At 57.0% G+C, this 57,026-nt stretch carries 57 protein-coding genes (2 of these 57 cut by a window edge); 25 read left to right on the top strand and 32 right to left on the bottom strand.

Annotation, left to right across the window (positions count from 1 at the left end):
• The 4 genes in view from QE435_RS20825 to cysG are tightly spaced (at most 10 nt apart) and all read right to left on the bottom strand, a layout consistent with a single transcriptional unit that may run on beyond the window.
• A protein-coding gene (locus QE435_RS20825) for a DUF934 domain-containing protein (protein WP_349042525.1) crosses the window boundary here: on the bottom strand, window positions 1-153 show its beginning. Its footprint begins 354 nt before the window's first position; only the first 153 of its 507 coding nucleotides appear in the window; it begins with the start codon at window positions 151-153; its stop codon lies beyond the left edge, outside the window.
• Window positions 154-163: 10 nt separating this feature from the next.
• Window positions 164-1,834 carry a nitrite/sulfite reductase gene (locus QE435_RS20820; RefSeq protein ID WP_349042524.1) on the bottom strand — a complete coding sequence of 557 codons (1,671 nt, stop codon included), beginning with the start codon at window positions 1,832-1,834 and terminating at the stop codon, window positions 164-166.
• A gap of 8 nt (window positions 1,835-1,842) precedes the next feature.
• Window positions 1,843-2,157, bottom strand: coding sequence for a DUF2849 domain-containing protein (locus QE435_RS20815; RefSeq protein WP_349042523.1), 315 nt, complete (start codon window positions 2,155-2,157; stop codon window positions 1,843-1,845).
• Entirely contained in the window at window positions 2,150-3,610 is a 1,461-nt protein-coding gene (gene cysG / locus QE435_RS20810) for a siroheme synthase CysG (RefSeq protein ID WP_349042522.1), read from the bottom strand. The genes QE435_RS20815 and cysG overlap by 8 nt, the downstream gene beginning before the upstream one ends.
• Before the next feature lie 233 nt (window positions 3,611-3,843).
• Here cysG and QE435_RS20805 point away from each other — a divergent pair, with 233 nt between their 5' ends.
• Window positions 3,844-4,431, top strand: coding sequence for a nucleoside deaminase (locus QE435_RS20805; RefSeq protein WP_309771036.1), 588 nt, complete (start codon window positions 3,844-3,846; stop codon window positions 4,429-4,431).
• A 19-nt stretch (window positions 4,432-4,450) separates the two neighbouring features.
• Entirely contained in the window at window positions 4,451-5,284 is an 834-nt protein-coding gene (gene mazG, locus QE435_RS20800; RefSeq protein WP_349042521.1) for a nucleoside triphosphate pyrophosphohydrolase, read from the top strand.
• 111 nt (window positions 5,285-5,395) lie between these two features.
• On the opposite strand, the gene QE435_RS20795 is transcribed toward mazG, so the two are convergent.
• From QE435_RS20795 to dusB, 9 genes are all read right to left on the bottom strand, one after another.
• Window positions 5,396-6,472 carry a GGDEF domain-containing protein gene (locus QE435_RS20795; RefSeq protein WP_349042520.1) on the bottom strand — a complete coding sequence of 359 codons (1,077 nt, stop codon included), beginning with the start codon at window positions 6,470-6,472 and terminating at the stop codon, window positions 5,396-5,398.
• 337 nt (window positions 6,473-6,809) lie between these two features.
• The gene (gene hflX, locus QE435_RS20790) at window positions 6,810-8,138 is read right to left on the bottom strand and encodes a GTPase HflX (RefSeq protein ID WP_349042519.1); all 1,329 of its coding nucleotides are present in this window, start codon (window positions 8,136-8,138) and stop codon (window positions 6,810-6,812) included.
• A gap of 197 nt (window positions 8,139-8,335) precedes the next feature.
• Entirely contained in the window at window positions 8,336-8,578 is a 243-nt protein-coding gene (hfq, locus tag QE435_RS20785; RefSeq protein ID WP_027673217.1) for an RNA chaperone Hfq, read from the bottom strand.
• A 187-nt stretch (window positions 8,579-8,765) separates the two neighbouring features.
• Window positions 8,766-10,142, bottom strand: a complete 1,377-nt coding sequence (gene trkA, locus QE435_RS20780) for a Trk system potassium transporter TrkA (protein WP_306932799.1) — start codon at window positions 10,140-10,142, stop codon at window positions 8,766-8,768.
• Window positions 10,143-10,191: 49 nt separating this feature from the next.
• Window positions 10,192-11,556, bottom strand: a complete 1,365-nt coding sequence (locus QE435_RS20775; protein ID WP_306932797.1) for a sigma-54 dependent transcriptional regulator — start codon at window positions 11,554-11,556, stop codon at window positions 10,192-10,194.
• Entirely contained in the window at window positions 11,546-13,810 is a 2,265-nt protein-coding gene (locus QE435_RS20770) for a PAS domain-containing sensor histidine kinase (protein ID WP_349042518.1), read from the bottom strand. The genes QE435_RS20775 and QE435_RS20770 overlap by 11 nt, the downstream gene beginning before the upstream one ends.
• Before the next feature lie 149 nt (window positions 13,811-13,959).
• Window positions 13,960-15,411, bottom strand: coding sequence for a nitrogen regulation protein NR(I) (gene ntrC, locus QE435_RS20765; protein ID WP_062425347.1), 1,452 nt, complete (start codon window positions 15,409-15,411; stop codon window positions 13,960-13,962).
• Window positions 15,408-16,556, bottom strand: a complete 1,149-nt coding sequence (locus tag QE435_RS20760; protein WP_306932791.1) for a nitrogen regulation protein NR(II) — start codon at window positions 16,554-16,556, stop codon at window positions 15,408-15,410. The genes ntrC and QE435_RS20760 overlap by 4 nt, the downstream gene beginning before the upstream one ends.
• Window positions 16,553-17,569, bottom strand: a complete 1,017-nt coding sequence (gene dusB / locus QE435_RS20755; RefSeq protein WP_349042517.1) for a tRNA dihydrouridine synthase DusB — start codon at window positions 17,567-17,569, stop codon at window positions 16,553-16,555. The genes QE435_RS20760 and dusB overlap by 4 nt, the downstream gene beginning before the upstream one ends.
• 230 nt (window positions 17,570-17,799) lie before the next feature.
• Here dusB and QE435_RS20750 point away from each other — a divergent pair, with 230 nt between their 5' ends.
• Together QE435_RS20750 and QE435_RS20745 are read left to right on the top strand one after the other, a co-directional pair.
• Entirely contained in the window at window positions 17,800-19,011 is a 1,212-nt protein-coding gene (locus QE435_RS20750) for a bifunctional 2-C-methyl-D-erythritol 4-phosphate cytidylyltransferase/2-C-methyl-D-erythritol 2,4-cyclodiphosphate synthase (RefSeq protein ID WP_349042516.1), read from the top strand.
• On the top strand, window positions 19,008-19,511 hold the full coding sequence (locus QE435_RS20745) for a CinA family protein (protein WP_306932786.1): 504 nt from the start codon (window positions 19,008-19,010) through the stop codon (window positions 19,509-19,511). The genes QE435_RS20750 and QE435_RS20745 overlap by 4 nt, the downstream gene beginning before the upstream one ends.
• Here the strand turns inward: QE435_RS20745 and QE435_RS20740 are convergent.
• From QE435_RS20740 to QE435_RS20730, 3 genes are read right to left on the bottom strand one after another with little or no spacing between them, the layout of a single operon-like run.
• Window positions 19,499-19,948, bottom strand: coding sequence for a type II toxin-antitoxin system RatA family toxin (locus QE435_RS20740; RefSeq protein WP_062425352.1), 450 nt, complete (start codon window positions 19,946-19,948; stop codon window positions 19,499-19,501). The genes QE435_RS20745 and QE435_RS20740 overlap by 13 nt on opposite strands.
• Before the next feature lie 9 nt (window positions 19,949-19,957).
• Window positions 19,958-20,530: an AAA family ATPase gene (locus QE435_RS20735; protein ID WP_349042515.1), complete on the bottom strand. Its 573-nt coding sequence runs from the start codon at window positions 20,528-20,530 to the stop codon at window positions 19,958-19,960.
• 14 nt (window positions 20,531-20,544) lie between these two features.
• Entirely contained in the window at window positions 20,545-20,922 is a 378-nt protein-coding gene (locus tag QE435_RS20730; protein WP_349042514.1) for a hypothetical protein, read from the bottom strand.
• A gap of 398 nt (window positions 20,923-21,320) precedes the next feature.
• Here QE435_RS20730 and QE435_RS20725 point away from each other — a divergent pair, with 398 nt between their 5' ends.
• From QE435_RS20725 to QE435_RS20715, 3 genes are all read left to right on the top strand, one after another.
• Window positions 21,321-21,503, top strand: coding sequence for a hypothetical protein (locus tag QE435_RS20725; protein ID WP_306932780.1), 183 nt, complete (start codon window positions 21,321-21,323; stop codon window positions 21,501-21,503).
• Window positions 21,504-21,583: 80 nt separating this feature from the next.
• Window positions 21,584-22,315 carry an AraC family transcriptional regulator gene (locus QE435_RS20720; protein ID WP_349042513.1) on the top strand — a complete coding sequence of 244 codons (732 nt, stop codon included), beginning with the start codon at window positions 21,584-21,586 and terminating at the stop codon, window positions 22,313-22,315.
• A gap of 73 nt (window positions 22,316-22,388) precedes the next feature.
• Complete coding sequence (locus QE435_RS20715) at window positions 22,389-23,321, top strand: DMT family transporter (protein ID WP_349042512.1); 933 nt, start codon at window positions 22,389-22,391, stop codon at window positions 23,319-23,321.
• 28 nt (window positions 23,322-23,349) lie between these two features.
• Here QE435_RS20715 and QE435_RS20710 read toward each other — a convergent pair whose 3' ends face one another.
• The gene (locus QE435_RS20710) at window positions 23,350-25,077 is read right to left on the bottom strand and encodes an ABC transporter ATP-binding protein (protein ID WP_349042511.1); all 1,728 of its coding nucleotides are present in this window, start codon (window positions 25,075-25,077) and stop codon (window positions 23,350-23,352) included.
• 221 nt (window positions 25,078-25,298) lie between these two features.
• On the opposite strand from QE435_RS20710, the gene QE435_RS20705 reads away from it, so the two are divergent.
• Entirely contained in the window at window positions 25,299-26,513 is a 1,215-nt protein-coding gene (locus QE435_RS20705) for an AI-2E family transporter (RefSeq protein ID WP_306932773.1), read from the top strand.
• Here the strand turns inward: QE435_RS20705 and QE435_RS20700 are convergent.
• Window positions 26,510-26,965, bottom strand: a complete 456-nt coding sequence (locus tag QE435_RS20700; protein ID WP_349042510.1) for a GNAT family N-acetyltransferase — start codon at window positions 26,963-26,965, stop codon at window positions 26,510-26,512. The two genes, QE435_RS20705 and QE435_RS20700, sit on opposite strands and share 4 nt — an antisense overlap.
• Window positions 26,966-27,066: 101 nt before the next feature.
• Here QE435_RS20700 and QE435_RS20695 point away from each other — a divergent pair, with 101 nt between their 5' ends.
• A complete protein-coding gene (locus QE435_RS20695; RefSeq protein WP_306932769.1) occupies window positions 27,067-27,465 on the top strand; it encodes a hypothetical protein in 399 nt (132 codons plus the stop codon).
• A gap of 50 nt (window positions 27,466-27,515) precedes the next feature.
• Here QE435_RS20695 and QE435_RS20690 read toward each other — a convergent pair whose 3' ends face one another.
• The 3 genes from QE435_RS20690 to QE435_RS20680 all read right to left on the bottom strand — a co-directional run bounded on the left by QE435_RS20690 (window position 27,516) and on the right by QE435_RS20680 (window position 29,989).
• Window positions 27,516-28,664 (bottom strand): DUF2336 domain-containing protein, encoded by a 1,149-nt coding sequence (locus QE435_RS20690; RefSeq protein WP_349042509.1) that lies wholly within the window; start codon window positions 28,662-28,664, stop codon window positions 27,516-27,518.
• Window positions 28,665-28,802: 138 nt separating this feature from the next.
• Complete coding sequence (locus tag QE435_RS20685; RefSeq protein ID WP_306932766.1) at window positions 28,803-29,408, bottom strand: flavin reductase family protein; 606 nt, start codon at window positions 29,406-29,408, stop codon at window positions 28,803-28,805.
• Window positions 29,408-29,989: a nitroreductase gene (locus tag QE435_RS20680; RefSeq protein ID WP_349042508.1), complete on the bottom strand. Its 582-nt coding sequence runs from the start codon at window positions 29,987-29,989 to the stop codon at window positions 29,408-29,410. Before QE435_RS20680 ends, QE435_RS20685 begins: the two co-directional genes overlap by 1 nt.
• Window positions 29,990-30,097: 108 nt before the next feature.
• Here QE435_RS20680 and QE435_RS20675 point away from each other — a divergent pair, with 108 nt between their 5' ends.
• A complete protein-coding gene (locus tag QE435_RS20675; RefSeq protein ID WP_349042507.1) occupies window positions 30,098-31,078 on the top strand; it encodes a hypothetical protein in 981 nt (326 codons plus the stop codon).
• 97 nt (window positions 31,079-31,175) lie between these two features.
• On the opposite strand, the gene thrS is transcribed toward QE435_RS20675, so the two are convergent.
• The 3 genes from thrS to QE435_RS20660 all read right to left on the bottom strand — a co-directional run bounded on the left by thrS (window position 31,176) and on the right by QE435_RS20660 (window position 34,119).
• A complete protein-coding gene (thrS, locus tag QE435_RS20670; RefSeq protein WP_349042506.1) occupies window positions 31,176-33,185 on the bottom strand; it encodes a threonine--tRNA ligase in 2,010 nt (669 codons plus the stop codon).
• 117 nt (window positions 33,186-33,302) lie between these two features.
• A complete protein-coding gene (gene yidD, locus QE435_RS20665; RefSeq protein WP_306932759.1) occupies window positions 33,303-33,668 on the bottom strand; it encodes a membrane protein insertion efficiency factor YidD in 366 nt (121 codons plus the stop codon).
• 4 nt (window positions 33,669-33,672) lie between these two features.
• On the bottom strand, window positions 33,673-34,119 hold the full coding sequence (locus tag QE435_RS20660; RefSeq protein ID WP_306932758.1) for an iron-sulfur cluster assembly scaffold protein: 447 nt from the start codon (window positions 34,117-34,119) through the stop codon (window positions 33,673-33,675).
• A 269-nt stretch (window positions 34,120-34,388) separates the two neighbouring features.
• Here QE435_RS20660 and folE point away from each other — a divergent pair, with 269 nt between their 5' ends.
• From folE to QE435_RS20645, 3 genes are all read left to right on the top strand, one after another.
• Window positions 34,389-35,015: a GTP cyclohydrolase I FolE gene (gene folE, locus QE435_RS20655; RefSeq protein ID WP_306932757.1), complete on the top strand. Its 627-nt coding sequence runs from the start codon at window positions 34,389-34,391 to the stop codon at window positions 35,013-35,015.
• Window positions 35,016-35,045: 30 nt separating this feature from the next.
• Window positions 35,046-35,507 (top strand): phosphoribosyl-AMP cyclohydrolase, encoded by a 462-nt coding sequence (gene hisI, locus QE435_RS20650; protein ID WP_306932756.1) that lies wholly within the window; start codon window positions 35,046-35,048, stop codon window positions 35,505-35,507.
• A gap of 100 nt (window positions 35,508-35,607) precedes the next feature.
• A complete protein-coding gene (locus QE435_RS20645; RefSeq protein ID WP_306932754.1) occupies window positions 35,608-36,558 on the top strand; it encodes a patatin-like phospholipase family protein in 951 nt (316 codons plus the stop codon).
• Window positions 36,559-36,618: 60 nt separating this feature from the next.
• Here the strand turns inward: QE435_RS20645 and QE435_RS20640 are convergent, their stop codons facing one another.
• Both QE435_RS20640 and QE435_RS20635 read right to left on the bottom strand, forming a co-directional pair.
• Window positions 36,619-37,053 carry a CBS domain-containing protein gene (locus tag QE435_RS20640; RefSeq protein ID WP_309771014.1) on the bottom strand — a complete coding sequence of 145 codons (435 nt, stop codon included), beginning with the start codon at window positions 37,051-37,053 and terminating at the stop codon, window positions 36,619-36,621.
• Window positions 37,054-37,254: 201 nt separating this feature from the next.
• On the bottom strand, window positions 37,255-38,019 hold the full coding sequence (locus QE435_RS20635; protein WP_349042505.1) for a rhomboid family intramembrane serine protease: 765 nt from the start codon (window positions 38,017-38,019) through the stop codon (window positions 37,255-37,257).
• Window positions 38,020-38,362: 343 nt separating this feature from the next.
• Here QE435_RS20635 and QE435_RS20630 point away from each other — a divergent pair, with 343 nt between their 5' ends.
• Both QE435_RS20630 and QE435_RS20625 read left to right on the top strand, forming a co-directional pair.
• Complete coding sequence (locus QE435_RS20630; RefSeq protein WP_306932748.1) at window positions 38,363-38,968, top strand: PilZ domain-containing protein; 606 nt, start codon at window positions 38,363-38,365, stop codon at window positions 38,966-38,968.
• A 652-nt stretch (window positions 38,969-39,620) separates the two neighbouring features.
• Window positions 39,621-40,232, top strand: coding sequence for a transglutaminase-like cysteine peptidase (locus QE435_RS20625; RefSeq protein WP_349042504.1), 612 nt, complete (start codon window positions 39,621-39,623; stop codon window positions 40,230-40,232).
• 232 nt (window positions 40,233-40,464) lie between these two features.
• On the opposite strand, the gene QE435_RS20620 is transcribed toward QE435_RS20625, so the two are convergent.
• Entirely contained in the window at window positions 40,465-40,899 is a 435-nt protein-coding gene (locus QE435_RS20620; RefSeq protein WP_306932745.1) for a DUF1489 family protein, read from the bottom strand.
• 64 nt (window positions 40,900-40,963) lie between these two features.
• Window positions 40,964-42,367 carry an L-serine ammonia-lyase gene (locus QE435_RS20615; protein ID WP_349042503.1) on the bottom strand — a complete coding sequence of 468 codons (1,404 nt, stop codon included), beginning with the start codon at window positions 42,365-42,367 and terminating at the stop codon, window positions 40,964-40,966.
• Window positions 42,368-43,134: 767 nt separating this feature from the next.
• Between QE435_RS20615 and QE435_RS20610 the strand changes: the two genes are divergently transcribed.
• Entirely contained in the window at window positions 43,135-43,488 is a 354-nt protein-coding gene (locus QE435_RS20610; RefSeq protein WP_306932741.1) for a hypothetical protein, read from the top strand.
• On the opposite strand, the gene QE435_RS20605 is transcribed toward QE435_RS20610, so the two are convergent.
• A complete protein-coding gene (locus QE435_RS20605) occupies window positions 43,483-44,313 on the bottom strand; it encodes a phosphodiester glycosidase family protein (protein WP_349042502.1) in 831 nt (276 codons plus the stop codon). The genes QE435_RS20610 and QE435_RS20605 overlap by 6 nt on opposite strands.
• Before the next feature lie 160 nt (window positions 44,314-44,473).
• On the opposite strand from QE435_RS20605, the gene QE435_RS20600 reads away from it, so the two are divergent.
• Window positions 44,474-45,211 (top strand): ParA family protein, encoded by a 738-nt coding sequence (locus tag QE435_RS20600; protein ID WP_309771009.1) that lies wholly within the window; start codon window positions 44,474-44,476, stop codon window positions 45,209-45,211.
• Between the two features lie 122 nt (window positions 45,212-45,333).
• On the opposite strand, the gene QE435_RS20595 is transcribed toward QE435_RS20600, so the two are convergent.
• Both QE435_RS20595 and QE435_RS20590 read right to left on the bottom strand, forming a co-directional pair.
• Window positions 45,334-45,495: an entericidin gene (locus tag QE435_RS20595; RefSeq protein ID WP_306932736.1), complete on the bottom strand. Its 162-nt coding sequence runs from the start codon at window positions 45,493-45,495 to the stop codon at window positions 45,334-45,336.
• A 111-nt stretch (window positions 45,496-45,606) separates the two neighbouring features.
• Entirely contained in the window at window positions 45,607-46,563 is a 957-nt protein-coding gene (locus tag QE435_RS20590; RefSeq protein WP_306934818.1) for a LysR family transcriptional regulator, read from the bottom strand.
• Between the two features lie 195 nt (window positions 46,564-46,758).
• Here QE435_RS20590 and QE435_RS20585 point away from each other — a divergent pair, with 195 nt between their 5' ends.
• A complete protein-coding gene (locus tag QE435_RS20585) occupies window positions 46,759-46,959 on the top strand; it encodes a hypothetical protein (RefSeq protein ID WP_349042501.1) in 201 nt (66 codons plus the stop codon).
• Between the two features lie 135 nt (window positions 46,960-47,094).
• A complete protein-coding gene (gene glgX / locus QE435_RS20580) occupies window positions 47,095-49,170 on the top strand; it encodes a glycogen debranching protein GlgX (protein ID WP_349042500.1) in 2,076 nt (691 codons plus the stop codon).
• 206 nt (window positions 49,171-49,376) lie between these two features.
• On the opposite strand, the gene QE435_RS20575 is transcribed toward glgX, so the two are convergent.
• On the bottom strand, window positions 49,377-49,787 hold the full coding sequence (locus tag QE435_RS20575; RefSeq protein ID WP_306932734.1) for a response regulator: 411 nt from the start codon (window positions 49,785-49,787) through the stop codon (window positions 49,377-49,379).
• 381 nt (window positions 49,788-50,168) lie between these two features.
• Between QE435_RS20575 and QE435_RS20570 the strand changes: the two genes are divergently transcribed.
• The 6 genes from QE435_RS20570 to QE435_RS20545 all read left to right on the top strand — a co-directional run.
• Window positions 50,169-51,206 (top strand): GlxA family transcriptional regulator, encoded by a 1,038-nt coding sequence (locus tag QE435_RS20570; protein ID WP_349042499.1) that lies wholly within the window; start codon window positions 50,169-50,171, stop codon window positions 51,204-51,206.
• Window positions 51,207-51,752: 546 nt separating this feature from the next.
• A complete protein-coding gene (locus tag QE435_RS20565) occupies window positions 51,753-52,730 on the top strand; it encodes an autoinducer 2 ABC transporter substrate-binding protein (protein ID WP_349042498.1) in 978 nt (325 codons plus the stop codon).
• Window positions 52,731-52,749: 19 nt separating this feature from the next.
• Window positions 52,750-54,237: a sugar ABC transporter ATP-binding protein gene (locus QE435_RS20560; RefSeq protein WP_349042497.1), complete on the top strand. Its 1,488-nt coding sequence runs from the start codon at window positions 52,750-52,752 to the stop codon at window positions 54,235-54,237.
• A gap of 3 nt (window positions 54,238-54,240) precedes the next feature.
• Window positions 54,241-55,293: an ABC transporter permease gene (locus QE435_RS20555; protein WP_349042496.1), complete on the top strand. Its 1,053-nt coding sequence runs from the start codon at window positions 54,241-54,243 to the stop codon at window positions 55,291-55,293.
• A gap of 4 nt (window positions 55,294-55,297) precedes the next feature.
• Window positions 55,298-56,299 carry an ABC transporter permease gene (locus tag QE435_RS20550; RefSeq protein WP_349042495.1) on the top strand — a complete coding sequence of 334 codons (1,002 nt, stop codon included), beginning with the start codon at window positions 55,298-55,300 and terminating at the stop codon, window positions 56,297-56,299.
• A 37-nt stretch (window positions 56,300-56,336) separates the two neighbouring features.
• A protein-coding gene (locus tag QE435_RS20545) for a DeoR/GlpR family DNA-binding transcription regulator (RefSeq protein WP_309771002.1) crosses the window boundary here: on the top strand, window positions 56,337-57,026 show its 5' portion. 123 nt of this gene lie beyond the right edge of the window; 690 of the gene's 813 nt are visible here — the first part of the coding sequence; its start codon is at window positions 56,337-56,339; its stop codon lies beyond the right edge, outside the window.

Below are 57,026 nucleotides of genomic sequence, written 5' to 3'. Positions count from 1 at the left end.
GCCGAGACCGACATCGTTGCTTTCAGCGGCTCTCGTCAGAAAGATTTCCAACGGCAGGACCGTATTCTGCCCCTCGCCCGCCTTGACCTCTTCGGTCTCGATGACCCAGGGATCGTTTTCGACGAAGCCGTGTTCGTTCCAGATTTTGGTCATGTCATAATCCTCAGGCAGCTGCTGCAGCTGCGGGATAAAGGGCATCCTTGAATGGCTGCGGTCCAACCCGGCGATAGGCCTCAAGGAAGGTTTCTTCCTTCGACAGGCGCAGACCGAGATAGGTATCGACAATCGTCTCCACCGCGTCCGTTACCTTCTCCGGCTCGAAGCCACGACCGATGATTTCACCGATCGACGAATTCTCATCGCCCGAACCACCCAGCGTGATCTGATAGAGTTCGGCACCCTTCTTCTCGACGCCGAGCAGCCCAATATGGCCGACATGGTGGTGACCGCAGGCATTGATGCAGCCAGAGATCTTGATCTTCAGCTCACCGATTTCAGCCTGGCGCTCAGGCGCGCCAAAACGTCGGGAGATTTCCTGCGAGACCGGAATCGAGCGCGCATTGGCAAGCGCGCAGTAGTCCAGCCCGGGACAGGCAATGATATCGGTAATGAGACCCGCATTGGCGGTTGCTAGGCCCGCGCCCTGGAGCGCCCGGTAGACCGGTTCCAGATCGGCAAGTGCCACATGCGGCAGGATGATATTCTGCTCATGGCTGATGCGGATCTCATCGAAGGCATATTCTGCGGCAATATCCGCGACAACATCCATCTGCTCGTCGGATGCGTCGCCCGGAATGCCGCCGATCGGCTTCAGCGAGATCGTCACCATGCCATAATCGGGATGCTTGTGCGGTTGAACGTTCTGATCCACCCAGCGCGCGAAATCTGAATCCGCCTTCTTCCAGCGAGCGAGGCTCTCCCAGCTTTCGGGACGGTCCTTCAACTGCGGCGGCGCGAAGTAGGTGGTGATCGCGGCAATATCCGCGTCGGGAAGTTTCAGTTCGCCGTTCTTCAGGTGAACGAATTCTGCCTCGACCTGACGCGCCAGTTCTTCCGCACCTGTCTCATGCACGAGGATCTTGATGCGCGCCTTGTATTTGTTGTCACGCCGTCCATGCAGATTATACACGCGCATGATGGCGGTGGTGTAGGACAGCAGGTCCTCTTCAGGCAGGAAATCGCGAATCTTTTTGGCGATCATAGGCGTTCTGCCCTGCCCGCCGCCGACATAAACGGCAAAGCCGATTTCGCCCTCATCGTTCTTCTTCAGGTGCAGACCGATATCGTGAACCTGAATGGCAGCGCGATCACGCTCCGCACCTGTCACGGCGATCTTGAACTTGCGCGGCAGGAAGGAGAATTCCGGATGGACGGACGACCATTGGCGCAGGATCTCCGCATAGGGGCGCGGATCGGCCACCTCGTCTGCCGCAGCACCCGCAAAGTGGTCTGCGGTGACGTTGCGAATGCAGTTGCCTGAGGTCTGCAGCGCGTGCATTTCCACGCTTGCCAACTCGTCCAGAATAGCAGGCGTATCGGCAAGACGCGGCCAGTTATACTGAATGTTCTGCCGCGTGGTGAAGTGGCCATATCCACGATCATACTTGCGGGCGATATGCGCCAGCATACGCATCTGCTTGGAGTTCAGCGTTCCATAGGGGATCGCGACGCGCAGCATGTAGGCATGCAGCTGAAGGTAGACGCCATTCATCAGGCGCAGGGGCTTGAACGCATCTTCGGCAAGTTCGCCGGACAGGCGGCGTTCCACCTGATCGCGAAACTGCTCCACGCGACCCTTTACGAAAGCGTGGTCGAACTCGTCATAACGGTACATGATCTTCCTCAGACTGCGATAAATGCTGCGTCAGCGGGCTTGTAGCCCGTGGCATATTCGATTGTCGGGCCAGCCGCACGAATGCGTTCGCGAAGACGCGTCGGCCACAGACGACCGTTTTCCTCGGCAACCTCGATGATGTTGACGTCTACAACCTTGTTGGCAGAGAAATCACGCTTACCGATCTCTTCCAGCGACGCGACCGCTTCCTCGTGACGCGCAACGAGAGCGGACTGCAGATCCTCGTTCCATTCGCCGTTGGCATCCAGCCATACAGCGATGCCATCGGTCAGACGATTGGCGGTGAGTACCTTATCAACCATTTGCATACTCCTGTCCGGCATTTGCGCCAAGCGGCGAGACCGCCAGCGCTTCGGACCTTTCAAAATTCGAACCCGCAACCGCGTCGCCGATGATCACCATGACTGGGCCAGTCAACTCATCGCGATGCTCTAAGTAGGGCAAATCCTTCAATGTGCCGTGCATCAGGCGACGATAGCTGCGGCTGGCGTTTTCGATAACCGCCACTGTCGTATCCGCATTCAGTCCCGCACTCATCAGCCGCGTCGCCACAGAGGCGGCAACGCTGCGCCCCATATAGACGGCAATTGTTGCCCCTGAGACGGCGAGACGCGCCCAGTCCGGCAAGATATCGCCCGCGAGATCGTGACCTGTGGTAAAGATCAGCGACGATGCCACGCCGCGCAGCGTGAGCGGAAGTTCGAAGTCGGCGGCGGCGGCGAAGGCCGAGGTAATGCCCGGTACGATCTCATATCCAATACCAGCTTCGCGCAGTGCTGCCATCTCTTCAGCCGCGCGGCCATAGACCAGCGGATCGCCGGACTTCAGCCGGACGACGCGTTTCCCTTCCTGGCCGAGCGACACCAACAGCTTATTTATGTCCTCCTGCGACTTGGAGTGACAGCCCTTGCGCTTGCCGACCGACAGACGCTCCGCGTCCCGGCGGCCCATATTGACGATCTCTTGAGGCACCAGCGCGTCATAGACAATCACATCCGCCTGCATCAGGACGCGCTGCGCACGCAGTGTCAAAAGATCTTCAGCACCGGGACCTGCGCCCACCAGCCACACGTAGCCTTCGGGGCTTTCAGGTGACAAAAGAAGCTTCTCTGCTGCTGCGTGAGCGGCATCGACATCGTTCTGGGCGACAGCATCTGCCACGCTTCCAGAGAAGAAGCGACGCCAGAAGTTGCGACGGAGAGCGCCCTTCGGAATGCTTGCTTCCGCAGCATCGCGATATTCCACCGCGAGCCGGGCAAGACGACCAAGTGACGGCGCCAACATCTGGTCAATACGCGCACGAACGATCTGGCCAAGCACCGGACCGGCGCCTTCCGTGCAGATCGCAACCGCGAGAGGCGCACGAGACACAAGACCTGGCGTATAGAAATCGCAATAGCCCGGCTGGTCGACGGCATTGGCAGGAATGGCCTTTGCGCGTGCCGCATCCACGATCTGACGATCAAGTGCTTCATCGCCGGTCGCGGCGAAGACAAGCGTCATGCCATCCACCTGATCTGGGGTGAAGGACTGTGCAACGACCTTGATATGTTCCCTCTCGAGAAAGGCAGCGTAGTCGGACTGCGGATCATCCGAGAATGCGACGATCAGCGCATTTGTATTTGAAAGAAGCCGCGCCTTCGCATAAGCCTCATCGCCGTTCCCGAAGACAGCAACGTACTTGCCCTCTACCTTGAAGAAGGCGGGGAATGTCATCAGGCGGTCTTGGGTGCGGGAAGCAGTTGTCTCAAACATGGTCGCAATATCGCCGATCGAGTAAAAAGGTTGAAGGCACGAAAATTCCTACATCATAATGCCGTAGATTATTATTTCTCGGCAAGCGGCCTTTTTGAGGAAAAGCAACCGTAGCGACCAAGCCGCCACACCCCATCTAAAGGATGGTATTTCTATCAATATTCTATATTTCTCTGCTATTTCTGGCGGAAGCAAATCGGAAACTTCACTACCACAGAAAAAGGGTACGTATCTTGACAGAGCAATCTTTGGCCTCACGCCTCCTCGACGTGATCGAACATGACATTCTGCCACTTACCAGCCGCGGCGTCGCGCTCGGCAACAAGGTCTTCGGCGCGGCCATTCTGCGCAAGTCCGATCTGTCGCTGGTGATTGCCGAAACCAACAATGAGCTTGAGAACCCTTTGTGGCATGGTGAGGTCCACACCCTGAAACATTTCTACGAACTGGGCGAAAAGCCTGACACGAAAGACCTGATCTTCCTTTCCACCCATGAACCCTGCACCATGTGCATGTCGGCGATCACCTGGGCAGGCTTTGACAATTTCTACTCCTTTTTCAGCCATGAAGATTCGCGGGACGCTTTCGCCATTCCGCATGACCTCAAGATTCTCAAGGAGGTTTTCGGTTTGGAGCCAGGCGGCTATCGGCGGAGCAATGCTTTCTGGAACTCCTACTTCATTGCCGATCTGGTGGAAGCAGAGGAAAACCCGTTGAAACTGAAGTTGCAAGAGCAGACGGCACGGATCAAAACGGTCTATAACAACCTCTCCAATAGCTATCAGTCGTCCAAATCCGACAACAACATCCCCCTGAACTGACAGTCCAGAAAGCAGCACCATGGAAGCCTCGAAAGATATCTCCCGTCTCATCGAGATCATGGAGGCGTTGCGCCAGCCGGAAACAGGGTGCCCTTGGGATACCATCCAGACATTTGAGACGATCAAGCCGTACACGATCGAAGAAGCCTATGAAGTGGCGGATGCGATCGAGCGCAGCGACATGGACGATCTTTGCGAAGAACTCGGGGACCTGTTGCTGCAGGTGGTTTTTCATTCGCGTATTGCCGAGGAGATGGGAGCGTTCTCCTTCGGCGATGTCATTCATGCCGTGACGTCAAAGATGATCCGCAGGCACCCGCATGTCTTTGCAGTCTCAGAGGCGGACACGCCGGAATCCGTCAAGCTGCAATGGGATCAAATCAAGGCGGCCGAGAAGCGTGAGCGCTTGGAACGACGTGCACTGCGCGGCATCAGCGAGGACCCGAAGGCCGGATTTTTGGGCTCGATCCAGCGCAGCCAGCCAGCGCTGACCGAGGCTTTGAAGCTTCAGGAACAGGCCGCGCGCGTCGGTTTTGACTGGTCCGCAGCAGAGCCGATCCTCGACAAGATCGAGGAAGAAATCGGGGAACTCAGGGAGGCGCTTGCTGAAGGCAAGGCCGAGAGCATCAGCGACGAGTTGGGCGATCTGATCTTCGCCATGGTCAATATCGGCCGCCATGTCAAAGTCGACGCTGAAAATGCGCTGCGCGGCACGAACACCAAATTTCGCCGCCGGTTTCGCCACATTGAGACGTCGCTCGCCGCCTCCGGGGAAACGCTTGAGGCTGCCAGCCTCGAGAGGATGGAGGAGTTGTGGCAGGCTGCCAAGGCAATCGAGCGACAGCTTGGATGATCGGAAGACTGCCGCGCCATTCGCGTGCGTTTCGATAGCTTCAGACTTGCTCCGCGCGCCCTAAGCTCTTGTTCCTTCGAATATCTTTGCCTCTGGGCCGCAAGACTTGCTTCAGGTGTAGTTGCTTCGCTGCTGCACCTGCCCATCGACGAAGTCTTCAGCACGATACAGCGTCAAACGGTCACGGCCGGATGCTTTCGACGCATAAAGCGCCATATCCGCCTTCTTTATAAGCGACATCGCGGTGCTGGTCTTCTCGTCGCAGACAGCAATACCCATACTCAAGGTCGCGACCACGGTTTGATCATCCATGCGGTGTGTAATCGAACTGACGACATTCTGCAGCGTACCGGCAAAAGCAACCGCCTCGTCCTTGCCGATATTTGGCTGATATAGGATGAACTCCTCTCCACCAAAGCGGGCGAAGCTATCCACTGAACGGATACGGGTGAAGAGTTCTCGTGCCACGCGTGCCAGTATCTCATCCCCAGCGAGATGGCCGAAATTGTCATTGATGCGCTTGAAGTGGTCGATGTCGATCATAACGATCGCATCGCCGTATCGAACAGTTTCGGGAAGCCTGGAACTGAAGGAGTGCCGGTTCGGCACACCCGTCAACACGTCGAGCCCGACCAAGCCCCTCAACCGCTCTTCGGTCCGTTCCTTGACGAGTGCCATGACGAAAAACGCAATCGCAAAATGACAGATGATGGAGGCAAAAAATGCGTTTCGCGCGATGTTGATCGCCGTCAACGGAAAAGCCACCCCGACTGCGACAAGCAGTGTGAGAACAGCTGCGATGATGATCGACACCGCTAAGGGCTTTCTGACCGGGAGCGGCTCCGTGACATTGTCGGCGCGAACCGTCAGCGCAGACGCGAAAAGCAGTGATGCGGCCGTGGTCTGGAAGGCAATTGTTCGGCTATGGGGTGAGTTATAGAGGCCGGTGGCAATCAGCACCAGGCAGACCACCACTGGAAGGGTCAATACGAGCCATTCGCGATTTCCCTTTCTCTGCCTGCTGATGCGGCACATCCCAAGCCAAAAGACCGCATATCCCACGAGGCCGGCAAACATCCCCGCCATGGCGAAAAGATATTCACGCCCTGGCAGGAAAAATCCAACTCCAACGAGGATCGAAGCCATGGCGACAAGGAAGAAACCGATCGCCAAAAGCCCCAGGCCCACACTTTCCCGTGACTGAGAACGAACGTAAATGAAGCAAAGACCGGCGACGACAAATGAAAGCTTATGAAGAATAAGAACAGTTGGAAGATCTAATTCTGGCAACATCAATATCGGCTCACATCATATCCGCTACACGACTATCACCTAATGAGCGCCCCCAACTTTGACATTTTTCAAAATAGGGTGGGACGGAAGACATGGATGATATGCGATGCTGCTTATGAAGCGTGCTGCGATCTTTCATATACTCGTCCACGCTTCAAGTTTTTGTTTCACCCCGCGTCATATTGCAAAACCGCAAAGCGCCTTACGCGACGTATTGCAGCGGGGATATCGCTCACCGCTCCCAGTCTTCCGCCGGTGGCTTAGTGCCCAGTCCGAGCTTCCGCTCCAGCGCTGCCCCCTGCTCTCCCGAGAGGCGAATGTCGAGCGCCACCGAACCGTCTTCTCTGTCCTCGCGTCCATCGACGATGGCGTTGTCATAAACCCAGGACAGTAGCGGCAATTGATCGATGCTCAAAACGATCGTGGTTTCCGTCAGAACGCCCGACAGGCGAATCGAGATATCGTCCATCAGCGCATCGACACCCTCGCCTGTCAGTGCGGAGACGGCACGGACATTGGCCCGGCCCTCTGCTTTCTGCATGATGGCGTCATGGGCTTCCGGCTCCAGCCGGTCCACCTTGTTCCAGACCTCGATGATCCGCTCCTCGGCGACCTTTTCGTCGATGCCGAGATCGCCAAGAATGCGCATGACGTCACCGGCCTGTGCCGCATTGTCGGGATCCGACATATCGCGCACGTGCAGAACCAGATCTGCTTCCAGCACCTCTTCCAGGGTTGCGCGGAAGGCGGCAACCAAGTGGGTCGGCAGGTCGGAGATGAAACCGACCGTATCGGACAGGATGACGGTTCGTCCATGCGGCAGCTTCATACGGCGAAGCGTGGGATCGAGCGTGGCAAACAGCATGTCTTCCGCCAGGACGCCCGCGCCCGTGATACGATTGAACAGCGTCGATTTTCCGGCGTTGGTATATCCGACCAGCGCCACGATCGGATGCGGCACCTTGCGACGCTTGGCGCGATGCAATTGGCGGGTCCGCACCACCTGCTCCAGCTCCCGCTCGAGACGCACGATGCGCTCTTGAAGAAGACGTCTATCCGCTTCGATCTGCGTTTCACCCGGACCACCCATGAAGCCCGCGCCACCGCGCTGACGCTCAAGGTGGGTCCAGCTTCTGACAAGGCGGCCCTTCTGGTAATTGAGGTGGGCAAGATCGACCTGCAGTGTGCCTTCCTTTGTCGAGGCGCGGCGGCCGAAAATCTCAAGGATGAGACCCGTCCGGTCGATCACCTTGGAGTTCCACTGCTTTTCAAGATTGCGTTGCTGAACCGGCGTCAACGGGTGATCGACAATCACCAGACCTGCATCCGTTTCATCGAGCAGATGACCGATCTCTTCGATCTTACCGGTGCCGAACAATGTCGCAGGGCGCGGCTGGCTGACGGGGACGATCAGCCCTTGTGTGACGGTGAGGTCAATGGCGAGTGCCAGACCTTTGGCTTCTTCGAGCTTCGCCTCCATCGACCGCAGGGGTGCCGTCGCGGTCGCCTCGCGATGGTCACGCTGCTGCTTCAGCTGCGGGACGAGGACGACCGCGCGCATGTCGTCGCGGCGCTTTTCAAGCTCAGGGATGATGGATTCATTCGACGTATCGCGTGTAGAAATGTGCTGGCCCTTTCAGTTGCTGGTGCCAGTTTAAAATATAGGCAGCTACACGACAAAAACAACGGAGCTCGATCGTGAGTTCCGTTGTCCATCGCTGCAGGACGAGAGATCGGTTACGTCTTAGAAACGAAGAATCAGGCCGCGCCTTCTTCGGTCTCGAACATCTGCATGGGCTGGCCCGGCATGATGGTGGAGATCGCATGCTTGTAGACGAGCTGCGAATGTCCATCGCGGCGCAGGAGCACGCAGAAGTTGTCGAAAGACGTAACAACACCTGTCAGCTTGACGCCGTTGATGAGGAAAATCGTCAACGAAATCTTCTGCTTACGAACGGTGTTGAGGAAAAGGTCTTGCAGGTTTTGAGAACGTTCCGCCATAGCGCCGCTTCTTTCTTTTTTGCCCGGATGGGAGACCGGGAAATCAAACAATCAATAATGCTATCCCGCTGGCCGTGCCCCCTGCCATTGGGTGAAACTCTGGTATCAAATCACGCTCTGTTCCGCAATGTCGAAAAACTCACTCCATTTTTTGCCAGCTTGCCAAGATGGTACGTTTCTCGATAAATTAGAAATATTGCAGCGACACCCTGAAGAGCTGCTCCACATCGCGCACAGAATCTGCGGATGCAAAGAGAATGACACGGTCCTTCGCTTTGATCTTCATGTTGCCATCTGGCCGCAAAACCGTCTTGTCACGATAAACTGCCCCGATGCGGATACCTTCAGGAAGATCGATCTCGCGAAGCGCCTGGCCGACGAGCGGAGACGTCTCCAGAGCTTCGGCCTCGATGATCTCACCGTTACCGCGCTGCACCGCATAGACGGAGCGAATGCGGCCCTTGCGCACATGCTGCAACACCCGTGAAATCGTCACAGCCCGGGGGTTGATGTAGGCGTCCAGCGCCAGGGACTTGGCTGCATCGTGGAAGGAGGTGGCATTCAGCAAAGCAAGGTTCGATTTGCAGCCCATCTGCTTTGCCATGACTGCGCCCAGAATATTGGTCTGGTCGTTGTTGGTCAGCGTAACGATCAGGTCGGCATCCTGAATATCGGCCTGGTGAAGGATTTTCTGGTCAAGGACCGAGCCATGCAGCACGATCGTCGAGTTGAGATTTTCAGAAGCTGCGATCGCCTTGTCGCGATCGAACTCGATGATCTTGACCCGAGTCTTCGGTTGCAGTTCCTCGATGGAACGCGCAACATATTGGCCGATATTGCCACCGCCGGCGATGACGATCCTGCTTGCCTCTTTCTCCACATGACCGAACAGCCCGAGTGTGCGGCGGGCGTGCTGGCGTTGGCAGATGACATAGGCAAGGTCGCCGGTGCGCAATTGTTCGGAGGAGTCGACCGACTTCAAGTGACCGTTGCGGAACACACCAACGACAGTTGCAATCAGATCGGGGAAGAGTTGGCTCAACTGCTGCAGCGGCGTGTTGACGACCGGGCAATCCTCCATGCACTCGATTGCCAGCATATAGACATTGTCATCGGCAAAGCGGACCACGTCGGTGGCGCCTGGAAAAGCAATGCGTCGGAGGACCATCTTACCGACTTCGATCTCCGGAGAGATCGTCACATCGATGGACATGTTTTCGCGGCTGAAGAGGTCGCCATATTCAGGAGCCAGATAGCTCTGATCGCGGATGCGGGCAATCTTGGTGGGCACACTGAAGAGAGCGTGCGCGACCTCGCAGGCGACGATGTTGATCTCGTCATAGAGGGTGACGGCAATAATCATGTCGGCCTGATCGGCCCCAGCTTTCGCCAACACATCCGGATGCGAGCCATGGCCGACATAGCCACGAACATCGAGCGTCTCAGTGATCGCGGAGATAAGGGCAGCGGAGGTATCGATCACCGAAACCTCATTGTCCTCACGCGACAGCTGTTCGGCGATGCCGTAACCCACCTGCCCCGCGCCGCAAATAATGACCTTCATGCACCGCCCTCTCCGAGCTTATTCATAAAACCCGTTGAGCGCATAACTGTCAGACGCCGAGCGACTTGAGCTTACGGTGCAGGGCCGAGCGCTCCATGCCGACAAACTCCGCCGTGCGGGAAATGTTGCCGCCGAATCGGTTGATCTGTGCCACAAGATAATCACGCTCGAACATTTCGCGCGCCTCGCGGAGCGGAAGGGTCATGATGTGCTGATCACCCTGTGCGGCAATCTTCGGCAGCATGTCGCCAATATCGGACGGCAGCATGTCCGCAGTAATCGACGTGTCGCCACCTTCTGGACGGGCAAGAATCATCAGGCGTTCGATGTTGTTGCGAAGCTGTCGGATGTTGCCCGGCCAATCATGCGTCTGCAGAACGGCCATGGCGTCGTCGCCGATCTTGCGCGGACGAATGCCTGCCTGTTCCGAAATCTGGCGGATGAACATGTCCACCAAAAACGGAATATCCTCACGGCGCTCGGACAGAGCCGGAACCTTGACCGGGACAACGGCGAGACGGTGATAGAGATCCTCGCGAAAAAGTCCCTCGGAGATCAGGTTCTCGAGATTGAGTGCGGTCGAGGAAATAATGCGAACATCGACCTTGACCCGCTTGCCGCCGCCGACGCGCTCGAACTGCTGATCGACCAGCACGCGCAGGATCTTGTTCTGCGTCTCGCGCGGCATTTCGCCGACTTCATCGAGATAGAGAACGCCGCGATGCGCCTCTTCCAGCGCACCGACTTTGCGTGGCTGTCCAGGCAGTCCTTCTGTGCCGAAAAGCGCGATCTCCATGCGCTCCGGCGTGATTGTGGCCGCATTCAGCGCCACAAAGGGTCCCGTCGCCCGCGACGACTTCTTGTGGATCATGCGCGCCACAAGCTCTTTGCCGGAGCCGGAGGGGCCGAGGATCATGATGCGGCTGTTGGTGGGCGCGACGCGATCGATCGTCTGGCGCAGCTGCGAAACGGCCAGAGACGCCCCGACCAGTTCAACGGCGTCGCCAGTCCGCTTTTTTAGCTCCTGAACCTCGCGCTTCAGCTTGGAGTTTTCCAGCGCGCGTTCGGCAATCAGAATCAGACGGTCAGCCTTGAACGGCTTCTCGATGAAGTCGAAAGCACCACGCTTGATCGCATTGACCGCCGTCTCGATGTTACCGTGACCGGAAATCATCACCACAGGCAAGTCGGGGTGGCGGTTTTTGATTTCATCGAGAAGCGCCAGACCATCCAGCTTGCTTCCCTGCATCCAGATATCAAGAAAGATCAATCGCGGAACGCGTTCGGAAATGGCAGCCAGCGCGCTGTCGCTATCATGCGCCATGCGGGTTTCGTGACCTTCATCAGACAGAATGCCCGCAACGATCTCACGGATGTCGGCCTCGTCGTCGACGACCAGAATATCAGATGCCATATGCAACTTCCTTGTCAGTTTCGCTGCCAACCGCTTCGACACGCGGGAGCAGCACCCTGATCATGGCACCGTGGCCATGATCGAAATCGGCGGGCGCATCATGCAACTCAAGATGACCGCCGTGTTCTTCAATGATCTTCTTGACGATGGCGAGACCAAGTCCTGTGCCTTTGTCGCGCATCGTCATATAAGGTTCGAGGATACGGTGACGGTTCTCGACCGGCAGGCCCCTGCCATTATCGATGACGTCGACCACGAACCTGTTGTTTGCTTCGTCAAAATCCGCACGAACCAGGATGCGGCCATCACGCTTTTCAGCAGAATCGACGGACTCGATCGCCTCGGTCGCATTCTTGATGAGATTGCCAAACGCCTGACCGAGCATGCGGGAGTCGAACATGCCTTCCAGAGGCTTGTCACCCAGTGCAGTTTCGAAACTCACGTGGCTCGCACCCATTTCTCTGAGGAAGGTCGCATCCTTGAGGACGCTGCGCAGATCGGAGCGCTCCTTGGTCGGCTTCGGCATGCGGGCGAAGGCGGAAAACTCATCCACCATACGGCCAATATCGCCAACCTGACGAACGATGGTGTCAGTACACTGATCGAAGACCGCGCGGTCGCTGTCGTCGATCTGCTTGCCAAAGCGGCGCTTGATGCGCTCCGCAGAGAGCTGGATCGGCGTCAACGGGTTCTTGATCTCGTGCGCAATACGTCGTGCCACATCCGACCAGGCGGTCGAGCGCTGAGCGATGACGAGATCGGTGATGTCGTCGAGAGTTATGACATGGGACTCGCGGCCATCGCGGGCGTCTTCGCGGGTCACCTGAACGCTCAAGGTGCGTTCCTTACCGCGGCGCATGATGTTGATCTGCTGACGAAAATCCGCGCGACCGGATGCCGATGCTTCCGCAAGCACATGCTCAATCTCTGGTGCAGCAACAGAGAGCGGTGCCCCCACAAGCTCGGAGGAAGGAAGAGCGAGAAACTCTTCCGCTGACGGATTGACGATGGTGATCACCCGGTTCTCGTCGACGCCGATCACAGCTGCCGTCACACCGGAGAGCACCGCTTCGATGAAGCGACGGCGATCATCGATATCGTCCTTCGCCTCGATGATCTCTTCCTGCTGGCTGCGGATTTCGGAAATCATCTTGTTGAAGGTTCGCGACAGGCGGCCAACGTCGCCGTCGATGGCGCGCACCGGCACCAGCACATGCAGGTTGCCGGTTGCTACACTGTCAGCGGCGCTGATGAGCAGACGGATTGGGCGAACGATACGGTCGGCGACCGCGATTGCCGTCCAGATCGCAGCGAGAAGCACGATCAGCGCAAAGCCGAGATAGAGAATGGCAAAAGCGATCTGCAACGGCGCGCGGCCGGATTCCATCGCTTTGTATTCCGCGCGGTTCTCTTCCATCAGCCGCATAGCCGACATGACCTTGGGATCGACGGCGCGCACCGTGTAGAGGAAGGTTCCGCCAATCCCCTCAAGCTTGATGATGGCACCAACGAGATTGGTAACGCCTGGCGGAATAAGCGTTGGCTGGCCAGCCGCGGCCTTTTCCAACGCATCCGCAGGGATTGCCGGCAGAGGGCGTTCAGTGGTGATATCGGCCTGCACGACGGCATCGCCATCCGCCTGAACCAGAAACGCGCCGAGCATGCCGCGGCCTTTTGCCTGGCGAGTCATCAGATCGACGAAGCCGGTGCGGTCGAGATAGAAAAGTGCGCGGTTGCGGTCGAGATCGGTCGCCATGGAGAGCGTCTGGCCCTGAAGATAACCGGCATTTTCCAGCATATAGGCCTGGGCGATATTGCTGGAGGAATCGACGATTGCCTGGGTGCGCAGCGCAAACCAGCGATCGAGCCCCACATTCAGAGTCAGACTGGCGAAGATCGCCACGAGAACGGCTGGCGTAATGGCGACGATGGAGAACAGCACGACGATGCGCACATGCAGGCGCGCCGCAGCCCTACCCTTACGGCGCGCTTTCAAGAGCCGGCTGATTTCGCGGCCGATGAGATACATCAGGCCAATGACGAAGATGGAATTGATGACGACCGAGGCGATGACGACATTCGAGGTCGGCGCGATCGGTGTCAGTCCGAGCAGCACGATGAGCGTGACGATGGCACAGATCAGCGCTACGCCAGCGAGAACAAGACCCGGTAGCGCAAACGACATCCGTCGGTCGGCTATCACCATGCCCGCCGCTTGGTCGTCGGCTCTTCCTTCGGCGACAGGTTTACGCATTGATCATCAATCCCAAGCCGCCGAGATCAGCAGCAACGCCACAGCCCGACATCAGTTTTCGCTAGAGAGCGAATCTGTGATGTCACAGTGTTTTTCAAGCAACAGTTTGTGGCGAAAATGCAACGACGATCGTCGTATTGTCAATATCCTCAGGTGGTACGAGAGCTGCGATACACGGAAACGCCGAGTTCGCGGATCTTTTTCCTAAGCGTATTACGATTGAGGCCGAGCAGATCTGCCGCCTTGATCTGGTTTCCGCGTGTTGCGGTCAGCGCTGCGAGAATCAGCGGGTATTCCATCTCATGCAACACGCGGTCGTAGAGGCCGGGTGGCGGCAGGTTTTCGCCGAAGCTCGAGAAATATTCCCGCATATTCTCTTCCACCGCCTGCGAGATCGTCAGGTTGCCGCTGCGAACGGTCGTTCGGTCGATCGGGCTATCGGGAACGTCAGACTGAAGCTCCTGCTCGATGATTTCACGGGTGATGACTTCCTGCGGATAGAGCGCCATCAGACGACGGATCAGGTTCTCAAGTTCGCGGACGTTGCCTGGCCAGGCGTAAGCCTTCATCAACTCCAGCGCCTCACCCTCGAAACGCTTGCCCTCAAGACCCTCCTTCTCGCCAGTCTGGATAAAGTGACGCACGAGGTCGGGAATATCTTCGGCGCGATCGCGAAGCGGCGGCAGGCGCAGCGGAACGACGTTCAAACGATAATAGAGGTCTTCGCGGAAAAGACCCTGGTTGATCGACTGCTTCAAATCCTTGTTGGTGGCGGCTACGATGCGGACATCGGTGCGGATTGGCGTGCGCCCACCCACGGTCGTATATTCGCCCTGCTGCAAGACGCGCAGCAGACGGGTTTGGGCATCCATCGGCATGTCGCCGATTTCATCGAGAAACAGCGTGCCACCCTCCGCCTGTTCGAAACGGCCGGTTGAGCGGTTCTGTGCGCCGGTGAAGGCACCCTTCTCGTGGCCGAAAAGTTCGGATTCGATCAGGTCGCGTGGGATAGCCGCCATGTTGATGGCGACGAAGGGGCCATTGCGTCGCTTGCCGTAATCATGCAGCGCACGCGCTACCAGCTCCTTGCCCGTCCCAGACTCGCCGGTAATCATAAGCGTCAGATCCGTCTGCATCAGACGGGCCAGCACGCGGTAGATTTCCTGCATCGCTGCTGAACGGCCGACCAGCGGCATGCCGTCCTGCATGTCGTCATCGAGCTTCGCAGGCTTGCGTTTCGGCTCCGAGAGCGCGCGGCCTATGATGGCGATCAATTCCGTCAGGTCGAAGGGCTTCGGCAGGTAATCATAAGCGCCCTTCTCGGACGCCTTGATCGCGGTCATGAACGTGTTCTGAGCACTCATAACCAGAACCGGAAGCTCAGGCCGCGCCTTTTTGATGCGTGGCAGCAGGTCGAAGGCGTTTTCGTCCGGCATGACCACATCGGTAATGACAAGGTCGCCCTCGCCCGCCGAGACCCAACGCCATAGCGTGGCGGCATTGGACGTGATGCGCACATCGTAACCGGCGCGGCTCAGCGCCTGGTTCAGAACGGTGCGGATAGCCGCATCATCATCGGCTACGAGAATCGTTGCTGTCATGGATTGGACCCTGTCGAGTTCGGTATAATGCTGTCGTCCGGCGCGACTTCAGGCGAAACCGGCATCAGGACGCGGAATGTCGTACGATGGTTCTGGCTGTCGCATTCAACGATGCCGCCATGGGCGCCGATCAGCTTCGCAACCAGTGCCAAACCGAGGCCGGAGCCATTGGTCTTGGTGGTGATGAAGGGGTCGAAGAGATGCGGCAGAAGATCGGATGGCACGCCCGGACCGTTGTCATGCACACAGAATTCGAGCGGCAGAGAAATACGCTCGCGGCTGCCCGCCACCGATAGGCGAATGCCCGGGCGATAAGCGGTGGTGAGAACGATTTCGCCATCCTGCTGATTGCCCACTGCTTCCGCCGCGTTTTTCACAAGATTGAGAAAGACCTGCACCAACTGATCGCGGTTGGCATAGACCGGCGGCAAGGACGGATCGTAGTTTTCCGAAATCTTGATGTTACGAGCAAAACCAGCCTTGGCAACGGCTTTAACATGATCGAGGACCGAGTGGATGTTGACCGGCACGCGGTCCACCGGACGCTCATCGGAGAAAATCTCCATGCGGTCTACCAGTGAGACGATGCGATCCGTCTCGTCGCAGATCAGCCGCGTGAGAGCTCTGTCCTCATCCGGAACCGAAGATTCGAGCAGTTGCGCAGCACCTCTGATCCCGGAAAGCGGATTTTTGATTTCGTGGGCAAGCATCGACGCTAGACCCGTGACAGAGCGCGCTGCGGCGCGATGTGTGAGCTGGCGATCGATCTTGTCCGCCATCGACCGTTCCTGAAACACGACGACGACCGAACCCGGCTCGCTGACAACGGGCGCGACATAGAGATCGACCAGCTTGTCCTGACCAAGCCTTGGGGATGAAAGATCAACGCGATATTCGTTGACGGGAGCGCGGCGCTCTCGGACCTGATCGATCAGCGCCAGAAGAGGGCTGCCGAAAGGGATGAAAGTTGAAATACGATAGCGCGCCATATGAGCCGCACTGGCGCCGAAGAAGGCTTCTGCCTCCCAGTTAGCGAAAGCAACGAAGCCTTCTGCATCCACAAGGATGACAGGGTTCTGCACGGCATTCAGAACGGCCATTGCCAAGGCGTTACCACCCGGCGCAGATGAATTTCCAGCGCTCATGCAGCCTTCCTTGCGCCATCGTCTTCCGCTCCGCGTTCCAGTGCGCCGCGCAGCACCACGATGACCTCGCTCGTGTTTTTCGATGTCATGATCAGCACCTTCTCCTCGGCCGTGGTTGAGGGGGCGAACCGGTCGAGATACCAGCCGAGATGCTTACGTGCATGACGAAGACCAGCCTCCAGACCGTAAAATTCGAGCATCATCTCATAATGCTCGACGGCAATATCGGCGATATTCTGTGGTGGAGGTGCCGCGTGTCCGGCGAGAACGGCTGGCAGCCAGGGCTGCCCCTGCGCACCGCGCCCTACCATCACCGCATCGGCGCCCGAAAGGCGCAATATCTCGGCGACATCGCTTTCCGTTTCCACGTCACCATTGGCGATTAACGGTATCGAAATAGCGCTACGGACTGCGCGGATCGCGCTCCAATCCGCCTTGCCTTCGTAAAACTGCATGCGCGTGCGGCCATGGATGGTGATGAGCTTTACACCTGCGGCTTCGGCCCGCGCTGCGATGTCTGGGGCGTTGAGGGAGTTTTCGTCCCAACCCAGCCGCATCTTCACCGTGACAGGCACATCAACCGCCCTGACGGTCGCCTCAATGAGGGTCAGCGCATGATCGGGATCGCGCATCAGCGCAGAGCCGGAGTAGCCGCCCGTCACCTTCTTGGCCGGGCACCCCATATTGATGTCGATGATATCGGCGCCATTATCGGCAGCTATTTTCGCGGCCTCCGCCATCCAGTGCGCTTCGCGTCCGGCAAGCTGCACCATGTGTGGCGTCATGCCCGCATTCTTCAGACGAGCCCAGGACTCGCCCTTGTTTGCCACGAGCTCGCGGCTCGCAACCATCTCGGTCACGACCAGGCCCGCACCAAAACGCCAAGCAAGTTGACGGAAAGGAAGATCAGTGACGCCTGACATAGGTGCGAGCACTGCCCGGTTACGAACAGCGACACCACCGATCTGAAATGAGTCTGACAGCGCCGGGAAATGCAATTGGCGATCTTTCATGCAGATAGAAATTTTGCATTATTTTTAGACAGCGTTTGAGCGCTTGCCAAGCGCCCGCGATGTTTTTTTGCGTGTTTTTTGATGAATTTACCTGCGCGTGACGTCTACTACTTTAAACCCGCAACATAACACAGACATTTCTGGCCGTTGGATGCACATATCTTGGCTGGTCATTCGGCTTTTGAAACGTTAGATCACCCGTGTCAATCTGCAACAATCGCAGAAACGGCATGGGTGAAATGCGGAAATCCAAGATGAAAATCGGTGTCGTCCTTGTCGCAGCGGGCCGTGGAGAGCGCGCAGGCTCACCTGAAGAGGGGCCTAAGCAATATCGGCTGATCGGCGGCAGACCCGTCATCGAACGCACTCTGGAAACGTTCCTTGAGCGGCAACAGTCTGTCGCGATTGCCGTCGTTATTCACCAGGATGACGCCGCCCTTTTCGAGCCGGTTGTAGCCCGTCTAGCGGCTGGCGATAGGATCAAGGTCGTTACCGGCGGCGCGACTCGGCAGCAATCCGTCCTTGCAGGCCTCGAAGCGCTGAAGGCAGAGGACGTCACGCATGTGATGATCCATGACGCAGTCCGTCCCTTCATCGATGGCGATCTTCTGGAGCGGGTTGCGCAGCGTCTAGAGAGCGGTGCTGAAGCGGTGCTGCCTGCGCTTGCGGTCACAGACACGTTGAAGCGTGGCGAAGCGTCTTTGGTTCAGGAGACTGTATCGCGTAACGGCCTGTTTGCCGCCCAGACCCCGCAGGCCTTTCGATATAGCTCTATCCTTGCAGCGCACCGGGATGCCGCCTCATCGGGTCGGGACGATTTCACAGACGACGCCTCGATTGCGGAATGGGCTGGCCTGCCGGTTAGCCTCGTCGAAGGGGCAGTCGATAATGTCAAACTCACTTTGAAGCGGGATATCACCATGGCTGATGAAAAACTCTCTGCAGCACTTCCGGATGTGCGGACCGGAAACGGGTATGATGTCCATCAGTTGGAAGACGGCGATGGTGTGACGCTTTGCGGCATCTTCATTGCGCATGATCAGAAACTCAAAGGCCATTCCGATGCGGATGTGGCGCTTCATGCGCTGACCGACGCCCTTCTTGCAACCTGCGGTGCCGGGGATATCGGCGATCATTTTCCGCCGTCGGATCCGCAATGGAAGGGTGCCGCTTCGCGGATTTTCCTCGAACACGCGGCAAAGGTCGTGCGCGGGAATGGCGGTACGATCATGAATGCGGACGTCTCGCTGATTGCGGAAGCGCCGCGCATCGGGCCGCACCGCCAGGCCATGCGCGAGAACCTCGCCGATATTCTTGGCATCTCGCTCGACCGATGCTCGGTCAAGGCAACCACAAACGAGATGATCGGCTTCGTCGGACGGCGTGAGGGCATTGCAGCGATCGCCACCGCCACGGTGGTTTACCAGCGGAGGCCGGTATGAGCATCTTCCCCGCCGATATCGAAGACCGGGCCCGACAGATCATTGCAAGCTTCTCCGGTGAAAAGCACATGGTATCGACGGCGGAAAGCTGCACGGGCGGGTTGATTACCGGCGCGCTGACCGAGATCTCCGGTTCCTCCGCGGTGGTGGATCGCGGCTTCGTCACCTATACGAATGAGGCCAAGATGGAGATGCTGGGCGTGTCGCGGGCCACACTCACGGCCTTTGGAGCTGTCTCCAAGGAAACCGCGCTGCAGATGGCCCATGGCGCCCTGTTTCGCTCGCGGGCGCATGTTGCCGTTGCAGTCACAGGTATTGCAGGTCCCGGTGGCGGCTCTGCTGCAAAACCGGTTGGTCTGGTGCATCTTGCGGCGAAGAGCCGGGATGGCAGGCTTCTCCATCGCGAAATGCGCTATGGCGATATCGGTCGCGATCAAGTACGCCTTGCCACCGTCAGAACCGCGCTGGACATGGTTTTGGAGCTGTCTCACTCCGCATAAATGCGGTCGGCGCGGGCTTCGAACGCTTCGGCGAACATGCGGAAGGCACGATCGAACATCGAGCCCATCAGAGCGCCCAGAAGGCGGTTCTTGAACTCGTAGTCGATGAAGAAATAGACCGAGCATCCGCCATCATCGGTCGGCTCGAAGCGCCAACGATTGTCCAGATAGCGGAACGGCCCGTCGAGGTATTTCACATCGATGGCGCGTTCTTCCGGCTTCAAAAGAACCTGTGTGGTGAAGGTTTCGCGGATGGCCTTGTAGCCAACCGTCATATCCGCCACCAGCAGCGTCTTGCCGTCGCGCTCTTTCTTGGAGCGCACGGTGAGCCCGTCACAGAGAGGCAGAAATTCCGGATATTTCTCCACATCGGCGACGAGATCGTACATCCGGTCGGGAGAATGTTTGACAAGGCGGCGTGTTTCAAATTGCGGCATGAGCGGGAATTAAGGTGCACTCCGCATAAGATCAAGGAGGCGATCCGCCTCGTGTCGTGATTTCACCTGAAATATCGGAACCTCTGGACCATAAAGATGGAAATTGCGCTCAAAGAGCGGGGCATGACGTTTCTCGAAGGTCCAGACGTAAGTCAAAAATTCGAGGTCGGGCAAAGGTTCAGGACAACCGTCAGCCATATCCGGTCGCACTCTTCCGTAATTGCGCATCACCCGGCGCGCAATCCCCGCCAGACATGCAAGGCGAGGCACGCGCATCCAGATCACGATATCGGTTCGTGGCAAACGAAGGTCGAAGGTGGAGGGATTGCTTCCGTCCAATACCCAGCGATCACGAGCGATGATGTCCTTGATGATGCGATGCTGCTCGGCCCGGTCGCGTTGCGTCCAATTGGGAAGCCAGCGCACGTCTCGATCTATCGAGAAATATTCGGCTTCAAGATGATGCGCGACTTGCCGCGCGAGCGTCGTCTTTCCCGCACCGGACGAGCCGACCACCAGCGCGCGGGATGCATTTACCAGCAGCCTCGCGGCGTCTTCGATATCACCAATATAGTTTGGCACATCTTCCCCCTGCCCTATAGCCGCGGCTCGCCGCCAATCGCCGAGTCGAGATCGCTCAGCATGCGATTCGTATCGTGGTAGCTTTTGATAATGATGACCGGCAAATCCTCTCGCGCTGCTTCAAGATGCTGCATGATCTCAGGTGATTCGGCCTTCTCGAAATTCCAGATATAGAACAAAAACTTAGCATCGATCTTTTCCGGGCATCCGTCGGCCATTTCCGGTCGCACCTTGCCGCGGTAGTGAAGCCAGCGCTTCACGACGCTTATCAAAGAAACCCAGCGGGAAAAGCGCAGCCAGATCACAGCCTCCGTCCGCGGCAAGCGAAGAGGCAGCGTGCCTGGGCTGTTGCCATCGATGATCCAACGATCTTCCGCTGCAAAGGCGGTCATGCGTTCGACAATCTCCGGCCTTGGCCTCAGCTTCCAGCCGGGCAGCCAGAAGATATCTCGGTCGCAGGATATGTGGGGCAGTCCGAGACGCTCAGACAGACCTTTGCTCAGCGTGCTTTTGCCATTACCGGAGCACCCCATGACGAGAATACGGCGAGAGCCTCTGATGACTTGCACGGCCTCTCTGGTATCGTTGACGATGATCATCCTCATCACCCCTGCATAGCAGTTCTTAGAAAATCGCTATTGCAACCCTGCTGGGTGGATTGCTATTAAATTAGAAGATTGTTTGCAGCCATGAGATGCAACCGGGCCAAGATGTCGAATTTTGGCGCGGTTTCGTGTCTGGCGCGTTTTTCAACCATAAACCGGACCCCATGGTCCAGCCGAGAGATACGATGGACGACTTTTCCAACATCATCAACCTTCTCGAATCCGCTAAGCAACTCGCCTCGATGAACAGCATGCCGGTATTGGCTTACCTTATCGATGTGGCGAAGTGCGAGGCGCGCGAGAACAAGCCGGTGCTGCGCAAGCGCAAGCGTGGCGAATCGACAGCGAAGCAGGAATCCGAGGCCTGAGCCTCTGTTCCAGTTCTTTAAGCGTCATGTTAGAAGGTGGCCGCGAGGCCACTTTTTGCGTTTAAGGGAAGGAGAACGCCGTGCAGGCTGCATCTGTCGATCTCCGCTCCTATTCGAAGGAATGGCCGGAGGAACGTCACGCCTTCGTCCAGATCGTCGTGCCGCTCCAAGGGAGTATGGATCTCGACGTTGGCGGGTTGCAACAGAGGCTCTCCACATCGAAAGCCGTTCTGATCACCGGCAACATCAAGCACAGCATTGTCACCTCGGACAACAACCGCTCTCTGATCGTCGATCTCGACGAGCGGTACGTCTCCGAAGCAACGCTGGAGAGATTCTGCAATAAGCCGTTCATCGACCTCACCCATCGATCGGCTTCGGTAGCGCGCCATATGCGACGATCCATTCATGACGGCGAATGCGATTCATCCTCAACGAGGCTGTGGGCAGAGCTTCTGGTCGGAAGCTTCACGGACGAAAGGGCAGACGTCGCGTCTCGACTGCTGACGCTGAAAGCATTGATCGAGATCGATCCGTTTCAACCCTGGACGGTGGAGCGGATGGCATCCGAGGTGGAGATCAGCACGAGCCGTCTGCATGCCCTGTTTCTGGATTACTTTGACGCCACGCCGCATGCCCTGCTCGCCGACATGCGGATGAAGAAAATCTGCGCCCTTCTATCCGGTTCGTGCCTGCCGATTGCCGAGATCGCCGCACGGGCAGGATTCTCCGACCAGACCGCATTGACCCGTGCCATGAGGAAGTCGATGGGCATTACCCCCGCCGCCTATCGGCGCAACGCAATTTCCTGAACCACAAGAGTTTATGTCAAGACAGGCACTTCTTGCGCATGCCAAACAGCCGCCATAGACGCGAGGGCATGACATGAACAAGACCGGCTTGGGGCTATTTTACGGAATGCTTGCGGGAGCGCTGTGGGGCGGGATTTTTCTTGCGCCGAAGCTCATTCCGGCAGGCTTCACACCGTTGCAACTCTCCACGGCCCGCTATCTGACCTATGGTTTTATCGCGCTCGTGCTGATCGCGCCGAAAATCAAACGCGTATCGGCACAGTTCGGTCGGGCGGAATGGACGGCTCTCCTGTGGCTCAGCCTCGTCGGCAACCTGCTCTATTACGTTTTCATCTCGACCGCCGTCCAATTGAGTGGCGTCGCCTTCACCTCGATCATCGTCGGCTTTCTGCCGGTAGCGATTACCGTCATCGGCAGCATGGATCATGGCGCTGTGTCGCTAAAGCGGCTCTGGCCGTCTCTCTTCTTGGGGGCCGTTGGGATCATCGGCATCTCTTGGCAATCGCTGATGCATGACGGAACACCATTGGATGCTCGCAAGCTTATAGGGCTGGCAGCCGCGATCGGTGCCCTGGCCTCCTGGACGGCTTTTGCGGTCGGCAACGCGCGATGGCTCGTGCGTCTGCATGCGGTCAGCGCCGATGAATGGAACCTCATGACCGGCGTTGTCACCGGCGGCATCGCGCTTGTGCTTGCTGTACCCGCTTTTGCGTTTGACGACGTTGTCCATCCCGCGTCTGACTGGATGCAGTTTACGATGGTCGCGGCCGGTCTTGCCATCTCGGCGTCGATCTTCGGCAACGCGCTGTGGAACCGCATGAGCCGGCTCCTGCCGCTGACAATGGTGGGACAGATGATCCTTTTCGAAACGCTGTTCGCCCTGCTCTACGGCTTTCTATGGGAAGGCCGTGGACCAACGCTCATCGAAAGTGTCGCAATCCTCGCCGTCGTTCTCAGCGTTCTGCTATGCATGCAGGCGCATCGGCCACGCAAGGTGCATGGTTGAAGACATAGCTCTCACATAGTTCGAACTGTTATGCGATCAGGCCAGCGCCGAACTGCGCTTCATAAAGCCGGCTGTATGGCCCTCTCGCTGCAAGAAGTTCCTGATGGTTGCCGCTCTCAACGATGCCGTTGCCGTCAACGACGACAATGCGCGAAGCATCCCTGATGGTCGCCAGACGATGGGCGATGATAAGCGTCGTGCGCCCTTCGGCCAGTTCACCAAGCGACTGCTGGATGGCGCGTTCGGTTTCGGTGTCAAGGGCGGACGTCGCCTCGTCAAGAATGAGGATTGGTGGGTTCTTCAGGAACATGCGGGCAATCGCGAGACGTTGCTTCTGTCCGCCGGAGAGTTTGACGCCACGCTCGCCAATCACTGTTTCCATGCCGTCTGGCATAGCTTCGATGACATGATCCAGACGTGCGCGCCGCGCCGCAATCCAGATATCATCATCGCTTGCGCCGAGACGTCCATACTCAATGTTCTCGCGGACAGTGCCGCCGAACATGAAGACGTCCTGCTGGACGATACCGATCTGGCTGCGCAACGACGCCAGCGTCATCTTGCGGATGTCGATGCCGTCAATGGTGATGGCGCCACCAGAGACCTCGTAGAAACGCGGCAGCAACGAACACAAAGTCGTTTTGCCCGCACCAGAAGGTCCGACGAAGGCAACCGTTTCTCCGGCGCGGATGGTCAGATCGATGTTGGAGAGAACCTGTTTGCCATCAGCATAACCGAAGCTGACGGCAGCATACACGATGTCTCCACGAAGGGACGGAGCCGTAATCGCATCCGGCGCATCGGCAATATCCGGCTCGGTATCGATCAACTCGGTGAAGCGGCGAAACCCGGCAATGCCCTTGGGATAGGTTTCGATTACGGAATTGATCTTCTCGATCGGCCGGAAGAAGACATTCACCAAGAGAAGGAAGCTGACGAAGCCGCCATTGGTCAGGTCGCCGTGCAGGACGAGCCAGGCACCGCAGATCATGATGATCATTTGCGTCAGGCGCATGCTCATATAGCTGAGCGACGTGCTGGCGGTCATGATCTTGTAGGCATCGAGCTTGGTGCGGCGATAGCGCTGATTGTCTTTTTCGAACAGCGCGCGCTCGTGATCCTCATTGGCAAAGGCCTGGACCACCCGCATCCCGCCGACATTTTCCTCGATGCGGGCATTGAAGGCGCCGACGCGGTTGTAGAGCGCCCGGAAGTTGTTGGTCATGCGCGTACCGTACCGGCTCGTCACATAGGCTGTCAGAGGCACAATGACCGCCGTGATCAGTGCCAGTGGCATATTGACCCATAGCATGAGCAGGAATGCGCCGATAAAGGTCATAATTGCGATGAAAAGATCTTCCGGCCCGTGATGCGCAACCTCACCGATCTCCTCCAGATCCTTTGTCAGGCGGCCGACAAGATGGCCTGTCTTCTGATTATCGAAGAAGCGGAAGGAGAGTTTCTGAAGATGATCGAAAGCAGCTCGGCGCATGTCTGTTTCGATGTTGATGCCGAGCATATGTCCCCAATAGGTGACGGTCGCCATCAGGCCGGTATTGAAGACATAGACGATAATCAGCCCGAACGATGCGGCCATGATAACCGGCCAGTTCGATGCTGGCAGAAGAACGTCGACGAAAAGCTTCACCGCCATGGGAAAGCCCAGTTCGAGAAGACCCGAGAACACGGCACAGGAGAAATCGAGAATGAAGAGCCCCCGATACGGGCGATAGTAAGCGAAGAATCGGCGCAGCATGATGATTGGCCCAGAACGGAGCAGGAAACCTCAGAGGTTGTAAAAGCGCTTGTTCATTCTCACATTCATGTCAGAAGTCCAAGCACGTTGCTCAATTTTTACCAAATTCGTCCAATATGTTTTGCGACAACATAAAAGCGAAATAACGGGGGAATAGATTGCGCCCCACATCTCACCTGTGACAGTGTGACCCGCTGCCCGGGAATGCGAAAGAGACTAGAGTGAATAAAGCCGACAATCATCATGCGGATGGAGAAACCCGGTGGCTGGGTGCTGCGACCCATGCCCGCATCGCATTGGTCCCCTCCATCTCCGCTGCCCGCTGGCTTTTGCTTTTGATTGTCGCAGCCGGTATCTACTTCTTTTACGGCTTTCTTGTTCCCGTGCTGGCCGCTCTCGTTATCGGCTTTGCCAGCTGGCCCATCTATCGGCGACTGCTGGACCGCGTGGGCGGCAACAACACAGTCGGCGCGACCATTGCGATCTTGTTGATCATCGCGTTCCTGATCGTCCCGATCGTGATTGCGGCCTCCTACACTGCCGGTGAAATACGCGAATGGTTCGGCTGGGCTGTGGAGGTCAATAAGACGGGTGCGCCCGTTCCGGAATGGATAGCAGCACTTCCCGGTGTCGGCGTCTGGTTCAGTGAACAATGGACCCGTTACGTCGGCACACCGGGCGCCATCGGTGAAGTCATCCAGCTCGTCAGCGGCGCCAACATCGGCAATATCTATCGCGCCATCGTGGCGGCGGGTAATGGCGCATTCCACCTCGTCCTGACGCTGCTCTTCATGCTGATCGCTTTGTTCTTCGTCTATCGCAACGGTGTGGGATTTGCCCGCCAGGTCGACCTCGTCGGTGAACGGATCCTGCCCAACCGCTGGGAGCGTATCTCGCGAGTGGTCCCCGCAACAATCAGCTCCACTGTCACAGGCATGACCCTGATTGCCATCGGCGAAGGCATCATTCTTGGTATCGCCTACTGGATTGCAGGCGTCCCCTCCCCGGTGACGCTCGGCGTTCTGACAGGCGTCATGGCGTTGATACCCGGAGGTGCGCCGCTCTCCTTCACGCTCGTGTCGATCTATCTGCTCGCAAGCGGCTCTCCTGCCGCAGGTATCGCGCTCTTCATCTGGGGATCGGTGGAACTGTTCATCGTTGACAAGACGATCCGCCCGCGCCTGGTCGGCGGCCCTATCAAGCTCCCTTTCCTGCCGACTTTTTTCGGTCTCGTCGGCGGCGTCAAGACGATGGGCTTTCTCGGCCTATTCATCGGCCCGGTACTGATGGCGCTTTTGGTTGCCGTATGGCGCGAGTGGGTTCGCGAAGCCGAGATATCGGCAGGCGAACCCGTTATCGTGCAAGAGCTTCATGAAGAAGAGATCGAGCTCGTAGAGGAGCCTCCGAGACCTCGAAAGACGGTGAGCTCGGTTTAGAGACGCAGTTCCATGAACATGCTGAGCTGATCCGGCTTGTAGGGCGGGAATGGCTCGATCTCGATAAAACCGGCTTTACGATAAAGGTTGATGGCCTCAGGCTGGCTGATGCCTGTTTCCAGACGAATTGCTGTAAGGTTTATGTCCTGCGCGCGCTCAATCAGCGCTGTCATCATGCGTTTGCCGATTTGCAGGCCCCGCGCCTCAGGATCGACAAACATTCGCTTGATCTCCGCGGTGCCGTCTCCAGCTTCTACCAGTGCACAACAGCCGACAATTGCGCCGTCATTTCGCGCGACCAGGAACGAGACATTGGGCTTTTCAAGCGCATCGAGATCGACAAGATGGTTGCTCTCGGCTGGATAAAGCGAGGCCATATAAGCGTTCGACAGATCCATGAGGCGGGCGATTTCCGGCTGGCGTGGCGATTCCTGATTGATTTCTACGGGCATGCTATTTCCATTTTCATAAGACGGCTTTAGCCGCAATAAGACTGCAATCATACTGAATGACAAGGTCAGTAAAACAGCTCTTCCGTCCGGAGAAAAGTGAAATGCGAACCGCCCTCGTCTTGATGACAATCCTCGGCTGCGATGATACGGCGTCCGACTGCCGATACATCGCCACAATGCAGCAGCGGTGGACGAGCATCGAACTCTGCGACGCCGAGTCGGAAAAGCAGCTTGGCCAATTCACCAATGTCTCCTATCCGGTCGTCGTTGCCGTGTGCCAGATTCCCGACGCCCCTGTCGAACAGGCGGCGACCGGGCAGGACGCTCCAAAGCAAACGCCAGAAATCGAAGCGCAAGAGGAACAGAACCTCGCGCAGCGAGCGATTGGCCGCGTGCGAAAAATCCTCCCCTCGACGGAAGGCGTGAAGGAGGTTCTGGGCAAACCCGTACGTATGGTCGAAGACAGCTATTCCTGGATTGCGAGACGCCTGTCCAAGTAGGGCTTTCCATGCAACCAGTGACCTGAGCGCATAGATGCCCGATCTAACGATCAAGCGGCCTCGGCGATCAGTTCCTCGGCGAAGGACCGCGCTCTCTGACGTTGATCGACGATGAGAAGCTTTTCAATCATCGACATCATTTCGTAGACGTTGGCGTCGCTCTCTGCATTCGAGAAGGTACCGAGAAGCCTTTCGGCAACCTGTTGTATCGCTCCGCCATACGGCATTTCCGCCGCCTGACGCCACAGACGAGTCGCCTCGATGAAGACCTCGAGGGCGCTTCCTGAAAGACCACTCGACTGATAGAGCGCCTTGACCGCATGGTTTCTGCCTGTTGCGAGGATCGAGCGGACACGTCGCTCCTCAAGCCCGGAGAGGTTGGACATGGCCTCGGAGAAGAAGTCGAGTTTACCCGTGCAAAGAAGCTGCAGAAGGAAGGCAGGCGTCAACTGGCTGTGGCGGCGCAGGTGCTCGACGAGATATGATCTTTCCTGACCGGACGCTTCGCCAGCAATCAGCGTCACCGCGGCCTCTGATGCATCCTGAACGATCTGGCGGGCGCGCGCCGCGGTGATGACCTGACCGACAATTCCGGCAGAAGCCAGCGCCTCTCCGACCAGAAGGACGAGGGTATGGCGTACATCGGCTGGAAGATCATCACGCTCCAAGAGTAGACTGCGGAGTTCCGGCTCTTCTCCAAAACGCTCCGAGACTCGCCGCAGCGTGAAGGGCGTGATCTGCGCCGAAAGATTCTCCAGCATGATCATGACTTCGCATTCGCTGCCGATTTCCGCCATGGCAGCGCAAACGCCGGCGCTCAGATCAGCACGCGCGGCAATCATTGCCCGGGTGGTAGAGGATCCTCGGCCAATCAGATCGACTAGATCCGATTCCCGAAGCACGGGCGAATTGATGATCACCTGACAGGCAATCTCAGCCTGGTCTTCAGCCAGTGCGATAATGATGGGGCGAGGAGCATCTTCAGAGCAGGACAGCGCGTCTGCAAGCGCCTGGCGGACTTTGGGCGATGGATCGTCCAGAAGGTAGGACATGGCCATATAGGCGCCTGCCTGTTTGTCTTTCGGCAAAGCCGACGTCACATAGGCTGTGCCCAGCGCCTTCGCAGCCTTAGCTCTATCACCAGCACGCGCCTTATCCGTCCAGCTGAGAAATGCCTCTACGACCACATCGCACCCCAAGAAATGTTTCTTATGACCCCGCGAAGGTTATCGCGACTCGTTACCGAACCGGCGATCACCTTCCATGGGTGAAACCTAGGGGGAAAAGGTTTACGATTGGTTCACCATGCTCTTTAACCATGGCGTAAGTGGAGGCTGTCAGGCCTTCGGGCGCGCCAGTTGGAAGACGTCGGCGCCACCGTCTGCGTAGTCCATATAGCCCATCCGGGCCACCGGCCGCGCAAGTCCCATATCGATGCGACCATCGCGGATGATCGATTCATCGATATGAATGCCCATCACCTGCCCGAAGACGACCCAGGAGTCGGCCGCCTCACCTTCGATATCCTGTGGCTGCACGATCTGCGTGACGCGGCATTCCAGCGCGGCAAGCGCTTCCGCCACATAGGGCGCATCAACCACTTCCCCCGCACGTGCGGTCAGACCGGCCAGCTCGAACTCGTTGACCGCATAATCGACAGGTGCCGACGAGGCATTCATTCGATCCACGAGATGGCGGCTCACGAGACTGGCGGTAAAGACACCGGTTTCCCGCACATTCCGCAGGCTGTCCTTCTGTCCGCTCGATGAGAACAACACCAGCTTCGGCTTGTCCGCTATGGCATTGAAAAAGGAATAGGGAGAAAGATTCAGCGTTCCGTCGCTTCCCTTGGAGCCGATCCAGCCGATGGGTCGCGGCGCGACGATCGCCTTGAAGGGATCATGCGCCATGCCATGCTGGTTTGTGTCCGTCGTATAGAACATCACGCTTCACCAACCCAGGTCACAACGTCGGTCAGTTCCGGACGCGGACGCTCGACTGGCGGGAATGTCGTCGACCCGATATAGATAAGTCCCGCAACTTTCTCTGCGTCCTTCACGCCCAACTCGGCCAAGAATTCAGGATCGTAGGACACCCATTCGGTTAGCCAATTGGCGGCATATCCAAGCGCATTCGAGGCCAGAAGCAGGTTGAGGCAAACGGCACCTGCCGACATGACTTGTTCCCATTCGGGGATCTTTACATGCGGTCCTGCCTTGCTGACCACGGCGATGATGACAGGCGCTCTGGTAAAGCGGGTCCGTTCCACTTCCTGGAAATCAGCGCTCAAGTCAGGGTTCTTTTTCAGCGCGAGCGCCAGTGCGGCTTCGCCCAATCTCACCCGTTCTTCGCCACGGATCACGATGAACCGCCAGGGCGCAATCTTGCCATGGTCTGGAACGCGCACCGTCAGGCGAAGAATTTCTTCGAGCTCCTGCTTGCTGGGACCTGGCTCCGTCAATTGTGGCGCGGGTGTCGAGCGTCGTACGTTCAGATAGTCGATGAGCTTGATGTCAGTTTTCATGGTGGGATCGTTCCATTCGCATGCAATCTAAAGACAGGCCTTGAAATAGCCTTGCGGTTCGGATTGAAGTGGTCCCACAAAAACAAGAAGTCAATCCGGTCGAGAGAAATGACGTTCACCAAAATCGGAGCAGGTCTTTGCATCGCGCTCGCCTCGGCTGGCGCGCTACCCGGTGTTGCCGTCTCGCAGGACGCCTTCAAGGAGTTCAGGCAGCTTGGCGGTACGCCGAAAATGCCGAAGCTGAACGCGTTTTCCGTTCCTTCTCCCAGCGAGCCGGAAGCGGTGAAATCGCGTGACGTCGTGCTGGAAGCGAAGCTGACGCAGCAAGGCGAACCGATGATGGAGGGACTGGCCTGGCGCGTCTTCAGTCCTATTCCCGGCGCCGATGGTAAGCTGCCGATGCTGGCGAGTTCCGAAGGCGGTTCAGCCGAGTTTCATCTTGAGCCGGGAGAATATTTCGTCAACGTCGCCTTCGGGCGCGCAGGTGTGACCAAGAAGCTCAGCGTTCCCGAAAACGGCAAGATCGACAAGCAGGTTCTCATTCTCGACGCGGGCGGCTTCGTCCTTAATGCCGTTGCCGGCAACGACAAGAACATCTCCGCCAATCAATTGAAGTTTTCCATCTACTCTTCCGAAGCCTCCGAGAACGGAGAGCGGAAGCTGGTGATGACCGATGTAAAGCCGAACACCATCGTCCGTCTCAATGCCGGGACCTATCATGTGGTATCGGAATACGGATCAGTCAATGCGGTCGTGCGCGCCGATATTCAGGTCGAAGCAGGCAAGCTCACGGAAGCGACGCTCCAGCATCATGCCGCGCAGGTCACGCTGAAACTCGTCTCCGAGCATGGGGGCGAAGCGATCGCCGATACGGCGTGGTCCGTGCTGACGGGTGCCGGCGACGTGGTGAATGAGAGCGTCAGCGCCTTCTCCACCATGGTACTGGCCGATGGTGAGTACACAGCAATCGCTCGCAACAAAGACAAGGTCTACCAGCGCAATTTCAGGGTGAAGGCGGGGCAGGATTCAGACGTTGAAGTTCTGATGAAGGACCAGGCACCGGAAGACGCGACGGGCGATTTCGAGTAACCCGGCTTCGGCGCTTCCGCACCCTTGCTCGTCCGCCAACTTGATCCACAGCATCATCTCGTGAAAACGGCGCCCGAAGGCGCCGTTTTCTTTGCATTCAAGCAGCCTTGGCTTTCGCCTTTGCAGCGCGCTTGCGCTTGACGTCCGGCGGCGTGGCCTCGTCAACGAGATTGGCAATCGCCTCATCCAGAGCAAACGAGGTCTGAGCCTGCGAGCCGAGGCGGCGAATGTTGACCGTCCGCTCTTCGGCCTCTTTTTTGCCGCAGACGATGATGACCGGAACCTTCGTGACCGAATGCTCGCGGATCTTGTAGTTGATCTTCTCGTTACGAAAATCCGTTTCCACCGACAGACCGGCTTCACGAAGCGCCTCGGCAACTTCGCGACCGTAATCGTCGGCATCCGAGGTGATCGTCGCGACGACAACCTGAAGCGGCGCGAACCATAGCGGCATGTGGCCAGCGAAGTTCTCGATCAGGATGCCAAGGAAGCGTTCCATCGAACCACAGATCGCGCGGTGAATCATCACCGGCTGACGCTTTTCAGACGCCTGGTCGATATAGAAGGCGCCGAACCGCTCCGGCAGGTTGAAGTCTACCTGCGTGGTGCCGCATTGCCAGTCGCGGCCGATCGCATCCTTCAGCGTATACTCGAACTTCGGACCGTAGAAGGCGCCCTCGCCCGGCAGAATGCCGGTCTTGATGCGTCCGCCGGATTGCTCCTCGATGGTCTTCAAGACCTCGGTCATCACGCTTTCGGCGCGATCCCAAAGGTCGTCCGAACCGACGCGCTTTTCAGGACGCGTTGACAGCTTGACGACGATCTCGTCGAAGCCGAAATCCTGATAGACCGACAAGATCAGATCGTTGATGCGCAGGCATTCCGCGGCCATCTGCTCTTCGGTACAAAAAACGTGGGCGTCGTCCTGGGTAAAGCCACGAACGCGCATCAAGCCGTGCAGAGCACCCGACGCTTCATAGCGGTGAACAGTACCGAACTCTGCAAGTCGAACAGGCAGTTCCCGGTAAGACTTCAACCCATGCTTGAAGATTTGAACGTGACCGGGGCAGTTCATCGGCTTCAGGGCGAAGACGCGATTGTCCGCTTCCTTGTCCTCCGGATGGGTGAAGGCATAGGCGGATTTTACCGCGAACATGTTTTCCTGGTACCAGCCCCAGTGACCGGAGGTCTCCCAAAGCGAAGCGTCCAGAACCTGCGGTGCGTTCACTTCCTGATAGGTGCCTTCCAGATGGCGGCGCATATAGGCGGTCAGCGTCTGGAACATGCGCCATCCCTTGCCGTGCCAGAACACCACGCCCGGACCTTCTTCCTGGAAATGGAAAAGGTCCATCTCGCGGCCAAGGCGGCGGTGGTCGCGCTTCTCGGCTTCCGCCAGGATGTGCAGATACTGATCCAGTTGTTCCTGCGTGGCCCAGGCCGTGCCGTAGATGCGGGTCAGCATGGGGTTATTGCTGTCACCACGCCAGTATGCCCCAGCAACCTTCATCAGCTTGAAGGCCGTACCGATCTGTCCCGTATTGGCCATATGCGGGCCGCGGCAAAGGTCGAACCAATCGCCCTGATAGTAGATCTTGAGATCCTGACCTTCAGGGATAGCATCGACGAGCTCGACCTTGTAGTTCTCGCCCTTGGCGGCAAAGACTTGCTTGGCCTTCTCGCGCGACCAGATTTCGCGGGTAAAGGGCTTCGACCGGCCGATGATCTCTTTCATCTTCTTTTCGATCTTCGGAAGATCGTCGGGGGTGAAAGGCTCGTTCTTGGCGAAGTCGTAATAGAAGCCGTTTTCGATCACAGGACCGATGGTCACCTGGGTGCCGGGCCATAATTCCTGCACGGCCTCGGCCATGACGTGGGCGGCATCGTGACGGATCAGTTCAAGCGCACGCTTGTCGTCGCGGGTAACGATCTCGATTGCGCCATTGGCAATCGTATCGGACAGGTCGCGCAATTCACCGTCCAGCGCAATAGCGACGGCTTTCTTTGCAAGCGACTTGGAAATGGATTCGGCAACATCACGTCCCGTTGTACCCACGGGGTACTGACGAACGGAGCCATCTGGAAATGTAAGGGAAAGGGTGTCTGACACTTTGAATTCTCCTGTCCAGTCCCGCCAACGAATGCGGGTGGTCAAAACATGCGACGATAGGATCGGCGCGAACGACAGCCTGATAGGCTGAAAATTAGGTCGAGTAAAGACTTTCGGCTATTTCTGAGACGCCTTGCGCGACCAATAGCGCCATGGCGTAAACCAGTATTGACGCCCTCCAAGGCGCTCGGCAACCGGGTCGAAGCCACTGGTGCCGCCTGGCCCGCAGCGTGCGACGCGGAACAAGGTCAGCCATCCACCAGACCACAGTCCGTGGCGGCCAATGGCCTCATATCCATATTCGGAGCATGTGGGAATATGACGGCAGCCATTACCAAGAAAGCCTGAGAGCGTCAGCTGATAGAGGCGAATGAGGCCCATGCCGAAGAGTCGGCCAGGCGTCTTTCGAAATGGACCGGCCCAATTACGAGAGCGGTTTGCAGGCTTGTGCGGCTTATCGTGACAACCGGGTTGTCCGCACATGAGATCAACTCGCTTCGGATAGAGGCTGCTTAGCCTCCAGTTGATCCAGGCAATCGCAGACCGCTTCGAAGGTCAGCATAGTCGAGGCGTGACGCGCCTTGTAATCCTTGACGGGCCTCAAGACCCGCATGTCTTCGAAACGCCCCTCCGGCCCCTCGCCGCCTGCCGTCAGCATATCGATCATGTCCTGGCGTGCCTTACGAATTTCGGATCGGCTCGCACCCACGACATGATGCGCCATGATCGAGGAGGACGCCTGCCCAAGGGCGCAGGCGCGCACCTCATGGGAGAACTCGGACACCCGATCGCCATCCATCTTGATGTAGACCTTGACCTTGGAGCCGCAGAGCTTGGAATGCTTCTGCGCTTGCGCATCCGCATCCGCCAGGACGCCAGCGAGCGGAATGTTGCCGGCAAATTCCAGGATACGGTTGTTATAGATGTCGTCCATGGTCGATATCCCACGTAAAAGCTCGAGAACAGTCGAGCGCCGTCATCATTTTCTAAACGATGTGTCGCTCTGGGAAAAGCTTTGCTGCCCTTGGCGGACGTAATATGTTAACTCACTATCCGTACATCAAGGTTTGATGAAATAATGGAGGCAAGGCGCGCACACTCTTGCCAAAATTCGGAAAAACAACCAGATAGCAGCACGTGGCGCGCGAGCGTCGTTGCAGGACGTGTTCAGGTGTGGCCTTGAACCACACCGGGAGTTAAAAAATGGATGCAATCGTGAAGAATTTTCCTGGCGCTGGCGCGACGGACGATGTGACAAAAGCGCGACCAACGCAGGCTGAAGCCGAGGATGCCGTACGCGTCCTTCTGCGCTGGGCTGGGGACGATCCGGCCCGAGAAGGCTTGCTGGACACGCCGAAGCGCGTGGCCAAGGCTTATCGCGAACTGTTCTCCGGCTACGACCTCGATGCCAAGGATGTTCTTGGCACATTCTTCGAAGAAGTCGGCGGCTATGACGACATTATTCTCGTGCGTGACATTCCTTTCTTCTCGCATTGCGAACACCACATGGTGCCGATCACCGGCAAGGCGCATGTCGCCTATCTGCCGAATGGCCGGGTTCTTGGCCTTTCCAAGATCGCTCGCGTCGTCGAGATTTTCGGGCGTCGCCTGCAAACCCAGGAAACGATGACGGCACAGATCGCCTCTTCGATCGAAACCACGCTGAAGCCACGCGGCGTCGCCGTGATGATCGACGCCGAACATATGTGCATGTCCATGCGCGGTGTTCAGAAGCAAGGTTCCACGACTTTGACGACGAGCTTCACCGGAGCCTTCAAGAAGGATCCTGCCGAGCAAGCCCGCTTCATGTCCATGGTGCGCAACCGCTAAATCGGTTGCCACCCTCTCACAGAGGATCTCATGTCCGCCATTTTCCCAGCCGCGCCGTCCGATAAGGTGGCGCTGGAAGCATCCGGGCCGTTCTCGCCGAAGTTCGACGCAAATGGTCTCGTGACTGCGGTCGTCACCGACATCAAAGACGGTGAGTTGCTGATGGTCGCGCATATGAATGCGGAGGCGCTGAAGCTGACGCTGGAGACGGGCATTGCGCATTATTACAGCCGCTCGCGGGACAAGATCTGGAAGAAGGGTGAAACCTCCGGCAATCTTCAGACGGTTCGCGAGTTCCGCACGGATTGCGATCAGGATGCCGTTTGGCTGAAGGTCTCCGTCGCTGGACACGATGCCACCTGCCACACTGGCCGCCGTTCCTGCTTCTACCGCATAGTGACGATGGAAGACGAAAGCGCGATAACCACAATCACTGACGACAAGCGGCATTTTGATCCGGAAACAACCTATGGTTCACCCTCCTCATCTTAAGGAGTAGAATCTTTTCGATTTCTTTGCCTTTTGCTACGATCATGTGACAAATCCTTGAGGAGACTCGCGGTTCGCGGGAGATGCAAGTGGGAGGCGTCGAATGCTTGGATGGGGAATAAACCGCGATAATCCATCGTCCGCGACGACACTCGGCACCCTGGAGAAAATCACGCCTGCGCCGAAGCCAACACTTCCCCCAAACCGCATAGCACTGGCACTTGGTGGTGGCGCTGCTCGTGGATGGGCGCATATTGGCGTGCTGCGAGCACTCGACGAAGCCGGGGTGAAGATCGGCATGATTGCCGGTACGTCCATCGGCGCCCTTGTCGGCGGTTGCTACTTGGCAGGAAAACTCAACGAACTGGAAGAGTTTGCCCGCTCACTGACTATGCGCCGCATTGCCGGACTGCTGGACCTGACGATTGGCGGTAGCGGACTGTTTGGCGGCCTGCGGCTGACCAAGCGCATGCAGGAGCATCTCGAAGGCCTCACCATCGAAGATCTTGAGCATCCCTTTATCGCGGTTGCGACCGAACTGCGCACCGGCCACGAAGTATGGATTCACCAAGGCAATCTGATCACCGCACTTCGCGCATCCTATGCCCTGCCCGGCATTTTTGAACCGGTGCGCTGCAACGGCAGGACGCTGATCGATGGCGCCCTCGTCAATCCGGTACCGGTCTCCGTTTGCCGCGCCCACGAGCAAGCCCTGGTCGTTGCGGTCAACCTCAATTACGATATCTTCGGTCGCTCTGCCGTGGTCAAACACAGTGCGGGTACTGGTAGCAAAAGCGAGGCCGAAACGCCGATCACAGCCACATCCAGGATAGGCTTGCCAGGCGTCATGGTTCAGGCGTTCAACATCATTCAGGATCGTATTTCACGGGCGAGACTGGCTGGCGATCCGCCGGATTTGACGCTTCATCCGCGTATCAGCCAGATCGGTCTTTCGGAATTCCATCGCGCTGCCGAGGCGATCGACCAGGGTTATGAAGAGACCCGCTCCAGAATTCCCGAATTGAAGCGCATGCAGCAGGTGTTTCAGCCCTGACAGTATGAAAGGCAGGCTAAGTGCCTGCCCTTCATCTACCCGCTCAAAGACCAACGCTCGTCAGCCTGCAATATAGGCTTTGATGTGCTCCGCTTCCGTCTCGATCTCGCTGATGCGGGCCTTGACCACGTCACCGATGGAAATGATGCCTGCCAGACGCCCATTGGCCTCTACCGGCAGGTGACGGAACCTGCCACCCGTCATGATCTCCATCAGATCGTCCGTGGTGGTTTCTTCGTTGCACCGGGTCACATTCTTGGTCATCACATCGGAAACCCTGGTTTCCAGGGCTGCTGAGCCTTTGGCGGCCACGGCACGCACGAGATCGCGCTCTGTAAAGATGCCAAGGACTGCACCCTTGTGGTCGGTGACAACGACGGCACCAATACGATGCTCGTAGAGCGTCACGGCAGCATCCGCGATCGTCATATCGGGATCGACCGTCACGACCTCCCTACCCTTAAGATCGAGAATTTCTTTCACAAAAATCGGCATGCGTACCTCCCTTGTCCGTTGCCGCCCGGCTATCGCACTCAAGTCTCCTCCCTGAGAACGAAGCACCGTCTTCAAATTTTTGCGCTCCCTCGACGGGGAAAGCAACTGAATTTCAGGTTACAGTATCGGCCAGAAAATCAGGATGCGTAGATTTAAAGATTTAGAGCGTCCGAAAAGACGCGCGGCGCTCTCGAACAGACTTCAATCGATTGAGGCAGCTTTGTTTTCCGGCGCGGCTTTTGGATCGAACAGGCCGAAGAAAAGGAAGCCGAAGAAGAAACCGAAGATGTGAGCGTCCCACGCCACCTCCCCGCCGACATCACCAAACAGGGGGAAGCCAACGGCAATCAGCGCATTACCCGCGAGCCATCCGATCGTGAAGATCAAAACCGTTCTATTGGTCAGCGCTTGAAGAATCCCCTGGCGCGGAAGAAGGTGGCCGAAGGACGGATGATAACGCTGCCCGCGGGGCGGAAACGCGAAGCGGCAAGCTGCACCCATGAGGGCTGAGACCACGCCGGAAGCACCAATCAGAACCGTGATGCTGCTCCAATCAAGAGCCGCATGACCAAAAGCGGAAATCGCCGCAGAAATTATCCAGAAAAGAATAAATCGAGGCGTGCCGATGCGGCGTGCGACGGGCGCACCAAACGCCATCAGCCATAGTCCGTTGAAAAGGATGTGCTCAACACCACCATGGAGGAAGGAATAGGTCAGCGGCGTCCAGAGCCATTCCAGGCCTTGCTGCGCCAAGGGAATGGTATAACGCGCCGGGATAAAGCCAAAGGTGAAAAGGAAAGCTCCGTAGGTCTCATCCGACATCAGATAGGCAGAACCCGCCTGGATGGCGATCATAAAGCCGAGAACAGCGACCAGAATGAATGGAAGGTTGAAAATGGGTTGCTTCTGGAGCGGCGGGCGATCGTCTTGCGGCTCTTGCAACTCACCGCCCTCATGATGCGTCATTCTCATTTCCATTTCATATCGTTCGACCCTATGGGAGCAATATAGGAAGGTCCGTGCAAATAAAAGCGGCGCGATTGCGCTACAAGCCTGATACGGCCTCTTTCCACATCACCAGATGCCTGAGTTCAAGATGAAAACGGTCGTCTCTATCGTTCGATTTGCGCTCACACGAACGCCTATTTCGGGGCATAACAGTTTTGCGCCAGAACGAGACAGTCGAGCGGCGGTCCTTCGATGATATCTCGTCATTCTCCTCAAATATTGGTGTACGACAAAACAGTCTGTTAACCCGCCCGTAGTAAAACATGGCTTGTCTTTTTCTTCATGCAACATAGCGCTGGCAATGTTTTCATCAAATCTCGCACACACCCATGTTTCGAAATCAGTCGACACCGCTGAACCACCGGTTACCGTCGGTCTTTCCGGACGTCTTATGTTGCCGACGGAAGATGAGTTTGACTGTACTGCCACGGAAATGACGGCAGAAAGCGCGCGGCTGACATGTTTTGCCAGACCTAACCGCAACGACCGCATCATCATCTATCTGCAGCATATCGGCCGCGTCGAAGGCAAGGTCACGCAATTGACCGCCGACGGTTTCTCGGTTGCGATCGCTGCGACGGAACGCAAGCGCGAAAAGCTCGCCGCCCAATTGGCGTGGATCGCTAAACGTCAAGCGCTCGGTCTGCCGGAAGACAGACGTCATGACCGCCTGACGCCGCGACATGCGAATGCCTCGCTTCTCTTGAACGACGGCAACACAGTTGCTTGCCGCATCATCGACCTTTCGCTCTCCGGTGCGGCTATCGAGATCGACCCGCGCCCGGCGCTTGGCACCACCGTTCGTCTGGGCAATATGGGCGGACGTATCGTTCGCCATTTCATGGAAGGCGTTGCGATCGAGTTCGACAGTGTTCAGTCTAAGGACGCGCTGATCGAGTTTCTCTGACATTTTTTCGCGATAGAATTTTAGAACCGGCAACGCCAGGCGTTTGCCGGTTTTTTGCTGCTTTGTGGTCATCGCCTTTTCCGGCTGATCTCGCCCGGACCATGCGCCATTGTTGCACATGGACTTGAGCTCTGCCTGTCACCTGTAAACAGCACTCGTAACAAGCCGTCTTTCCAAACAAGCTCATCGTCAAAAACGACGCAGACGCTTCCCGAGAGCCGGATATCGACCTGCTCCAAAACGGGATTCGAAAGAAAATTCAGAAAAAAGCGCAAAAAAGACGATTGAATTGCGATTTTTTCTGCAATCAAAAGAAGAATTTTCAGTCAATTTAGTCGTTGGACGCGTGTTTTCAGAGCCGAAATAGAATTAATAAACGGTTGAGAGCTACCCCCTTACGGACTTAGACCGTTACGTCCGTTAACCCTATTTCCCGCAACAGGCACCGGAATATTGGCGAATTGCAGCTTCAGCTCAGCGAAGGAGCTAACTCGATTGCTAAAATACTATTCAAATTCCATTCAAATAAGCATCAAATAAGCATCAAATAAGCCGTTGTTTTTGCTTAATTTAAGCTCGAATTTGAGCACGGTTTTTTGCCTGCGATCAAAATGTCAATGGCATTGTCCTCCTCACAACGGGGAGACAAGATATGAAAAAATACAGCCGTTTGGGACTTACGATTTTAGCACTGGCCATTGGCGCATTCGCCCAGCAGGCAGAGGCGTCGCCCGGTGCAGCAATGCGAATTATCGGAAAGGCCAATCCTCCGATCGGACATTACGAGTTCTGCCAGACCTACCAGAGCGAATGCCAGCCGACCTCGGCAGACATGGGCCCGCTGCGGTTGACGGAAGAAACCTGGAAGATGATGCTGGACGTGAACTACACGGTCAACACCACCATCACGCCAGCGACCGACATGGAACTCTATGGTGTCGAAGAGCGCTGGGCCTACCCGACCACCGCGGGTGACTGCGAAGACTTCGTGCTTCTCAAGCGCAAGATGCTGATGAACAAAGGCATCTCCGCCTCCAACCTGTTGATCACCGTCGTTCTGCAGCCAAGCGGCTCGGGCCACGCCGTCCTGACCGTTCGCACAGACCGCGGTGACTTCATTCTCGACAACCTGCGCAATAAGGTCATGGACTGGTCGGACACCGAGTACACCTATCTGAAGCGCCAGGATTCTGCCAATCCAGGCCGCTGGGTCAAAATTCAGGATGGCCGCAACGTCAACGCTGTTGCCGGCATCAAGAACTGATTGCAACGTGAGCGTCAGGACGCCTCTCCGCAGCCCGGCGCAATTCGAACAGTGGACGTAGAAAAAGCGGACACGTTCACAGAACATATTTCCAAGGTTTAGGCAGGTCGCTCTACCCCGTGTCGATCCTGCCCCAGAACCGGTTCCGTTGCCCCCGGAGCCGGTTTTCCTGTTTTGAGGCAAGGTTTGTTGTCGCTCAACCGCGAAACGGATTGTCCGATGTTCTTGAGCGCTACAGAAGCCCGAGCTCGGCAAGTTCCCGCCGCAGGTCGGAGGGCATGTCTTCCGCAATGCCTGCGCCGCCCAGATCGCGCGGGGCTTCCTCGTCCTTGAGATAACGCCATCCCTGGAAAGGCCGTTTTGGCGCAGGCGAAGTCTCTATGACTTCCGGTCCCAGAACCAGATCGCAACGCGTGATGCCGTCGCCGCCGGTGAATGAGCGGATGTCGAGAAGTCTCTGACGGGCCTGTACCTGCCCCTTGATCACCCAGTAAAGTGAGCCGCCGTCGAGCAACTCCTCCATGCGTTTCGGAATCATGCGTGTGGTGTGGACGCTGTGCGGTTCCAGCCCAGCCGCCATTGCGGTGAGAGAACGTTGGGACACCCATTCGCGCAAATCCTCGATGGAATCCGCGCCGACGCAAAGCTTGATCAGATGTAGAGCCATGCCGCTATCAATGCCGTTTCGACGGACGCGTCAAGCGCCCGTCAAACAATCGCGCCATCAAATATCAACATTCCACGACATTGACCGCGAGGCCACCGGTAGAGGTTTCCTTGTATTTCTCGCTCATATCATTGCCCGTCTGACGCATGGTCTCTATACAGGCATCGAGTGGGACGAAATGCTCCCCATCTCCCTTCAAGGCCAGAGACGCAGCCGTGACGGCCTTCACCGCGCCGAGGGCGTTGCGCTCGATGCACGGTACCTGCACCAGTCCTGCGACCGGATCGCATGTCATGCCAAGGTGATGCTCAAGCGCGATCTCGGCGGCATTCTCCACCTGTGCCGGCGAGCCACCCATAACCGCTGCCAGACCTGCCGCCGCCATAGCAGCCGCAGAACCCACTTCACCCTGGCAGCCGACTTCCGCGCCGGAGATAGAGGCATTGTGTTTGATGATGCCGCCAATCGCGGCTGCCGTCAGCAGGAAGTCGCGAATATCGTCGACGGAAGCATCCTCATGGAAGTGGCGAAAATAGCGCACGGTGGCTGGCACGACACCAGCAGCTCCGTTTGTGGGAGCCGTTACGACGCGACCACCAGCAGCATTCTCTTCGTTCACCGCCATGGCATAAACGCTCAACCAGTCATTGGCGAGAACGGGATTAAGCCGGTTGCTGCGCCATTCGGCGTTGAGCTTATCATGGATAGAGCGCGCGCGGCGGCGAACTTTCAGACCGCCCGGCATAATGCCCTCGCCCTTCAGACCGCGTTCTATACAACCGTTCATGGCCTCCCAGATCTGGTCAAGGCGGCTGTTCAGAGCGTCGCGGCTCATCACCGTCTCTTCATTGGCGCGCTTCATCTGAGCGATGGTCCGGCCCGAGCGCGCTGCCATGTCCAGCATCTCCTTTGCTGTGGCAAAGGGATAAGGCACTTTCGGGCCGTTATCGACCGTCTTTCCGCGCTGGCGCATGGCGTCAAGCTCGGTATCGGTCACCACGAAGCCGCCACCGACGGAATAATAAATTCGCTTCAAAAGCATCCTGCCCTGATTGTCATAGGCAGAGAAAGTCATGCCGTTGGCGTGACCGGGAAGCGGATTCTTCTTGTCGAACACAAGATCTTCGTCTGGACGAAAGGCGTAGGACGGATGACCGGGCGGGGTGACGAGACCTGTGCGTTCCACATCAGCGATAATGCCGTCCATGGCATCTGGATCGACCTTGTCCGGCTTCTCGCCTGTCAGCCCCAGAACCACAGCTCTGCCCGATCCATGTCCAATGCCGGTAAAGGCGAGCGAGCCGTGCAGGCTGACCTTGATGGCAGATACGGCGGCACCCGAAGGCCGTGGCCAATCATCCGACAGGATCAGTTCAAGAAAGCGATTGGCGGCCGACATGGGCCCCATGGTGTGGGAGCTCGAAGGTCCGATGCCGATTTTGAACACGTCGAAGACGGAAAGAAACATTCTGGGATGCCCTATGTATAGACCTATTGGTGCAACTTTATCGGAAGCGCTCGGCACGAACCATATCAAAAAGCGGCCAAAACTGTGTCGGTAGCGCTATAGCGACGACAGCGTCAGCCCAAACAGCAACCAATTTTCAGAGGGCACGATGCCTAGACTCAAAGAAGGTAGAGCGTCGTTTGGTATCCTAACGGATTTATGGCGCTATAGGGCGCCTCAGAACGAAAACAGCACGGCTCTCGGGAGAGGCCGCGCTGTTTTACGAAAAAAACTTTTTAAAAAAGTGAGATGCTTACGGTGTACCAAAAAGATAGGTCAATGCGAGAAAAGCAGCGAAGCCTGCGAGTGCGCGTAACGTTACACCCCAGCAGGATTTCTGAGCGGTTTCTTCCATGATTACTCCAGCGTGTTCACTCTTCGGGCGGCTCTTTCAGCGCGTCCCGTGGCGCAACCATCTATTAAAAATGTGTGACGAACGCAAATGCAAAAAGAGGCTAAACCAAGGCGAATTCTGTGACCTGCCATACGTACAGCGCATAGGTATGTGAAAAAACAAGCGCTTAATCCGGGGCGCTGCGCTGGAGCTGTCAGCTCTGCGATCTTAATTTCGACAAGAGTGTAAAAGCTTGAAGCCGCACGCTGGTGGAACGGCTTATTGCCTGTCGAAATCGTTGTGACGTTCAGATGGAAGATGAGTGGCAAAGAGGCAGCTTGAAAAGGGCATATCTCTGGACTACCGGAAGGAAACTCAAGGAGAGCAGGGAATCATGCAGAACGCTTCATCAGCCTTTCCAGACCGGGACACAGTGGCTTCGAAGATTTCGACGCTGAGCGCAGACGATCAGGCATGGTTGAAACTGCTGCTGGAAAATCCGCAGCAGGACGAAGCGTTGCTGGAAGGGCTTCTTGTCTATCTCGATAAGGAATCTCAGTCGCGCTTTCTCAACGCCCTGAAACTCGAAAAATGCGGCAAGTGGTTTGGTGATAACGCCCCTGCCCGCCTGCAAATCCGCCTCCACGAGGTGGCCAAAAGCAGCCAGCACCCCGCCTATAATGCCTTCAAAAGCGGAGTCGCCAAGTCCGGCGGGTTGGAAAAGGCCTACCCCAAATCGCCTCTATAGGTCCGGCACACCTTCAACGACCGCGATGATGGGACCCATTGGAAAAAGGTCGTCACGTCTGCCCATTGCAGGGATATCGACGCTTGAGATTGTGCCATCAAGATAAAGAGCGTTATCCGTCTTTAATTCGTCGCGGAACAGGGTGGCGAAATCATAGAAGCGCACCGGGTCTTCCGAGATTGCAAAATGCACAATGCCGTCGGACGAAACGCCAACGCCGTTTCGGCGTTTGAAGCTGTCGCTGTCGGGTAGGAAGCGCGGATGAATTTTTCCATCGATGACGAGCATCGGGCCTGATTGCGTGGCAAGATCGGGTTTGAGGTTAGCATTCAGGTAGGCGCTGGTTTCGCGCACCCCCGCTTTCCCATCGGCAATGAAGAAAACGCCGTTCGGCTGCATGTGGAAATTGCCCCAGCCCCCTGCTGTGTTGATGGGTGTCTTCTCGATCTTGTTGTCGATGTACAGTCCGACTGGCGACAGATCGGGATGATACATGCCGCCATTCATCGCAAAGACGATGAATTGGTGCCGCCGCCACAGGGCCGACGACAGTGCCGCAAACCCACCATAGGAAGTGCCGGTGACTTCGTCTCGACTATAAAGCCGGATATCTGCTTTGCGCGGGTCAAAGCTGCAGACCGTGTAGGCGGCGCTGACATGTTCCATTCTGATACAGTAGGAAGGTAATTCGCTACCGCGCACTTGTGTCGCAAGAAACAACGACAAAAAATATATTACAAACCGATGCATATTTCCCCTTGGCGCAAGTAAAGAATCATCGTTTCTATTGGTTGGGCGCCGATGCGCCGCATAAGCGAGATTCAAAAGACCTGAGACGAGGCCAACTTCTTTCCAGACGGACTTTCCGCCTGAATTGAGGCCTTAGCACTACAATCCAATAAGAAAACACGTTCCGTTTTATGATGAAGCGGTTGTCGATCGCGGGCGATGATACGGCTCGAACACAAGATCAGGGGTTCAGACAGTGCCAGTCATTACATTTGCAAATACAAAAGGCGGTGCCGGAAAAACGACGGCCGCCGTGATCGTCGCCAGCGAGCTTGCGCGGATGGGACACCGCGTCACGTTGCTGGATGCGGATCCGCAACAATGGACGTCTAGGTGGTACGGGCTGACGCAAGCCCAGAAGAACCTGTCCGTCATCTCAGACGTGAGCGACGACACCATCGAGGGGCATATCAAAGACAGCAAGAAGCGCGGCGGTTATGTTATCGTCGATCTTCCCGGTGGTCGATCACCACTTATGGCCAAGGCCATCGGCCTTGCCAACCATGTGCTTATTCCAGTGCAGGGCTGCGCCATGGACGCGGTGGGCGGCGCCGAAGTGCTCAGCCTTCTGAAAGACCTCGCAGATCGCTGTGACATCCGTATTCCTCATTCGGTCATCCTGACGCGCATCAGCCCGATCATAACCACTCGCTCCATGCAGGCTGTCAAATCCTTGCTGGCAGAGAAGATGGTGCACGTGCTTGGCACCCCCCTCATCGAACGTGCTGCCTATCGCGACATGTTCGTCGTCGGCGGTGCGCCGCACATGATGGATCCCGAGAGAGTTAGCAATTTGGACAAGGCGTGTGAAAACGCCCAGGCATTGGCGTTAGACGTCGTCAGCCTCGTTCCACCGAAAGCAGTCGCGGCGAAATCCGCCAAAGCGACTGGAACGAAGGCGGTCGCTACAAAGCCGGCTAAGAAAGCGGCCTAAAACACCCGGCGTCCCAGCGAAACAGCGTAAAACCTCTTTCGCCTCCCATGCCTTAAAAACAGAAAGCCGACGATCTCTCGCCGGCTTCAACTTTATCAATGGCACACTATGCCTTTACGACATTAACGGCGCGCTGCGTGATCTACACGGCGTCCTGCATCCTGCGTTGCATCGACTGCGTTTGCCGTGTCGCGGCCCACGCCGCGAATGGTGTTGCCGCAAGAGCTGAGGCTAGCGACCGTAACGAGAATGGCAGCAACGGTTGCGAGTGCGCGTGTCGTCATATTTCAAAACTCCCCTTGGGCCTGCGGGTGCAGGCGTGATCTGTGACGCACAAAAAACGCCGCAAACTCAGCGGGGTTCCACGCATTGTCAAAAAAACGTGAGGATGAAACCTATTTTATGTCCCGGGCTTCGCCAACCTGCGCGACATCGCGGAATGCGTTGCGAATACTATCGGCAACTGCCTGGATAGGGCGGGACACCTTGTCAGTCATGATGAGGCGGATATCGAAACTGCCAAGCGGCGGCAGCCCCTCTCTTTCTCCGAGGATGACCATGTCGTTTTGAACATAGGATCGAGGCAATGGCGCTATCGCTAGGTCAGCTTCGATCGCTGCTCTCTGTGCCATGGTGTGACCACTGAGATAGGCGACCCGATAAGGACGGTTACGCTTGTCCAGGGCGTTGATCGCCTCGGAGCGCCAAATGCATCCATCCTCCCATATCGAGATCGGTAATGGATCACGAAGATGCGCGGTGCCGCATTTGGCCCCGGCCCAGACCAACCGTTCGCGCATCAAGACTTCGCCGGTATCCCGCAACGGATGGGAGGCGCAATTGACCAGTGCCAGATCAAGCCGCTGCTCGTCGATGCGCTTGTAAAGTTGAGAACTGGAGTCGATCGTGACGTCCACCATGATCGCGGGAAAGGCTTCCGCAAAGCGCTTGAGAATGCCGGGCAGCAATCCGCGCTGACCAAGATCATCGGGTGCGCCCAGCTTCACGACGCCGGACAGATCCGGCATGACAAAGCGGGACACAGCCTCATTCGACAGCGCGATCATTCTTCTGGCGTAGGTTAGCAATGTCTCGCCATGTGCCGTCAGCGTTACGGACCGCGCATCACGCAGAAAAAGCGTCGTCTTCAACTGCTCTTCAAGCTTTTTGATCTGCATGGAGACCGCTGATGGTGTGCGAAACACCACTTCCGCAGCCGTCGAGAAATTGCCTGTCTCAGCAATGGCGACGAAGGTGCGAAGGATATCGTTATCAAGCAAGGGGAGCGGCTGGCGAAATGAAACAGTCATGACCGTGTCCGTCAATTTTTCTGAATGATAGATCGATATCATTTCGTTTGATTGAATGTCAAGCGACGTCCATTCTTCTTCCCAGACAGAAGAGGCTTTGACCGCAAACGAATTGAAACAACACAAAATGTCATGAATGACATCAGCGTCATTCAGTTGATTGATGGTTTTAGCAAGCGCATAGCTGGTGATGTCTGAACAACAACGGACTCTAAAGTAGAAGGAAGGAGCACTAAAATGACTATGATAATCCTGCATGAAGAAACCGGTAGCTGGCTTCGGCTACGGCCCCCATCCTGGATATCCCGCGTGATCCGCGCCGGGTTTCAGTTGCACGCCTCCTGGCAACGCAGACGCAATCTCCACATTCTTGAAAGTCTGCCTGCAGATACATTGAAGGACATTGGATGGCCCGCCAACGACACCATCCGCAACTGAATGGACGCAAAAAACGTTGTGCCCATGTGAAAGAGTAAATGGCTCGCCCTACATTCCGGCGGGCCATTTTTTTGCGCTGCGGAACAAACCATTGGCAAGCCAGTTTCACTGGGTCACTTCATCACGAGGAAACCCATGTCCAAGTTTGGCTCCAGCATTCAGCCCGGCGACTTCACACGCCTGGGCGCCAATTTCGATGGCGACGGCGTAAATTTTGCGATCTTCAGCGCATGTGCAGAACGAGTTGAACTTTGCCTGTTCGATGAGACAGGCAACACTGAAATTGAGCGCATCACTCTTCCAGAATTTACCAACGAAATCTGGCACGGCTATATTCCGGGGCTTAAACCCGGCGCTCTTTATGGCTATCGTGTCCATGGGCCTTACGATCCAGAGAATGGCCATCGCTTCAATCCCAACAAGCTGCTGGTCGATCCCTATGCGCGCGAACTGGTGGGCGATATCCAATGGGGTCAGGAACAGTTCGGCTACGACCTGAACGCCGAGGACAAGGATCTATCCTTCAACGAGGCCGACAGCGCATCCAAGATGCCCAAGTGCCGCGTGATCGATCCCAAAGACTATGACTGGAGCGGCGACAGCCGCCCGAACATCCCTTGGTCAAAGACAATCTTCTACGAGACGCACGTCAAGGGGTTCACCAAGCTGCACCCCGCCCTGCCGGAAGACCTCAAGGGCACCTATGAAGGGCTTGGGCACAAGGATGTGGTTGCCTATATCAAAAGCCTCGGCATCACGTCGATCGAGCTTCTGCCAATCCACTATTTCCCAGACGACTCTCATCTGCTCGACAAGGGCTTGAAGAACTTCTGGGGATACAACTCCCTCGCCTTTTTCGCGCCGGCGTCGCGCTACTATGGTCCGCGCGCCATGGCAGGCTTCCGGGATATGGTTCGCGCCTTCCACGATGGCGGCATCGAAGTCATTCTCGACGTGGTCTATAACCACACGGCGGAAGGCAATGAGCTCGGGCCGACGCTCTCGTTCAAGGGTATCGACAACTTCTCCTATTACCGCACCATGCCCGATCAGCCCCGCTATTACATCAATGACACGGGAACGGGAAACACCGTCAACACCTCGCACCCACGTGTCCTGCAACTGGTGACGGACTCTCTACGCTACTGGGCGGAAGATATGCATGTGGATGGCTTCCGCTTCGACCTCGGCACCATATTGGGTCGCGAACCGGAAGGTTTCGACCAGCGCAGCGGTTTCTTCGATGCCGTCGGTCAGGATCCGGTGCTGTCTCGCCTGAAGCTCGTTGGTGAGCCATGGGATATCGGCCCCGGCGGTTATCAGGTCGGTGGCTTTCCTCCCGGCTGGGCAGAGTGGAACGACAAGTATCGTGACACGGTGCGTGAATACTGGAAGGACGAGGATGGCACCGCTGGCGACTTTGCAGCGCGCGTTCTCGGTTCCGGCGATGTCTACGATCTACGCGGCCGCAAGACATGGGCGAGCGTCAACTTCATCACCGCGCATGACGGCTTTACGCTAAACGATCTCGTCTCCTACAACGAGAAGCACAATGAGGCGAATGGCGAAGACAACAAGGACGGCCACAGCGATAATCGCAGCTTCAATTATGGTGTCGAAGGTCCGACGGATGACGAAGGCATCAACGCCGTTCGTGATCGCCAGAAGCGCAACTTCCTGGCAACCCTACTACTGTCTCACGGCACACCAATGATCCTTGCGGGGGATGAGTTTGGCCGCAGCCAAATGGGCAATAACAACGGCTACTGCCAAGACAGTGATCTCAGCTGGGTACACTGGAAAGGCCTGCCGGAAAGCGCCGAAACTCTGCGTGACTTCACCCGACGCCTGATCGAACTGAGGCAGACTCACTCGGTGCTTCGCCGGGACAGCTGGCATGATGGCACCCATGTAACCTGGCTTAACCCAGGCGGTGGCGAGCAGAAGCCTGAACACTGGCAGGATCCGGGCAGCACCTCTCTCGGCCTGCGCCTAAGCCGTGAAGGCGGCCCGGATGGCGACGAATGGAACGACGTTCTCATTCTCTTCAATCCCCACGAAGGTGATGTCGAATTCAAGCTTCCGGAAGTCGAGAATGGCTGGACAACGGAATTGACGACCGCGGACCCCACTGTCACCGGCAATCAAATTGCCAACGCACAGAACTACATGATGGAGGGCCGTAGCCTGGTTATGCTGCGCGCTGCGTAAATTATCCGACAAACGATGATTTAAAGGACAAAAGCCGGAGCGCCCCTCCGGCTTTTGCGTTATGGGCAAAACCGATCGTCACCGCGATCCGCCTCGCGCCCAAGAATATAGGCGCGAAAATGGAATCGTTTTGGCAAACGCACGATACGTGTCTTCAGAGGTTCAGAGCGTACCGCGTGCATCGAAGACGCGCAGCGTTCTAAATCTCAGCGCGCCGAAGCGCCGACCAGACGCAAGCCCCGACGCTTCTTCAAGAGCTTCGCCTTCGCCGCGATCGCAGAGCGAACGGCGAAAAGAATGTCGTCGAAATGATAGGGCTTGCTGAAGAAGCGTGCGTCGGCTGGAAGATCCAGACCTTCGGATGCATGTCCCCCAGAGGTGACGACGACTGCAATGTGATGTTGCGACCGGTCCAGTATCTCGACGAGATCAAGCCCGGATAAACCGCCCGGCATGTCGATATCCGTGACCACTGCTGCGATCTGCTCATTCATCCCGAGCACACCCACGGCCTCCAGCACATTGGATGCTTCCAGAACGCGGTAGCCTTTCTCTTCCAAGGCATCCACAAGGGCAAATCGAATGATCGGTTCGTCTTCGACAACCAATACCGTCACGCCAGCTTCCTGCATACGCAATACTCCGCTTTAAGCTTGGACCGGTCAGCACGAGGCTCGACCGTTCACGTGCTGTGGCACCCGATGGGCGGCGGTGGCTTCGACGTCCGCCATCCCATCTTTCCAACAGAACGCGCAATTCGGCGACATTGATGAGAGCATGCGGGACAAAATTGAAAACAATATTAATAAAATGCAAAATATCTCGAAATGCCATGTCGCAATTCAGATATTGGCATTTGTCAACCCGCGCTCACAGATTGTTTTTTTGACGTGGGAGAACCCACGTCGTATTTGTCCATTAGACCGTCGCATTCAGAACATACTGATGATAGTTTCCACGCAAGAAATTGATTTTCCGCAAAATGGAGCATGGTCACCGTGAGCAAAACTCCCAAGAAGCGTTCGATAGTATTTTTTATGGTTCCTCAGTTCACGATGCTGCCCTTTACAGCGGCCGTGGAAACATTGCGTATCGCCAATCGTATGCTTGGCTATGACGCTTATGAATGGCGTCTTGCCTCCATCGACGGGATGAAAGTCACCTCCTCAAGCGGCATCGCGCTTGAAGCAAATACTTCTCTTGCGGAAGAGCGCAAATGTATTGGCGGCGAGAACCGACCGAGCATGGTGCTGGTCTGTTCCGGGATCGACATCGATCAATATGTGAACAAGTCGGTCAATGCCTGGCTGCGAGAGGTCAACAATCGCGGCATTGCGGTCGGTAGTCTCTGTACGGGCGCACACGTGCTTGCCCAGGCGGGACTGCTGAATGGCAAGCGCTGTGCGATCCACTGGGAAAATCTTCCAGGCTTTTCCGAGGCTTTTCCGCAAGTGGAAGTCTATGCCGATCTCTATGAGGTGGATGGCAACATCTACACCTGCGCGGGCGGAACGGCCTCGCTTGACATGATGCTGAACCTGATCGGTCAGGATTTCGGCGAAAACCTCGTGAACCGGGTCTGCGAGCAGCAGCTGACGGACCGTGTCCGCAATCCGCACGATCGTCAGCGCCTGCCGCTTCGTGCCCGTCTTGGCGTGCAGAACGACAAGGTTCTGTCGATCATCGAGTTGATGGAAAGCAATCTTTCAGAGCCGCTCTCGCTTCTCGACATTGCCGAGGGCGCGGACCTGTCTCGCCGACAGGTCGAGCGACTGTTCCGTCAGGAGATGGGCCGTTCGCCTGCACGCTACTATCTCGAGATCAGGCTTGATCGGGCACGTCACCTTCTGGTGCAGTCGGCCATGCCGGTGGTGGAAGTCGCAGTTGCCTGTGGCTTCGTCTCTGCCTCGCACTTCTCCAAGTGTTATCGCGAAATCTACAACCGCACGCCGCAACAGGAGCGTGCGGAACGCAAGCTCGTGATCAGTGCATCGAGAATGCTGGCTGCCAGCAGCCAAGGCAAGGCTGCGCATTAAGCGCGGCCAGCGTCCAAGATACCCGGCGATTTCCTAATCGTCAGAGCGAAGCTTTTCCGTTGCGAAAATCGATCTCGAGTTTCGCAACGGCCTATGCTGCATCGAGCTTAGCACGGCGGATTGCGCCTCTCTGCAGCCGATTTGCTCCGATCCATTTCTATATACAGACTTGTTGGAAGCGTAGATTTTCCCTTCCGTCCAGCGGCTTTTGCGATTGCCGTTCACCGTTTGCCGCAGGTCCTTCAGACAGAATAGTAGCTCGCTCTGTTTTGCCTGCTTTTCGACCGCGCCCTTATCCTTTCTCCCAGTTTCACCAGTTCGGGACATCCAGGAAGCTCTTCCGAAGAAGAGCGTGGGCAGAAATAAGTGTTGCGCGCTGCCTGTGTTTTCCCGACCCATATTTCAGAACTTAATAATGTGTAAAACTCCACAAAAGGAGCGTTGACAGTTCGTTTAACTATGTTAGTTTTTTTGTGCGATAAAACATAAATAAAGTTTAATCAAACATTCGCATGTAGGTTCATGTAACCTCCTTAGGAGAACGAAATGAGGAAATCTCTTATTCTGGCCGGGTTTCTCGGCCTGTCCCTCTGTGCCTTTTCCGCACAGGCCGATGAAAAGCCGCTCTTCATCACTGTTGTGAAATCTACTGGATTCAACTGGTTCAAGCGGATGGAAGTCGGCGTTAAGGAGTTCGGCAAAGAGAACAATGTCAACGCTGTGCAGGTCGGACCATCGAAGGCCGATAGTGCCATGCAGCTTCAAAGCCTTGAGGATGCCATCTCCCAGAAACCGAAGGCGTTGATGGTCGTTCCGCTCGAGGCGCAGTCGCTCGAAGCAGCTCTTGGTAAAGCCAAGGAACGCGGCATGATCGTCGTGACCCATGAGTCCGCTGACATCAAGAATGCCGATTACGATCTTGAGGCATTCGACAACGCCGCTTATGGCCGTCATTTGATGGAAGAAATGGCCAAACGCATGAATTATGAAGGCCAGTATGCCGTCTTCGTCGGCAGCCTGACTCAGACCACGCACAATGCCTGGGTGGATGCGGCGATCGCGCTGCAAAAGGAAAAATATCCAAAAATGGAACTCGTCGGCACCAAGAACGAGAGCCATGACGACGTCGCGAAAGCCTATCAGATCACGAAGGATCTGCTGAAAACCTATCCGAAGCTCAAGGGCATACAGGGCTCGGACGCTCTCGATGTCGTTGGCGCAGGTCAGGCGGTCGAGGAAGCGGGGCTTGGCGGTAAGCTCTCCATCGTCGGCACCAGCATTCCCTCCTATGCGGGCGATCTCATCAAGGCAGGCACCGTCAGTCTTATCACCTGCTGGGACCCGGCTCTTGCCGGCGAAGCCATGAACAAGGTCGCGCTGCTTATCAGCGAAGGCAAGAAGATCACCAACGGCATGGATCTCGGCGTTCCGGGCTACGAGAAGATCACGCTGTCCGGCAAGGTCATCTACGGCTCGGCATGGCTCGACATGGACAAGTCGAACATCGACAAGTACGACTTCTGATCGTCCGGACATCATCGAGATGGCACCGTTCCTGAGCCTTCAAAAGATCAGCAAGACCTTTTCGGGCGTACATGCACTGCGCGATGTCGACTTCGACATCGAACCCGGCGAAGTCCTGTGCCTGCTCGGTGAGAACGGCTCAGGCAAGTCCACTCTGATCAAGACGCTATCGGGCATGCACAAGCCCGATAGCGGTTCGATCCTGCTGCGCGGAGAACCACAGGAAAACTGGGGTCCCGAGCAGGCGCTTTCCGCAGGGATCGAAGTGATCTACCAGGATTTTTCGCTCTTTCCGAACCTCTCCGTCATGGAGAATATCGGCCTGGCAGAAGCCGCCGGCAAGCGTCGCTGGTTCGCAAGCTGGGGTAACATGCGCCGCCGGGCGAAAGCTGCCCTCGCCCGCATTGGTACTGATATACCGCTTGATAAGCCTGCCGAAGAACTTTCGGTGGCACAGCGGCAGCTCGTCGCGATCGCCCGTGCGCTCGTCGGCAACCCCTCCCTCATCGTAATGGACGAGCCGACGTCGGCGCTGACGTTGCGCGAAATCGGGCGCCTGCTCGACATCATCGAGCAGCTCCGCGCGGATGGCGTCGCGGTGATCTTTGTCAGCCACAAGCTGGACGAGGTGCAGAGGGTGGCGCAACGCGTGATCGTCATGCGCAATGGCGAAAAGGTTCACGACGAGCGGGCGAGAGAGTTCGACCGCGCCGCACTCGTGCATCGCATGGTCGGTGTCGATATTCCGCAAGACCGCCGCGACACGAAAGCGACAGAAGGTCCCGTGGTCCTGGAGGTGTCCGGGCTCCAACGCGCCAATTACTACAGGAATATTTCTTTCTCGTTGCACGAAGGCGAGATACTCGGTCTGACCGGACAACTGGATTCCGGCCGCACTGCCTTGGCGCTTTCCCTTTACGGAATGTTGCCGCCCGACGCAGGCAGGGTCGTCCTCGATGGAAAGCCCGTCGCGGTCGATAGTATCCGCCATGCGCTGGCCAGCGGAATCGGCATGGTGCCGGAAGACCGTCTGACGGAGGGGCTTTTTCTCTCCCGTTCGGTGGGCACCAATCTCGCCGCCGGCAGTCTCTCCTCTCTCTCCGGTGCTTTCGGCATCATCGATGAGGATCGCGTAGACAGCTTCGGGAGAGACTGGATCAACCGTCTTTCCATCAAGACGCCGAATGCCGACGCGATGGTGCATACCTTGTCCGGCGGCAACCAACAACGCGTGGTTCTCGGCAAGGTGCTTGCCCGCAAGCCACGGGTCGTCGTGCTCAACGGACCAACAGTTGGCGTCGATGTCGGCTCGAAAGAGGAAATCCACAGTATCATCGAAGCGATGAGCGCCGAAGGTGCGGGGGTCATCGTGGTCTCCGACGACACCGACGAAATCATCAGGCTTTGCGACCGCCTGCTTGTCATGAGCGAAGGTGAGATCGTGGAAACCATCGCAGGCGCAGAGCTCGATGCCACGCGACTATCAACTCTTGGAAAGGAGGTCTAAGCCATGGCGATCAAAGAGACATCACCATCTGCCACCCGGCACGGCTGGCCGACCATATCGCTCGACAACAGGGCGATCGCCTTTCTCATGTTGATCCTGCTGTGCATCGTTACAGCGGCGATCAATCCGGCCTTTCTCTCGGTCTCCACCCTGTTCGATACGTTGCGCAACCTCACAGTGATCGGGATCTTCGGAATGGCGGCCCTGATCGTGATGCTGACTGGAGGTATCGACGTCTCCTTCCCCGCGATCGGTGCGGTAACGGCCTATGCCACGATCAAGTATTTCGTCGACAACAGCATCGATGCACCGCTGATCGCGATCTATGGCGTGGCGATGCTGCTCGGCGGTTCCATAGGTTTGATCAACGGCCTCTTCGTCGCGCTGCTGCGTCTTCCCGCACTGATCGTCACGCTCGGCATGTCCAGCCTTCTCTATGGCTTTTCGCTGTTCTTCCTTGGCTCGCAAAATATCTTTCGCGTGCCAGCCAGTCTCTCCTCCTTTTCCCGTACAGCGCTGATGACGTGGGAGGATGTTTCCGGGCGGACCTTATCGCTGCATCCTGCCGTTTTGATTTTCGTTGGCGTCTGTGTGCTGGTTGGCCTCATGCTGCACTACACGATCATTGGACGCGGTCTCTATGCGCTGGGAGGTAACCGGGAGTCGGCGCGGCGCATCGGTTTGCCGGTGAAAACCATCGAGATTTTCGCCTTCGTGGCAGCCGGGGTCCTGGCGGCGATGGCTGGCATGACCCAGTCCATGTTTTTCCGCAATGCCAATCCTGGCGCCTTTTCCGGCATGGAACTCGATGTCATTGCCGCAATCGTCCTCGGAGGCGCGTCCGTCACCGGTGGTCGTGGCAGCGTTGCAGGCGCAGTCATCGGCCTCACCTTCGTGGTGCTGTTAACCTCGAGCCTCGTTTTGATCGGCATTCCGGCGGCTTGGCAGAAGGTCTTCGTCGGCGCGGCGCTCCTTTTGGGCGTCGGTGTCGCAGGTCTGCGTGCGACCCGCGCACAAGCCTTTGCACCCATCCCCTTTTCCAGAATGAAAGGTTGAGCCGGTGAGGAAGCTGTTTTCGCCCATCAAAGGCCGTGACCCCTATATCGTCATTCTGGCTGTCTCGACGGTACTCGCCTTCGCAGTGATGGCCGTCACTGTGCCCGACCGCTTTCTTCATGTCGACAACTTCGCCTCCATGGCCATTCAGTTGTCGGAACTGGGTCTGTTTTCGGTTGCCATGGCACTTTCACTGATCATCGGCGGCATCGATCTCTCGGTCGTCGCAGTCGCCAATCTCGCGGCGATCGTGGCCGCGCTGGTCATGCGCTTGATTGCAGCGGACGACGCCTCGCTGGCGATGCTGATCATCGCCTTTAGCTGCGGACTGGTTTCCGCTCTTATGATCGGTGTCATCGTCGGGCTCATCAACGGCATGCTCGTCACCCGTCTCGGTGTGCCCAGCATCCTGGCAACACTGGCGACTATGACGCTGTTTACCGGCATCTCTTTCGGCATCACCGGCGGCAGCGCCATCTCTGGACTGCCTGAGGGCATTGATCAGCTGGGACGGGCAAGCATCTTCGCGATCCCGGCGCCGTTCATCGCCTTTGCCATCATCTGGTTCGCTGTCGATCTGATGCTAAGAAAGACGAGACTTGGCACGACGATGATGCTCGTCGGCGCCAGTCTCAAGGTTGCGCGTTTCTCAGGGATCGCGACAGGCCGGATTATTCTGGTTACGCATCTTCTCTGCTCGGTCATCGCCGCATTGGCGGGTTTCATCAGCCTGCTGCGCATGAATTCCGCCAATGCCGATTACGGCGGAACCTATGTTCTTCTTGCCATCCTTGTCTCGGTTCTCGGGGGCATATCCGTGGCCGGTGGCGCGGGCCGTATGATCGGCGTGCTGATCAGTCTCGTCCTGCTGCAGTTTCTATCGACCGGCTTCAACATGCTGCTGCTCTTCGTTCCGGACGGCAATTTCTTCCGTGACTTCGTGTGGGGCGTTTTGCTGCTGGCAATCATGGCTCTATCCCATCCCTTGCGCCGTGGCAAAAGCTGATAATGGTTCTTTATCAGTCAACCAGGAGCGCCAAGCCATGAACACGCCCAGCAATCGAAAAGCCCATATTCTTGAGAAGATTTCTTCGGGCCAGCCGGTCTCGGTAACCGAGATCGCATCGGACCTGAAGGTGTCGGAAATGACCATTCGCCGAGACCTCGCCGAACTTGAGAAGGAAGGCCTTCTCAAACGCGTGCATGGCGGTGCCGTCAGCACGTTCGGCCGAGGCTATGAGCCGCCCTTCATATTGCGCAACGCCCAGGCCGTGGCCGCCAAAAATGCAATCGGCGAGCTTGCCGCGAGCCTCGTATCGGAGGGCGACAGTATCGCGCTCGATGTCGGCTCCACGGCCGCGGAAGTGGCGCGACATCTGGCCGGACGGCGAGGCCTGACCATCGTGACGCCGAGCCTGCGTGTCGTGGAGCATTTTGTCAGCAACAAGGATGTCCGACTGATCGTTGCCGGAGGCATCCTTCGCTGCGGCGAAGGTTCGCTGGTCGGCGAGCTTGCCTGCCAGACCTTCCGGGATCTGTTTGTCGACAAGCTGTTCCTCGGTGTTGGCGGCATCAGCTGCGAGGCGGGCCTGACCGACTACAACTGGGACGATGCACTGGTGAAGAAAGCGATGATCAAGAGCGCCAAGGAAATCATCGTCACCGCCGACGCCAGCAAGTTCGATCGCACCGCCTTTGCCAAGATCGCCGAGATCGATGGCTTCAACACCCTC

Source organism: Agrobacterium sp. SORGH_AS 787 (assembly GCF_030819035.1).
GTDB lineage: Bacteria > Pseudomonadota > Alphaproteobacteria > Rhizobiales > Rhizobiaceae > Agrobacterium > Agrobacterium larrymoorei_B.
The sequence above is the reverse complement of the archived record's forward strand: the minus strand, read 5'-3'. Positions and strand labels throughout refer to the sequence as shown.

Bases quoted from the DNA above. Each gene is read 5' to 3' on its own strand.
- yidD (WP_306932759.1), bottom strand. From the start codon at position 33,668: ATGTGCGGACAACCCGGTTGTCACGATAAGCCGCACAAGCCTGCAAAC.
- QE435_RS20610 (WP_306932741.1), top strand. From the start codon at position 43,135: ATGCAGAACGCTTCATCAGCCTTTCCAGACCGGGACACAGTGGCTTCG.
- QE435_RS20645 (WP_306932754.1), top strand. From the start codon at position 35,608: ATGCTTGGATGGGGAATAAACCGCGATAATCCATCGTCCGCGACGACA.
- QE435_RS20685 (WP_306932766.1), bottom strand. From the start codon at position 29,408: ATGTTCTATACGACGGACACAAACCAGCATGGCATGGCGCATGATCCC.
- QE435_RS20770 (WP_349042518.1), bottom strand. From the start codon at position 13,810: ATGCGTAAACCTGTCGCCGAAGGAAGAGCCGACGACCAAGCGGCGGGC.
- QE435_RS20760 (WP_306932791.1), bottom strand. From the start codon at position 16,556: ATGAGCGCTGGAAATTCATCTGCGCCGGGTGGTAACGCCTTGGCAATG.
- dusB (WP_349042517.1), bottom strand. From the start codon at position 17,569: ATGAAAGATCGCCAATTGCATTTCCCGGCGCTGTCAGACTCATTTCAG.
- folE (WP_306932757.1), top strand. From the start codon at position 34,389: ATGGATGCAATCGTGAAGAATTTTCCTGGCGCTGGCGCGACGGACGAT.
- ntrC (WP_062425347.1), bottom strand. From the start codon at position 15,411: ATGACAGCAACGATTCTCGTAGCCGATGATGATGCGGCTATCCGCACC.
- QE435_RS20595 (WP_306932736.1), bottom strand. From the start codon at position 45,495: ATGACGACACGCGCACTCGCAACCGTTGCTGCCATTCTCGTTACGGTC.
- QE435_RS20660 (WP_306932758.1), bottom strand. From the start codon at position 34,119: ATGGACGACATCTATAACAACCGTATCCTGGAATTTGCCGGCAACATT.
- QE435_RS20630 (WP_306932748.1), top strand. From the start codon at position 38,363: ATGTTTTCATCAAATCTCGCACACACCCATGTTTCGAAATCAGTCGAC.
- hfq (WP_027673217.1), bottom strand. From the start codon at position 8,578: ATGGCGGAACGTTCTCAAAACCTGCAAGACCTTTTCCTCAACACCGTT.
- QE435_RS20620 (WP_306932745.1), bottom strand. From the start codon at position 40,899: ATGGCTCTACATCTGATCAAGCTTTGCGTCGGCGCGGATTCCATCGAG.
- QE435_RS20625 (WP_349042504.1), top strand. From the start codon at position 39,621: ATGAAAAAATACAGCCGTTTGGGACTTACGATTTTAGCACTGGCCATT.
- QE435_RS20680 (WP_349042508.1), bottom strand. From the start codon at position 29,989: ATGAAAACTGACATCAAGCTCATCGACTATCTGAACGTACGACGCTCG.
- QE435_RS20710 (WP_349042511.1), bottom strand. From the start codon at position 25,077: ATGCTGCGCCGATTCTTCGCTTACTATCGCCCGTATCGGGGGCTCTTC.
- QE435_RS20815 (WP_349042523.1), bottom strand. From the start codon at position 2,157: ATGGTTGATAAGGTACTCACCGCCAATCGTCTGACCGATGGCATCGCT.
- QE435_RS20560 (WP_349042497.1), top strand. From the start codon at position 52,750: ATGGCACCGTTCCTGAGCCTTCAAAAGATCAGCAAGACCTTTTCGGGC.
- hflX (WP_349042519.1), bottom strand. From the start codon at position 8,138: ATGCGCGCGGTCGTCCTCGTCCCGCAGCTGAAGCAGCAGCGTGACCAT.
- QE435_RS20695 (WP_306932769.1), top strand. From the start codon at position 27,067: ATGCGAACCGCCCTCGTCTTGATGACAATCCTCGGCTGCGATGATACG.
- QE435_RS20700 (WP_349042510.1), bottom strand. From the start codon at position 26,965: ATGCCCGTAGAAATCAATCAGGAATCGCCACGCCAGCCGGAAATCGCC.
- QE435_RS20750 (WP_349042516.1), top strand. From the start codon at position 17,800: ATGGGTGAAATGCGGAAATCCAAGATGAAAATCGGTGTCGTCCTTGTC.
- QE435_RS20565 (WP_349042498.1), top strand. From the start codon at position 51,753: ATGAGGAAATCTCTTATTCTGGCCGGGTTTCTCGGCCTGTCCCTCTGT.
- trkA (WP_306932799.1), bottom strand. From the start codon at position 10,142: ATGAAGGTCATTATTTGCGGCGCGGGGCAGGTGGGTTACGGCATCGCC.
- QE435_RS20675 (WP_349042507.1), top strand. From the start codon at position 30,098: ATGACGTTCACCAAAATCGGAGCAGGTCTTTGCATCGCGCTCGCCTCG.
- mazG (WP_349042521.1), top strand. From the start codon at position 4,451: ATGGAAGCCTCGAAAGATATCTCCCGTCTCATCGAGATCATGGAGGCG.
- QE435_RS20590 (WP_306934818.1), bottom strand. From the start codon at position 46,563: ATGATATCGATCTATCATTCAGAAAAATTGACGGACACGGTCATGACT.
- QE435_RS20725 (WP_306932780.1), top strand. From the start codon at position 21,321: ATGGACGACTTTTCCAACATCATCAACCTTCTCGAATCCGCTAAGCAA.
- QE435_RS20555 (WP_349042496.1), top strand. From the start codon at position 54,241: ATGGCGATCAAAGAGACATCACCATCTGCCACCCGGCACGGCTGGCCG.
- QE435_RS20615 (WP_349042503.1), bottom strand. From the start codon at position 42,367: ATGTTTCTTTCCGTCTTCGACGTGTTCAAAATCGGCATCGGACCTTCG.
- QE435_RS20740 (WP_062425352.1), bottom strand. From the start codon at position 19,948: ATGCCGCAATTTGAAACACGCCGCCTTGTCAAACATTCTCCCGACCGG.
- QE435_RS20640 (WP_309771014.1), bottom strand. From the start codon at position 37,053: ATGCCGATTTTTGTGAAAGAAATTCTCGATCTTAAGGGTAGGGAGGTC.
- QE435_RS20585 (WP_349042501.1), top strand. From the start codon at position 46,759: ATGACTATGATAATCCTGCATGAAGAAACCGGTAGCTGGCTTCGGCTA.
- QE435_RS20730 (WP_349042514.1), bottom strand. From the start codon at position 20,922: ATGACCGCCTTTGCAGCGGAAGATCGTTGGATCATCGATGGCAACAGC.
- QE435_RS20745 (WP_306932786.1), top strand. From the start codon at position 19,008: ATGAGCATCTTCCCCGCCGATATCGAAGACCGGGCCCGACAGATCATT.
- QE435_RS20775 (WP_306932797.1), bottom strand. From the start codon at position 11,556: ATGGCATCTGATATTCTGGTCGTCGACGACGAGGCCGACATCCGTGAG.
- QE435_RS20635 (WP_349042505.1), bottom strand. From the start codon at position 38,019: ATGACGCATCATGAGGGCGGTGAGTTGCAAGAGCCGCAAGACGATCGC.
- QE435_RS20820 (WP_349042524.1), bottom strand. From the start codon at position 1,834: ATGTACCGTTATGACGAGTTCGACCACGCTTTCGTAAAGGGTCGCGTG.
- cysG (WP_349042522.1), bottom strand. From the start codon at position 3,610: ATGTTTGAGACAACTGCTTCCCGCACCCAAGACCGCCTGATGACATTC.
- glgX (WP_349042500.1), top strand. From the start codon at position 47,095: ATGTCCAAGTTTGGCTCCAGCATTCAGCCCGGCGACTTCACACGCCTG.
- hisI (WP_306932756.1), top strand. From the start codon at position 35,046: ATGTCCGCCATTTTCCCAGCCGCGCCGTCCGATAAGGTGGCGCTGGAA.
- QE435_RS20715 (WP_349042512.1), top strand. From the start codon at position 22,389: ATGAACAAGACCGGCTTGGGGCTATTTTACGGAATGCTTGCGGGAGCG.